This window comes from Mesorhizobium sp. M8A.F.Ca.ET.207.01.1.1 (genome assembly GCF_004794715.1).
In the GTDB taxonomy this organism is placed as follows: Bacteria; Pseudomonadota; Alphaproteobacteria; order Rhizobiales; family Rhizobiaceae; genus Mesorhizobium.
This window is the reverse complement of the sequence record NZ_SRUS01000021.1, coordinates 1-40,554: the sequence shown is the minus strand read 5'-3', so window position 1 is coordinate 40,554 and position 40,554 is coordinate 1. Positions and strand designations below refer to the sequence as shown.

The 40,554-nt window shown below is 59.3% G+C and carries 27 protein-coding genes and 3 pseudogenes; 25 read left to right on the top strand and 5 right to left on the bottom strand.

The window, feature by feature from the left end; translation table 11 throughout:
• The first annotated feature begins 352 nt into the window (after nucleotides 1-352).
• Nucleotides 353-1,610: pseudogene (locus tag EN850_RS32455) on the top strand (IS110 family transposase).
• A 283-nt stretch (nucleotides 1,611-1,893) separates the two neighbouring features.
• Here the strand turns inward: EN850_RS32455 and EN850_RS32450 are convergent.
• Both EN850_RS32450 and EN850_RS32445 read right to left on the bottom strand, forming a co-directional pair.
• Nucleotides 1,894-2,047 (bottom strand): annotated as a pseudogene (locus tag EN850_RS32450) (IS3 family transposase); the annotation flags it as partial.
• A 374-nt stretch (nucleotides 2,048-2,421) separates the two neighbouring features.
• Complete coding sequence (locus tag EN850_RS32445) at nucleotides 2,422-3,390, bottom strand: ornithine cyclodeaminase family protein (protein WP_127310398.1); 969 nt, start codon at nucleotides 3,388-3,390, stop codon at nucleotides 2,422-2,424.
• A 3,103-nt stretch (nucleotides 3,391-6,493) separates the two neighbouring features.
• On the opposite strand from EN850_RS32445, the gene EN850_RS32435 reads away from it, so the two are divergent.
• The 12 genes from EN850_RS32435 to EN850_RS32380 all read left to right on the top strand — a co-directional run bounded on the left by EN850_RS32435 (nucleotide 6,494) and on the right by EN850_RS32380 (nucleotide 23,160).
• Nucleotides 6,494-7,168, top strand: a complete 675-nt coding sequence (locus tag EN850_RS32435; RefSeq protein ID WP_127310399.1) for an isochorismatase family cysteine hydrolase — start codon at nucleotides 6,494-6,496, stop codon at nucleotides 7,166-7,168.
• 282 nt (nucleotides 7,169-7,450) lie between these two features.
• Nucleotides 7,451-8,791, top strand: coding sequence for an FAD-binding oxidoreductase (locus EN850_RS32430; protein WP_127310400.1), 1,341 nt, complete (start codon nucleotides 7,451-7,453; stop codon nucleotides 8,789-8,791).
• A gap of 246 nt (nucleotides 8,792-9,037) precedes the next feature.
• The gene (locus EN850_RS32425) at nucleotides 9,038-10,705 is read left to right on the top strand and encodes a CocE/NonD family hydrolase (RefSeq protein ID WP_245463534.1); all 1,668 of its coding nucleotides are present in this window, start codon (nucleotides 9,038-9,040) and stop codon (nucleotides 10,703-10,705) included.
• A gap of 273 nt (nucleotides 10,706-10,978) precedes the next feature.
• Nucleotides 10,979-12,799, top strand: coding sequence for a CocE/NonD family hydrolase (locus EN850_RS32420; RefSeq protein ID WP_127310402.1), 1,821 nt, complete (start codon nucleotides 10,979-10,981; stop codon nucleotides 12,797-12,799).
• An 898-nt stretch (nucleotides 12,800-13,697) separates the two neighbouring features.
• Complete coding sequence (locus EN850_RS32415; RefSeq protein ID WP_127310403.1) at nucleotides 13,698-13,916, top strand: hypothetical protein; 219 nt, start codon at nucleotides 13,698-13,700, stop codon at nucleotides 13,914-13,916.
• 142 nt (nucleotides 13,917-14,058) lie between these two features.
• Nucleotides 14,059-14,514, top strand: coding sequence for a thioesterase family protein (locus tag EN850_RS32410; RefSeq protein WP_164761555.1), 456 nt, complete (start codon nucleotides 14,059-14,061; stop codon nucleotides 14,512-14,514).
• A 462-nt stretch (nucleotides 14,515-14,976) separates the two neighbouring features.
• Nucleotides 14,977-16,347, top strand: coding sequence for an MmgE/PrpD family protein (locus EN850_RS32405; protein WP_127310879.1), 1,371 nt, complete (start codon nucleotides 14,977-14,979; stop codon nucleotides 16,345-16,347).
• 250 nt (nucleotides 16,348-16,597) lie between these two features.
• The gene (locus EN850_RS32400) at nucleotides 16,598-18,916 is read left to right on the top strand and encodes a 3-hydroxyacyl-CoA dehydrogenase NAD-binding domain-containing protein (protein ID WP_164761556.1); all 2,319 of its coding nucleotides are present in this window, start codon (nucleotides 16,598-16,600) and stop codon (nucleotides 18,914-18,916) included.
• A 3-nt stretch (nucleotides 18,917-18,919) separates the two neighbouring features.
• Nucleotides 18,920-20,098 carry an acetyl-CoA C-acyltransferase gene (locus EN850_RS32395; protein WP_127310877.1) on the top strand — a complete coding sequence of 393 codons (1,179 nt, stop codon included), beginning with the start codon at nucleotides 18,920-18,922 and terminating at the stop codon, nucleotides 20,096-20,098.
• Nucleotides 20,091-21,023, top strand: coding sequence for an ABC transporter permease subunit (locus EN850_RS32390; RefSeq protein WP_127310876.1), 933 nt, complete (start codon nucleotides 20,091-20,093; stop codon nucleotides 21,021-21,023). The genes EN850_RS32395 and EN850_RS32390 overlap by 8 nt, the downstream gene beginning before the upstream one ends.
• 31 nt (nucleotides 21,024-21,054) lie before the next feature.
• Nucleotides 21,055-22,065, top strand: coding sequence for a glycine betaine/L-proline ABC transporter substrate-binding protein ProX (proX, locus tag EN850_RS32385; protein WP_127310875.1), 1,011 nt, complete (start codon nucleotides 21,055-21,057; stop codon nucleotides 22,063-22,065).
• Between the two features lie 51 nt (nucleotides 22,066-22,116).
• Complete coding sequence (locus EN850_RS32380; protein WP_127310874.1) at nucleotides 22,117-23,160, top strand: betaine/proline/choline family ABC transporter ATP-binding protein; 1,044 nt, start codon at nucleotides 22,117-22,119, stop codon at nucleotides 23,158-23,160.
• Between the two features lie 117 nt (nucleotides 23,161-23,277).
• Here EN850_RS32380 and EN850_RS32375 read toward each other — a convergent pair whose 3' ends face one another.
• Entirely contained in the window at nucleotides 23,278-24,327 is a 1,050-nt protein-coding gene (locus EN850_RS32375; protein ID WP_127310873.1) for an AraC family transcriptional regulator, read from the bottom strand.
• A gap of 71 nt (nucleotides 24,328-24,398) precedes the next feature.
• Here EN850_RS32375 and EN850_RS32370 point away from each other — a divergent pair, with 71 nt between their 5' ends.
• From EN850_RS32370 to EN850_RS32360, 3 genes are all read left to right on the top strand, one after another.
• Nucleotides 24,399-26,558, top strand: a complete 2,160-nt coding sequence (locus EN850_RS32370) for an acetate--CoA ligase family protein (protein WP_127318120.1) — start codon at nucleotides 24,399-24,401, stop codon at nucleotides 26,556-26,558.
• A 16-nt stretch (nucleotides 26,559-26,574) separates the two neighbouring features.
• Nucleotides 26,575-27,384 (top strand): enoyl-CoA hydratase-related protein, encoded by an 810-nt coding sequence (locus tag EN850_RS32365; RefSeq protein WP_127310023.1) that lies wholly within the window; start codon nucleotides 26,575-26,577, stop codon nucleotides 27,382-27,384.
• Nucleotides 27,385-27,531: 147 nt separating this feature from the next.
• Nucleotides 27,532-27,960 (top strand): thioesterase family protein, encoded by a 429-nt coding sequence (locus tag EN850_RS32360; RefSeq protein ID WP_127310022.1) that lies wholly within the window; start codon nucleotides 27,532-27,534, stop codon nucleotides 27,958-27,960.
• Nucleotides 27,961-27,978: 18 nt separating this feature from the next.
• Here the strand turns inward: EN850_RS32360 and EN850_RS32355 are convergent, their stop codons facing one another.
• Nucleotides 27,979-29,010 carry a GlxA family transcriptional regulator gene (locus EN850_RS32355; RefSeq protein WP_206523013.1) on the bottom strand — a complete coding sequence of 344 codons (1,032 nt, stop codon included), beginning with the start codon at nucleotides 29,008-29,010 and terminating at the stop codon, nucleotides 27,979-27,981.
• Between the two features lie 125 nt (nucleotides 29,011-29,135).
• Here EN850_RS32355 and EN850_RS32350 point away from each other — a divergent pair, with 125 nt between their 5' ends.
• The 9 genes from EN850_RS32350 to EN850_RS36605 all read left to right on the top strand — a co-directional run bounded on the left by EN850_RS32350 (nucleotide 29,136) and on the right by EN850_RS36605 (nucleotide 40,415).
• The gene (locus EN850_RS32350; RefSeq protein WP_127310026.1) at nucleotides 29,136-30,386 is read left to right on the top strand and encodes a sarcosine oxidase subunit beta family protein; all 1,251 of its coding nucleotides are present in this window, start codon (nucleotides 29,136-29,138) and stop codon (nucleotides 30,384-30,386) included.
• Nucleotides 30,387-30,395: 9 nt separating this feature from the next.
• Nucleotides 30,396-30,686, top strand: a complete 291-nt coding sequence (locus EN850_RS32345) for a sarcosine oxidase subunit delta (RefSeq protein WP_127310021.1) — start codon at nucleotides 30,396-30,398, stop codon at nucleotides 30,684-30,686.
• The gene (locus EN850_RS32340; RefSeq protein ID WP_136092907.1) at nucleotides 30,683-33,616 is read left to right on the top strand and encodes a sarcosine oxidase subunit alpha family protein; all 2,934 of its coding nucleotides are present in this window, start codon (nucleotides 30,683-30,685) and stop codon (nucleotides 33,614-33,616) included. Before EN850_RS32345 ends, EN850_RS32340 begins: the two co-directional genes overlap by 4 nt.
• Entirely contained in the window at nucleotides 33,582-34,169 is a 588-nt protein-coding gene (locus EN850_RS32335; RefSeq protein ID WP_245463533.1) for a sarcosine oxidase subunit gamma, read from the top strand. Before EN850_RS32340 ends, EN850_RS32335 begins: the two co-directional genes overlap by 35 nt.
• Before the next feature lies 1 nt (nucleotide 34,170).
• Nucleotides 34,171-35,061 carry a bifunctional methylenetetrahydrofolate dehydrogenase/methenyltetrahydrofolate cyclohydrolase FolD gene (gene folD / locus EN850_RS32330; RefSeq protein ID WP_127310019.1) on the top strand — a complete coding sequence of 297 codons (891 nt, stop codon included), beginning with the start codon at nucleotides 34,171-34,173 and terminating at the stop codon, nucleotides 35,059-35,061.
• A gap of 71 nt (nucleotides 35,062-35,132) precedes the next feature.
• Nucleotides 35,133-36,017, top strand: a complete 885-nt coding sequence (gene purU, locus EN850_RS32325; RefSeq protein ID WP_127310018.1) for a formyltetrahydrofolate deformylase — start codon at nucleotides 35,133-35,135, stop codon at nucleotides 36,015-36,017.
• A 302-nt stretch (nucleotides 36,018-36,319) separates the two neighbouring features.
• On the top strand, nucleotides 36,320-36,532 hold the full coding sequence (locus EN850_RS32320) for a hypothetical protein (RefSeq protein ID WP_127310017.1): 213 nt from the start codon (nucleotides 36,320-36,322) through the stop codon (nucleotides 36,530-36,532).
• 483 nt (nucleotides 36,533-37,015) lie between these two features.
• Complete coding sequence (locus EN850_RS32315) at nucleotides 37,016-40,207, top strand: sialidase family protein (protein WP_127310016.1); 3,192 nt, start codon at nucleotides 37,016-37,018, stop codon at nucleotides 40,205-40,207.
• A 58-nt stretch (nucleotides 40,208-40,265) separates the two neighbouring features.
• Nucleotides 40,266-40,415, top strand: coding sequence for a hypothetical protein (locus tag EN850_RS36605; RefSeq protein WP_164761537.1), 150 nt, complete (start codon nucleotides 40,266-40,268; stop codon nucleotides 40,413-40,415).
• Nucleotides 40,416-40,444: 29 nt separating this feature from the next.
• Here the strand turns inward: EN850_RS36605 and EN850_RS37475 are convergent.
• Nucleotides 40,445-40,554 (bottom strand): annotated as a pseudogene (locus tag EN850_RS37475) (IS630 family transposase); the annotation flags it as partial.

The window sequence follows — 40,554 nt, the reverse complement described above, 5'->3', positions numbered from 1 at the left end:
GGCGTGGCTCATATTCACGCGTGCCTTCAGACCTTGCGGATGAACCTAGCATCGTCAGCGGTCCGCGGTTGCAAAAGATTCTGTAAAGTTATTTGAACGATCTGTTGCAATGTTTCCATGCCAGCGGGCGCCCTGCGAGACTTGGACATGATCTCGTTTCATCGTCCTGACGAAAGGTCTCGCTTGCGGGCTCTGAAACTGGAGTCGCCCTCGGCTCCAGTCCAATGTCGCGGACCTGATCTCGTTGGCGATGTAGTTTCGCTGCAGGCGCGCAACGCTGTCGAGGCGGCCATGGCCAGTCAAAGTTTCTCTAGAATGTGAATGTTCACAACCCATTCCAGAGAGACCGACCATGACCACTTCAGATTCTACACCCGCCGCCGCGGTGCTGGTAGCGATCGACATTGCCAAGGTGCGCAATGAAGTTCTGATCGAAGCACCGGGCCACAAGCGCCGGCGTCGCCTTTTGGTCCTCAACACCCGTGTTGAGCACGACCATCAGATCGAAGTGCTGCAGGCGTACGGCCGCCCTGTGGTCTGCGCCTTTGAGGCGACCGGGAACTATCACCGGCCGATAGCATGGCGCCTGGCTAATGCGGGTTTTGAGGTGCGGCTGGTGTCGTCGCTGGCGCTGGCCCGAACACGAGAAGCGTTGCACAACAGCTGGGACAAGAACGATCCAAAGGATGCCCAGGTGACGCTGCACATGCTCAGGATCCAGGCGACGCAGGTCTAAATGATCCGCTGCGCGCCGGCATCAACGACGTGCGGGAACTGTCGAAGACCCATGAAGCGATCGCCAGGGCCAAGACCGAGATCCAGCACCGTATCCTGACGCACTACCTGCCACTGTGTTTTCCCGAGATCGATCGATTCCGGGGGAACAGCCGCAGCGATTGGTTCTTCGCCTTCCTCCATACCTTTCCGACGCCAGCAAGCATCACGGCGCTGACAAAGGAGGAGTTTGTGACAGCAGCTTGGGATGTCGTCGGCCGCAAGGTCAGCAAGACACAGATTCTGATGGATATTTACGAGACGGCGCGCTCATCGATCGGACTGCCGCTGCCGCTTGATGCCCCTGCCATTCGCATGTTCCGGATGGTCATTGACGAAGCACGCAGCCTGATCCGGCAGCGCAATGAGATCGAAGCGCAGGCCGACGAGCTGTTGCGGCACAGCCAGGATTATCAGCTCCTGCGACAAATCCCGGGCATTGGACCGATCAACGCATTGACCATCATTGCCGAAGCCGGCGATCTTCGCCGTTTCGCTCATCATCGCCAGTTTCTAAAGTTCTGCGGGCTGGACCTCTCGACACAGCAGTCAGGCCAATATCGGGGCCAGACCCGCCTTTCCAAATTCGGCAATGCTCGGCTGCGCCGCACCCTGTGGATCGCCGGACAAGTCGCCATCCGCCAGCGGGAGAATGGCTTCCGTCATAAGTTCGAACGCTACATTGCGCGGGATCGCGACAATCCCGATCTACGCCGCAAGGCAGTGACCGCTATTACCGCCAGATGGCCCGCGTCGTGCACGCTGTCGTCAAAGGTGGTTCCGACTACCGGCCCTTCGTTGAAGGGCCGGTAGTCAGGTGTCAGCTAGGGCCGTGAGGGCATCGATTCGATGACCCTGTAGATAATGTTCGGGTCTTCCGCCTGGATCAGAAGCTCGTGTTGAGGACGGTGAGGGCCGCCTGCGTGCGGATCCTGTGTTTGCTATGGACGAGACCTTTTCCCTTGCCGGTGGAAGCCGCCTGGCTCGACGACTTGACCAACGTCACGCAGCAAGGGCATGCTGACGAACAGAGAGACCTGACTGCAGGCTCCATTTCGTTCCGCGATTAGGACGGTGTCGCTCAGCCGCTCGATCGTGTCGGGTCAACCGGTTGACCTAGCCGAAGCGGCCTTCGACAGCGATGATGATGAGGTCGGGCACCTCCTTACCCCCTGATGCCCAATTTAGTGGCAATATGGGCGATGGCCTCGCGGTGGCAGCAGTCGAGCGCGAAAGCGACGCGAACCCCCTCGCCATTGTCGCAGCCGATCTCGGCCCGTCGTCAGCGGCGGCGATCCGCCCGTCAGGACGGGTTTCTTGCGGCGGTAGCATATCTCGGCGGCGTCTCAATGATCCCATCGATCCGGGAGACCAGTTCGCCATTGGGCGGCCAATTCGGCCGTGTCCATGGCCCTGAACGCCCAGCAGTATTGGAGCGCGGCGACGCTTGTCTCGCATACCGCCTCCATTGGGAACGCTCCCAAAGCGACCGCCGCCGCCGCTTCTTTTTGCCGAGCAGGCGCCGCAACTGGCGCACCGGTGCTGGAGCGCCCGAAAGCCAGCCGAGTTGCGTGTTATGACCGGCTTTGGGCGAATGCCCAAATCCATCGGCACCCTGAAACTCTCTTCGTCGGCGCCTCGAGATTCCTAACGCTGCAGCCCGACGCCTCCACCGGTGCGCAGAGCTGTCTCGAACACCGCGCTGGCGACTGCAAGGTCGGCAAGGGCAAAGCCCGGAAATAGAAAGAGTGTGCGCTGGCTTGGATCCGAAGAGCGACCGCGCTCAACTCCACTCGCCAGCATTGCCAAATCCGAATCAAAGGGGCCGGGATAGGCGAGCTTGGATCGGTTTTCTGGATCCTCCGCCTGCGCGCGATCGTCCACGACGCGAAGATCGAATACGTTGAAAGTTTCCACGCGCCACGACCGACCGAGGTCGACCGCGCTGACGAAGCTGCCTGGACGCAGTAGGCTCGCATCGAGGAAGGGAGTGAGCGTAGTGGTCCCGGGCACTGTCGTTATGACGATGTCACAGGCGAGCGCGTCATCGGCCGCCGTAGTTTCGCGGCTTTGCAGACCCTTCTCTCGTGCGATGACTGCCAACCGGCGCGCAGAGGTTGCGTTCCGGTCGAAGCAAACTGCTTCGGCCAACCCTGGGAAAAGATCGTACATTGCTTCAAGGTGCCCAAGCGCCTGTTGACCGCAGCCTACAAATCCAATGGAGGTACTGTCCGGGCGAGCAAGATATTCCGCAGCAAGTGCCGACATGGCGGCGGTTCGTAAAACTGTGAGGCTGTTGCCATCCATGATAGCCAGAGGTCGTCCAGTATTAAAATCACTGAGGATAACAAGACCGTTTACGTTCGACAGCCCTCGTCCGGAATTTTCTGCGATGCCGACCCATTTGGCTGCAGCATAAGGAGGCTCGGGCGAGGCTGCGCACATCGCTTGAAAGAAATGTCCAGGAGCGATTGCAAGGGTCTGTTTCGGACGCACTTGAACTCGGTGTTGCGCGTGCAAACGAAACGCTCGCGCGAGGCTCAGGCGTAGATCGGCTGGATTGGGCCTAAGGGCCGCGATTTCAGCCCCGCTCAGGTAAAGCAACTGATCATTCATCGCCGACTCTCCTCAGCAATCGCCCAAGCGCATGGCTCACCACTCGCGAGCTTCTCGGGATGCTCTTTTCCGGCTTCAGCAATCTTCTGCCCCTGTTGTGTTTTCTCGACCATGAATCCTACCGCGACGCCGAACTTATTGTAGGAGCCGCCGGAGATCGCGTTCTAGTTCATTCAGTGCATGGTCGCATAGTTCGGCCTCTCCAGACGACGTCGCAGTTGTTGCGCTTGGCGAGCAAGTCCAGTCCTTGCTCGAGGAAGCACATCAGCGACTGCCGGGCGCTGCCAAGTACCGCGACCTTTCAAACACCAAGTGATGGCCTCCTGCACGCGGCGATCAGGAAACTGGTCACCGACCTTCGCGAAGAAGACGGGGCTGCAACCGCGAGCGCGAGGAGCCTCATCGTAGAGACGAGAGTGAGCGCAGGAGCAGAAGGTCGAGCTCATACTCGTTTGAGGTTCCCCTTTCAATCCCGGCAGCAATCGGTCATTGCCCTGGCGTGGCGCATAGATTGTCTCCTGATCGATTAGCACGGTGTCGACGTGGCACACTAGATGAGTTGCTGCCGGTCGCGGCTGTTGCGGGCAAAGCGCGAGATCTCTTCCTGTGCCGCAAACCGCACTCACCCGGCCAAGGCAGAGCTCGGCGACCGTCGGGTCAAACCGGCGCGTGCGATGCCGCCAGCGGCAGAGTGACCGAGTCATCGATCGTCTCCATAGGGGACCAGCCGAGCGCCATCAGGCGGTCGTGCATTGCATGTTGAAGCATACTGCTCTCGCGATTGTGCAGAACCTGATGGGCGCGGAGCCGCCGGGCACGGTCTTCCGGGAGTCGCGTGCCACGCGTCACCGCAGTCGTCTTCGTGGCGGGCTGATCGAGAACAGATCGAACTGGGGTGTCGTCAGCTGCCGCGGCATGGACATATTCCGATTTCGGATCGTGAGACAATGCTGCGCCTATCCCTGTGTTATGAAGAAGTCTCGCCAGCGATCAAGCACTGCAAGGTGGTCCCGCGGAGCAGTCGTGATGCGCCAGCTCGTGCTGAAGACCCACTCAGCCCCGGTCCATTGACTGGGCCAGAAAGGCTGCAGTGAAAAACCGTCGTGCTACCCTTCTCGATCACCTCAACGATATGGGGCAAGCTAACCGCTGCAATCACCCAGCGTGTTGAAACCTTTTTGCCACAGCTGAGAGCCGCAGGCGCTAACGTGGTCCAGTTTGCAGCGGGCATACTGACGCGCACCCGAGGGCAGCGCCTGCGGCATCGGTGGCCGTCACGATCCGTCTGCTCCCGTCACGGCCGTCGACCACGAATGGCGCGCCAGCGCGCGGCGCCGCTACGCCGGTCATCCGCTGCAGACGGTCGGTGGACCAGCTCGGCAGGTACAGCACGACGAGCCTCGTGCTCTGGTGCATCACCCAGCCGATATTTTGCGCCCGCCGTCGCCCATGCGGGCCTGCCGCCCGATCGGGTTACCTGGAGGCCGGCGGCTAGGCCAGTGTCCTTGCCTGCATGGAGGAGGGCCGCGGCATGGCGGCTTAAGAGGCCGCTGTCGGGGATGTCGCCCAGGTCTCAATGAAGGCCTCGCGACGCCTCATGCTCGCCGCGGAGGGGACCGGAACCATCGGTCTCGCGCTACGGCTGGCGGCGAGACCGACGTGACCGATTTCGGGCAGCCCGCCGCCCCACGCGCTGGCGGGTGTCGGTGCTGCCCTCCACGTCAAGGCAGGTTCCCGGTATGAGCCGAGCCAGCTGGCCGGTCGAGTTGATCCCCACCCGGGCTGGCGAAAGCGCTAATTTCGAATTGGAAGCCTGTGATGAAAAGGGGCGCCTTCCATGCGCGCGGCGATGCCGGCGATGAACCCGCATGTGGGGTTCATCATCGTCAAGTGGGAATATGGCGGCAGATGTCAAAAGAATGGCCGCAAATGTCCATGCGTTTCTAATTTGCGCGATCTAATCATCACCCGGTGATCTCGCGTGAATCGGCGTCACGAACGCCGCCATTTGGAGACCGAGCGGTTAGGCGAGTTTCGAGAAGCATGGTTCGGTGCTATGCGGACTTGTCCTCCTCGATTGGCATTTCCGTGCCAATGGCGGCATGCGATATGCAAGAGGAGCGAGCCGCTCAGCTTGGGCAATGGGATAAATCCCAGAAAAAGAGTTCGGAGCGTCCGCCGTGCCCGAACTGATGCGGCCAGATCTGAACGACCTTGGATCGGGGGGCGCGGGCTTGGGTCAAACGGGGGCTGTTTTGGAGGTAACCCACCTTCAGATTGTTTTCTGCTTTAGCGCAACCAGAATGCACGCAGCTAAATGTATCTATGCTCAGCTCCTGCCTGCGACCTCCAACCGTCGACAAGCATCACGTTAATCAACTGCGCTAGCTGCATAAGGTCGATCATGGATGACAATACCTGCCAATGTCCGAGGCTACTTTGAGCTCGCCATCGGGAGAAACGGCCCCGCAACTATGACGAGGGGCGGCGACAACGTTGTGGCCGCTCTACCTTGTTCTTTTCATGCTGCTGCTCTCGGCGGTGGTGCTGGCCTTCGCCATCGTGCTCGGCCGTGCCCGGAGGCATTGGTTCTGATGGCGGCGTTAGCGATGTCTCCTTCACTCACGCCGGCAACGTCGCATCGACCCCGCGCGGGATTTCGGTTCGGGCCGAAGCGGGTGCCGTGCTGCCAGAACCGCCGATGTCGGCGGAGTCGCCAAACTAAGCGTTCGATGGCGGCAGATGTCAAAACTGTGGCAGAGCGCGTCAAGGCGGTCCCAATTGCGCATCTAACCTTAGCCGATGGAGCTCGCGTGAATTTGGCTTCGTGAGCGCCGTCATTTGCCGGTAGGGATTGAAGCTCGAGGCGCCCAAAAGAGCCCAACTGAGAAGAGACGACACGATACGATCGGAGATTTCAAGCAAGGTCTCCAGGTTCCTTGAAGAGACCGGTTGTGAAACTGGCTATGGATTGGGCCGTAGGGGCCTTCGCGTGAACAAAATATCGCTAGTATAGACCTTTGGCTGCTTGCCGTGCCCGAACACATGCAAGTAATTGGCCGAGCTTGCAACTCAGTTTACCCATTGTGTGAGAGGAGCTGAAATGACTGATTGGTTCCGGCTGGAGCGAACCGTAGTACTAGCCGTTGATCTGCAAGGCGAGAACCTCCCTGAGGGCGCTTGCGCGGTGGAGAATTATCCAGACGTTCTGAGCAAGGCTCACAAGGTGTTGGACTCTTGTCGACGAACTGGTTTTCCGATCATTTACACGCGCCATTGGCTCGACCCGAGGGGTATCGACGCGCCGCGATATGAGTCACTGGATGACCGCGGCCGGCCGCCGCACAGCGTCGCCGGTTCAACGCGCGGCGAGATCTGTCCCGAGGTCGCCCCGCAGGACGGGGACACCGTCATCGACAAGCAGCGCTTCACCGCCTTTTACGGCACGAAGCTCGATCTTGTTCTGAACCGCATGGATATCGAGCACCTGATCATCTTCGGGGTTTGGACGGAGGCCTGCCTGGAGACGACGGTATGGGATGCTCTTTGGCGCGATTTTCGGATCACGCTGGTGAAAGATGCGTGCGGGAGCGCGACCGGGACAATTCACAAGACTGCCATGCTTGACATGGCTAATTGGCTGAGGGGCGGGATGATCTTTGGGGCGGAGGAATTGGCTAAGGCGGATGGGAATGACTATCGCGCATGGCGCTTCGAAAAGCCGTTCTCGATGCCGTACCGGACCGAAACAATCGATTCCTTGTACGAATCCCTGTAAGCGCGGAAATCGCGGCGCACATCAGATTGCATTCAAAGAGGGCGACAGACGAATTCCTGGAGACATTATCGCACCGCATCAGCAGCGGGATCGCGGCGCTGACGCGATTTGGATCGGTGCTAACCAGCTCAACCAGCAGCACTAGCCTGCCACGATCCGATAGGTGCGCTTCCAACATCGACGATATGGCGGATACTATCGGTAATGTGGCGCCATATGTCAAATGGTTGTCGCGGATCCCCAACTATGTTCAGCCTCGAAATTCAACAGGACATTGCTCTTATGGGACTTCCGAGTCACGTCAAATACGTCATCGTAGGCGCCGGCATCCACGGCCTGTCGGCCGCTTGGCATCTGGGCGAGAATTTGCGCAAGAGCGGCAAGGGCAGCGGCAAGGACATCCTGGTCGTCGACAAGACCGCCATCGCGGCGGGCGCCTCCGGTATTGCCTGCGGTGTGGTGCGCAACAACTACTTCCAGCCCGCCATGCGCCGCCTGATGGCGCACAGCGTCTCGGTCTGGGAAGGCGACCCGGAGGCCTTCTCCTACCACCCGGTCGGCTATATGCAGATCAGCCCCGAGGTGATGCACGCGGACGTTGCCAGCATTTACCAGCAGCAGAAGGAGATTGGCTATCCGTCGGTCTTCATCGAAGGCGAGAAGGACTGCATGAAGTACATGCAGGGCATCTTCTCCGACTGGCAGGCCAAAGGCATCACGTCGGTGCTGCACGAGGAGAAGGGGGGCTATGCCAACAACACGCGCTCGATCTACGGCCTCGCCAAGAAAGCGGAGAACGAGGACGTGCGGATCGCGACCGGCGTGAAGGTCCTCGGTTTCGAGAAGGACGCCAATGGCGCGGTCAAGGCCGTCGTCACCGACAAGGGCAAGATTGGCTGCGACCAGGTCATCATCGGCGCCGGCCCGTGGGTCAAGCAGATCTGGGACATGCTCGAACTGCCCAAGGCGATCTCGATCAAGGGCCGGGACGGCAAGATGCACCAGGACGTGCCAATGTGGACCTTCTGGTCGCTGCAGGAAGGCACGCTCGGCGTGAACCCGGAGCTGCAGCGCACCAATGACGGCAAGATGCCGCCAGTGATCCATGTGGACACCGATGCGCCGCTCCATTCCGATGTCGACGGCACGGTGATCACGGACAAGCTGTGGGGCATCTACTACAAGCCTGATTTCCACTTCGGGGGCGTGCAGGGCGGCGCCATGCCGTTCAAGGTGCCGACTGCGCCAGAGCAGGTGAAGATTGATCCCTACGGCCCGGAGAGCCCGGACTTCATTGTCGGCGACGACTTTGCCCACATGTGGGTATCGGCGCTGGCCTTCTGCCAGAAGCGCTTCGAAGGCACCATGCCGAAATACAAGAAGGAGCCGTCCGGCGGCATCGGCAGCTTTACAGCGGATTCGTTTCCGGTGTTCGACCGCTTCTGCGAGAACGTATACGTGATCGCCGACAGCAACCACGGCTACAAGATGATCGGCGTCGGCAAGCTGGTGGCCGACGACATCTGCGGTAACGAGAGCGACCTGCTGCGGCCGTTCCGCTTCTCGCGCTTCGCCGAAGGCAAGCTGCATCCGACCTCGCACTCGCCATTCCCCTGGAGTTGACCTGGCAGTCACAGCCAGACTTGGGACGGGATCGGGTGGACCCAATGAAGGCATTGCGCCTGAGCTCTCTTGCTTGACCGGAGGAAATAACTCGTGAGAGGATCGAACGAACCTCGTGAAACTCAGCTCGAGAGGTGCTCGGCAACGGGCTTCGCTCTTGAGCAGACGCAAGACTCAATTTTCCACCTTGATCTCCATAGGACTGCTGCGGGGCGAGCAAAGCCCGGCCCGCTGGAATCGGTCTATGTGACCATTCCGCGCGACGGCGTGAGGCTTGCTTTGGATATCTTCCGTCCACTGGGCGACGACCGCAACACCAAGCGCGACACAATTCTGGTGATGACACGCTACTGGCGTGGCCAGAAGGCAGACCTCTCTGCCGGTGATGGCGACCAGCTCGTGCTGCACAAGAACTTTTCGAGCCTCTTTGTGCCGCATGGTTATGCCGTGGTCGTCGGAGACGTTCGCGGCACCGGTGCATCTTTCGGGGTTTCGCTGTATTCCCGCTCGCGCGACGAGACCCTGGACTTCTCGGACGTGCTCGACTGGATCGTTGCACAGCCTTGGTCCACGGGCCGTGTCGTCGGCTATGGCTTGTCCTATACCGCCAACACCGCGGAATGGATGGCGGAGCGCAACCATCCGGCGCTGAAGGGCATCATACCGATGGCTGCCTCCTACGACCCCTACGAAGAGGTTTACTTTCCCGGTGGAGTGTCCACCGCCTACGGAACGGCATGGGCTGACATGGTCAGAAACCTGGACCTCAATTTGCCCTCGCCGGGCGTTCGTCCCGTCGGGCCTAGCGGCGAGGCCGACCTTGCCGCGGCCCTACGAGATCACCAGCCGGGACGATCCTTATCTGAGGGTCTTCGGCAAGTGACGTTCAAGGATGATCGCCTCGCGATTTGGGGCGGAGCGTCCATGCTCGATTGGAGCAACAGGGAAGCGGCGGACCGGGTCTCTCGCTCGGGCACCCCATACCAAAACTGGGCGAGTTGGTTCGACCTCGGGATGGCGCACGGAGCCGTTTGCCGCTTCCTGCTCCAGTCAAATCCGATGAACGTAATCATAGGCCCGTGGAACCACGACGGCAGCGGCACCTACGATCCGCTCCAGGCAGATGGCGCGCCGATCCTGCCCACGCCCTCGATGCAACACGCGAATAACCTCCGCTTTGCGAACTTGTGCTTTTCTGGCCGGGCTGCCCGGGAGCAAGGGAAAGTCCTCCACTACTACACGCTAGGAGAGGGTTGGAAATCGACCGCGGTTTGGCCAGTCCCGGCCACCCGCCAACGTTGGTACATTTCAACTGGCTTCCGACTTACAGCATCGCCTGATCGTGCCGGCTTAGACTCGCTTCAGGTCAACCCTGCGGCGCAGGAGGACGACACGTCGATGCGGTGGGATACCGACCGCCTGGGGTTTGGAAATCGCCGAACGTTCCTCGATGGGCGCCTCGCCTATACGAGCGAGCCGTTGACGCGCGACCTCGAGATCACCGGACATCCCGTAGTCTACCTGAACGTCACCTCGACCTGCGAGGACAGCGCCGTTTTCGTCTATCTCGAAGCCGTAAAGCCGGACGGGGAGTCCTATCTCCTCACGGAAGGTCAGCTGCGAGCGCTGCACCGGAAGGTGTGGACCGACTCACCGCTCAGCGCGCTTGGACCTCAGCATAGCTATTTGAAACGCGACGCCGAACCGCTCATTCCTGGCGAGCCCGCCATTTTGATCTTTACCCTGTTCCCGATCTCCGCCCGTCTTCCCTCAGGTTACCGCCTCAGGGTGTGCCTTGCTTGCAGCGACAAGCCGAATTTTGCCAATATGCCCGCCGATGGCGCGCCCCCGTTGCTCAAATTTCATCGGGGCGCGGCGGGTTGTTACATCGACCTGCCGATCATCGAAAGCTGAGCGAAAGCCAATCAGCCCATTACGAACGACAATGGAGGCCGATAACAGCTAACTGGACCCTGGGTGCGTGTAGAAGGTCTTCCCGGATTCCGGTATGACGCCACGGCCACCAGGAGCCGTTAGGACGTGAGCACCAGAAGGCGGCCTGTAGGTCTAAGACTGACAAAACAATCCTGCCATTTGGCAACTGACATTTGACCGGTCGGAGCCAGAATATTTACGGGCAAAATCAATGTGGGCGTTGTGCCATTCGCGCTCGACCGGAGCAAACTGATGAGTGTATCGAAGGAATGTGGCGCAACCCAGCTCGATAGCCGCTCGGAAACGGGCTCCGATCGTGAGCAGACGCACTTTCGCCTAGATCTCAATGGCACGGCCGCGGGGCAATACAAGCTCGGTCCGCTGGAATCTGTGTACGTGACCATGCGCGACGGCGTAAGGCTTGCGTTGGACATCGTCCGTCCCCTGGGCGACGACGCCAGCACAAGGCGCGACACCATTTTGGTGATGACGCGCTACTGGCGCGGCATCAAGGGAGACCCGCCCCACCGCGATGCCGGCCGGTTTGTGCCGCATGGCTATGCCGTGGTCGTTGGTGATGTTCGCGGGACCGGTGCTTCCTTCGGCGTGTGGCCATATCCCTGCTGGCGCGAGGAGACACTGGATTTCACGGAGGTGCTCGACTGGATCGTTGCACAGCCCTGGTCAACGGGTCGTGTCGTCGGCTATGGCTCATCTTATACCGCCAACACTGCGGAATGGATGGCAGAGCGAAACCATCCGGCGCTGAAGGGCATCATACCGCGGTTTGCTTCCTACGACCCCTATGAATATGTCTGGCTTCCAAGTGGAATTCCCGCCGTCTCCGGCGCGCGGCTCTGGGGCAGCCGCAGCAAGAACCAGGACCTAAATATGGTCGTCAGCGGGGATGGCGAGCGCCGACCGTCGCCAGGAGTTCGTTCCGTCGGGCCGGGCGGGGAGGCGGACCTTGCCGCGGCCCTGCGCGATCATGAGTCCGTGCCACCGGTCTGGGAGGGTCTCGAGCAGGTGACGTTCAAGGACGATCGCCTCGCGGCTTGGGGCGGAGCGTCGATGCTCGACTGGAGCGTCATGGAAGCAGCGGACCGCGTCTCTCGCTCAGGCGCGCCAATCCAAAACTGGGCGAGTTGGTTTGACGCCGGTACCGCGCAGGGAGCCGTTCGCCGTTTCGTGGGGCAGTCAAATCCGATGAACGTGATCATCGGTCCGTGGAACCACGGCGGTGATTACCCTTGGGATCCCCTCCGTGCCGATGGCGACGCGATCCCGCCAACGCCGCCGACCCAGGACGCAAACGACGTCCGCTTCGCGGACTTGTGCTTCAACGGTCATGCCGCCCGCGAGCAAGGGAAGATCCTCCATTATTACACTCTTGGAGAGGGCTGGAAATCGACCCGCTTTTGGCCGCTCCCGGCTACCCGCCAACGGTGGTACATGGCAAGTGATTCGCGGCTGAGTTCGTCGCCCGGCGGGCCGGGGTTCGACTCGTTCCAGGTCGATCCTGCGCTGGCAGAGGTTCCCTCAAACCGGTGGGCCACCAGTACTGGCGGCGCGCTGAAAGTCGATTACGGAGATCGGCGACAGCTTGACGGAGTGCGCCTCGGCTATACCAGCGATCCGTTGATCAGCGAACTCACGATCACCGGACATCCTGTCGTGCACCTGAACATCACCTCCACCCGCGAGGACGGCGCCTTTTTCGTATATCTCGAAGCCGTTAAGCCGGATGGCGTATCCTGTTATCTCACCGAGGGCCAACTGCGCGCCCTGCACCGGAAGGTGTGGACCGACTCACCGTTCAGCGCGCTTGGACCCCAGCATAGCTATTTGAAGCGCGACGCCGAACCGCTCATTCCGGGCGAGCCCGCCATCCTGACCTTCACGTTGCATCCGATCTCCGCCCGCCTCCCGGCGGGATACCGTCTGCGGGTGTGTCTTGCTGGCAGCGACAAGACTACGTTTGCCGATGTGCCCGCCGACGGCGCGCCGCCGTTGCTCAAATTTCATCGTGGCGCGGCGGGTTGTTACATCGACCTGCCGATAATCGAGAGCTAGTCTCTAGGGCCTTCCGGTGCGCCATGCAGGAATTTTGCTCACGAAAGGACTAGAGGCGGATTTATCAGAACGATGGGTTCGACGGCCTAACAAGACGCCACCCGTACGAGAGGGCCTTCAACGTCTGCTAAGGGCATAGCTGAAACCTCGCTAGGATCATTCATCCAGCCAAAAGATCTGCTGGCCATTCTTTTTTCTGCGACGACAGGCACGTTCGACTGGCGGGTGCTATGCGACGTGAAGGAAGCCCTCCAGGGGCCAACGAACAAACTCCTCATCGCGATTGCCGTCAAAAGCCTTGCTTGCCCCGAATCCACAGGAACTGGACGCGACATCAGCTTCGAGTTTGCAGCAAGCTTGGTGCATCCTTCAAACTTGGAAGTGACTGACCTCCCGGAGCCCGCTGCCTCCATCTCGCGCGCAATGTCCTCCGAACACGTCCGCGGAGTGAACGAGCTAAGGGAAGTCTTCGGGAGCAGATTTAAGCTAGCGATCGCTAAGCCTCCATGCGATCACGCGCTGCGCATGCAAGCCCACTCGACCGGGGAGCAACCCTCCTCAGTAAGACGCGGCTACGCGGCTGCAAATCGGTGACCATCGCCGCTGCCACTCCGCTGTGGAATAGCAGAGACCGATTCAAGCCCCGGATAACGGCTTTGGTCTGCTCCAGACCATCCGCATTTGCGGTCGGATTCCCGAACAACGAGGCCTAGAGAGGACGGAACTCATAACACCGGGTGGATCCAGCAGTGTTGCCGCGGTCTAGAAACTTGCCAGGCATGGTGATCCTCCAGTCCATAAAGCAGCCGAACGGTCAACGGCATGACTCTTGTCCGAACGTTGAGACGGCAAAACCACCCAGGCGCACCATCGCCATGCGTTCTTGGAGAACTGCACCGTGAAGCGAGTCGTCACGCATGGCGAGGGGCAATTGACGGGGTGCGACGGCAAGGTGTTCGATGAAGAGTTTCGCGGTGGCTCGGACTGCCGACTATCGTTAAAGCAGAGATCGCGCGCTAATTTCAGCACATGCCAGCGCGAAATGGCGGCAAAAGTCAACGATATGACCGAAAGTGTCAATTCGATTCCAGTAGCACGATTTAACTATGCTCGATGAGCGCGCGTGAATTGCCATTGCGCGCGAGCACCGCCCGGGCACTTGAGCCCAGCTCCAGCGACGCGACAGCATCGCATGTTAAGCAAGTGTATGTTCAATGAGTGCCCCGCCGAGCCGATCATCAGTCATGCAGCGGTCTGAAATGGCTAAGACGGATTTCACGTTCTCAATGCCGCTTCGCGTCCGCTGGGCGGAGGTTGATGCACAGCGGGTCGTCTTCAACGCAAACTACGTCAACTATTTCAGTCTCGCATTGTGGGAGTACATGCGGGCGCTGAGATTCCGTCTCGTGGATCGTGAAGATCATATCGATTTCCATACCGTCAAGATCAGTGTTGAGCTAAAGGTCCCCCTCCATTTTGATGACGAAGTGGAGATTTTCGCCCGCGCATCCTGCATCGGACGGACGAGTCTTACCTTCGCCCTCGAGATCTACCCTAGGGACGGTGAGACGATGCACAGCTCGGGCGAGATCGTTTGGGTGAGTTTCGACCGTACCAATTATCGGCCGGCACCTGTCCCCCAAGCTTTGGTTGATTTGTTGCGCGGTAGAGAAGGGGAGCACATGCGGGTCAAGCCTTTCGTGCCGAGGGATTAGAGGAGTCATGAAGGGGAATTGCCGGATGGCGATGCAAGCGGGGCTCGAGCTAATCACGCTCGACGGCTCGTGCCTGAACCTTCTTTCTGTCGACTTTCGCGCCGTGATGCTCGGAGTGCTAGGCAACAGGACGGCCGAGACGCGCGTGGAGACGCTTAGCTACTACAGCTTCTCCGACAGCAGTGTTGGCTCGAGATTTGGACCAACAAGCCGCGCTCGGGCCGTGGGAACCTTCCCGGACGGCCAGAGCAGCCTGAAACGGATCAGCTGGACGGCGAGCAGGCACATCGCAGGCAGCCAATGGTCCGCCCGAAAATCCATGATCCGCTCTATGAGGAGCAGACCGCAGCCCTCGCCCGGAGAAAAAGTGCGAACGTTTTCTGGCCCAAAAATCCAAGAGACAGCCCTGCTACCGTCGCCGCATCACAATCACTGCGAGTGCAAACTCACGTGGAGGGGGCGATGACCGCGGCGCTTGAACGCTTGACAGCGTTTCTGTCCGAACTTCGGTTCGAAGACCTACCGAAACCTGTCGTCGCGCAGGCCGAGCGCTGTCTTATCGACTTGCTTGGTACGGCTGCCGCCGGCGTGCTTACTCCTGCATCCCAAATTGCTCGTGACTTCTCGGCCGCGTTTCTCGCCGCCGGTGCTGGAACCTCAGGTGCAAGTCTCTTATTCGACGGGCGTCGTTGCAGCGCGGTCGGTGCATCGCTGGCTGGCGGCATCACAATCGATGCCATTGACGCACATGATGGTCATCGTCTGGTGAAAGGGCATGTCGGGTGCGCCGTGCTTCCGGCGCTTCTCGCGCTGATTCAGGACCTGGTCGTGACGCCCACCGGCCGCGAGTTTCTCACGCTGTTGGTGCAAGGCTACGAGATCGGCACCCGCGCGGGGATTGTACAGCATGCGAGCACCTGCGATTTCCATTCATCGGGATCCTGGAACTCCATAGCCTGCGCCGCCCTGGGAGCGCGCCTGATGCATCTGGGCCATGAGAAGCTTCGGCATGCACTTGGGATTGCTGAGTACTACGGTCCGCGCAGTCCCATGATGCGCATGGTGGCTCATCCGACCATGGTGAAGGACGGTTCCGGCTGGGGCGCAATGGTTGGTGTCTCTGCCGCGTACCTTGCGCGGCAGGGATTTTCTGGCGCCCCGGCGACCATCATCGAGAGCGAGGAGGCGGCAGCGCTTTGGGATGATCTGGGCGTGCGCTGGCGCATCGAGGAGCAGTATTTCAAGCCATATCCCGTCTGCCGTTGGGCGCATCCGGCGATCGATGCCGCGCTCGATCTGAAGCGCCGGCACGCGCTTACGCCACAACAGATCGAGCGGGTTGAGATCCGAACATTTGCCGCGGCCGTCGCCCTCGGCTCGCGGGTGCCGACCGAGACCGATGCCGCACAGTATTCCACAGCCTTCCCCGTCGCCGCAGCGCTGGCCCACGGGCAGGTGGGCACCGAAGAAATCACCGGACGTGGTTTGAGCGACCCGCTCACCGCCGCCCTGCAAAAGCGCATTGTACTGGTAGAACACGGACCCTACAGCAACGTGTTTCCGGCGGAGCGATGGGCTGAGGTCGTCATCAGCACGACGGACGGACGCCGGCTAGCTTCAGGTCCAGCGACACCACGCGGCGACCCGGAATGTCCGCTCCGGACCGATGAGTTACGTTCGAAGTATCGCGCCCTGGCTAGCACTTCGCTTGAGACCGGCAGAATGACACGTATCGAAGATGCTGTGTTCAGGCTCGCCGACGGGACAAGTGGATTGTGCGAGCTACTCCAGGAGCTTTTTCGTCCACCAGACTGCCAACCACAGCTAAGCTAGGGACGTCGTGCTATAGCTCGTCCCACCATGGGCTTTCCAAGCACTGCCGTCATTAGACTTGCCGGACTGGTGAGACCCGTGGCAGCGTTGGCCTGAGGCGATCAGCCGTAACCGCGCCCGAGGCATGGGTGGCGCAACTCGTCCGCTTTCCTTCTCAATGGCATCGAGCGGGCGATCTGCCTGGGAGCTCGTCGCGACCGGAACGAGCCATTCGTCCGTTCTTCGCGTTGCCTTGCCGACTTCGAGTTGGGTGAAGGCGCTGGAGGACTGCGTCGCCTCGGTTATCCCCTGGATTGCGGGCCAAATCGCCCGCCTTCGCACCCGCCTCTCCTCGCATTCGCGGGCAAACCGCAAATCATCGATGGCGGCGGATGTCAAAAAAGTGGCTGAACGTGTCAACGCGATCCTAATCGCGCGGTCTAAGCTGAGCCGATGGAGCTCGTGTAAACTGGTTTGCGAGCGCCGTCGTTTTTTAGATCGCTTTGCTGGAGAATGCTTGATGTTGGGTGCCCCTCACTACAAACTGTTTGGTCGGGTTGCGGTCATCTATCTAGACAATCCTCCGCTGAATGCGATCACTGCCATTGCTCGTGCTCGATTGAAAGTTTTGATCGACCAGTTTGCGACGCGCAAAGACATCGATGCGATCATTCTGAGGGGCGCAGGACCGGAATTCTCTTCTGGAACCGACATTTCAAGATCCTCAGAGAAGGTAGATTTTGGCGGCTTGCAGGAACTGATTACCACGATCAAGACGTCCGCGGTCCCCGTTGTCGCGGCTCTTGAGGGGCGCGCCATTGGGGAGGCTCTGTCCATAGCGCTCGCCTGCCACGCGCGCGTTGCCACACCGAGCGTACAGCTTGCGTTTCCCGAGGCGACATGGGGGCTTGTTCCTTTAGGTGCCGCCGCTCTTCATCTGAGTGAATTGGCAGGATTGCAATGCGCCCTTGAAATGATCGTCGGGGGGAAGAACATTACCGGAAATGCCGCGCACGCGCTCGGAGTGGTTGATGAACTGGTCAGCAGCCGTGAAGCGTTGGTGGATGAGGCAATTCGGGTCGGGACGGATCGCAGTCCGAGGCGTTCAAAAAGCCCAACTGAGAAAAGCCGGCAGGAAATCATTGAGGATTTCAAGCAATCGTTTCCAGCTTCCTTGAAGGCACCGGCTGGGAAACTGGCTATGGAATGCGTTCTAGGAGCCCAGTCAGCTTCCCTTGAAGAAAACATCGCCATTGAAAACGGACACAACGAAAAGCTGCTCGCGGAAGCCGAGACAATAGCACTATTACATGCAAGCAGGGTCGAGCTTGCAACTGATCTGCCTCATTTCCGGTCTGGTGCCGAGACCTTAAGTCTTCCGAGATGCGTTGCAGTGGTTGGCTTCGGCTTCATGGGTCGCGGAATTGCAATCAGCTTTGCGACAGGCGGCGTGAAGGTGTTGGTTCACGATCAAGCTGGAGATCGGCTAGCTGGGGGCCTTGAGGCCGTTGGTGCGTCGTTGAAATCCATGGTTAGGCGTGGTCGCATATCCCAGGAGCAGGGCGACACGGCACGCAACAATATCATAGCAATTGGCGATATGAAGGCGCTAGAAGAGGCCGATCTGGTTGTCGAAGCGGTGTCCGAAGACCTTGAACTAAAGAAAACGATCTTCGCCAAGCTAGACAGTATATGTCCAGACCACGCCGTTTTGGTCACCAACACGTCATCGCTCGATATTGACGAGATTGCAGCTGCAACAGGGCGGTCAAAAAAGATTGCAGGGATGCATTTCTTCAGTCCTGCTCATCTCCTGAAGCTGGTTGAAATAATTCCAGGCAGGGAGACAGCGGAAGGGACTATCGAGCAGTTGAGAGCTGTCGCCAAGCACATTGGTAAGATCGGGGTGGTCGTCGGCAACCAGTTCGCTTTCGTAGCCAACAAGCTACTTGCCGGGTACCAACGCGAAGCACTCTTTTTGTTGGAAGAGGGCGCCCTTCCGGAACAGGTCGACAGAGTGCTTCAAGAGTTCGGGTTCGCGATGGGGCCATTCGTGATGAACGACATGGCCGGAAATGATATCAGCTATCATGTAAGGCAGGCGGCGTCATACCCGGCCGGAATGCGTTATCCGCACGTCGCGGACCGGATCTACGAAGCTGGCCGCTATGGTCAGAAAACAAACAAGGGTTGGTACCGATATGAGCCGGGACAGCGCGAGGCGCATCCGGACATCGAGGTCGCCGCGTTGATCGAGTCGACTTCCTCCGAACTAAGGTTCAAGAGACGGAACATCTCCGATGACGAGATACTGCAAAGATGCCTGCTGCCTGTGGTCAACGACGCCGCCTGGCTGCTCGGTGACGGCATTGCGAGGAGTTCCGGCGATATCGATGTAGTTTGGATGAATGGGCTGGGCTTTCCACGTCGCAAGGGAGGTCCGATGTTCTGGGCCGATCATTTGGGCCCAAAACGAGTCTACGACCAGGTCATCGAACTTAGAGAAGAACACGGCCCGGTGGTATGGGAACCTGCCCCTCTACTGGCATTCCTTGCCAAGAGCGGCATGAGATTTGCGGATGTCAGGTGAAAGATGCGAACTGTAGCTATCGTTTCAACAGCTCGGACTCCTGTAGGCAGAGCTTACAAAGGAGCGCTGCGCGCGGTTCATCCCGTTTCGCTGGCTGCGCACGCTATTTTTCACGCTGTAGCGCGTGCTGGAATTGAACCCGGTCGAGTCGAAGACGCGATCATTGGATGCGCACTGCCTGAAGCCGCCGCAGGACGAAATATTGCGCGCCTGTCGTCACTTCGCGCAGGCCTGCCGACGTCGGTTGCAGCTGCAACTGTAAACCGAGAGTGTGCCTCCGGGCTGCAGGCAATCGCTCAGGTTGCTCATCGCATCGCATGTGGCGAGATTGACGTCGGTATTGCAGGGGGGGTGGACTCAGTTAGCATTGTGGATAACGAGCAGATACGCAAAGGCTGGATTCCCGAGCCATGGCTCAAAACCCACAAGCCCGAAATCTACATGCCCATGCTCCAGACCGCTGAAGTCGTCGCTCAGCGATACGGGATCAAACGAGAAGATCAGGACGCGTATGCGGCGCAAAGCCAACGTCGAGCTTCGGCCGCGCGGGAAGGGGGTCTATTCAGCAGCGAGATCGCGCCGATCACCATAGATGACGAACTGGACCCTGCAGGTTCGGCAATCATCGAGAGAGATGAAGGCATCCGGCCTGGCACAACCGAGCAAACCTTGAGCGGACTTAAGCCGATCCTCGGAAGTGAGTACACGATTACGGCCGGAAACGCCTGCCAGATGTCCGATGGCGCATCAGCATGCGTTCTAGCTGACGCAGATTACGCGGTGCGATCGGGGCTGCCTATTCTGGGCATTTTTCGGGGATACTCGGTCGTGGGATGCGAGCCGGACGAGATGGGATTAGGACCGACATTGGCAGTGCCGCCACTGCTTAGGAAGGCGGGAGTTGCAACCAGCGATATCGACCTATGGGAGCTTAACGAGGCCTTCGCTGCCCAGGTACTCCCCTGTCAGCATCGATTGGAGATTCCCTCTGAACGATTAAACGTGAATGGTGGCGCGATTGCCCTTGGACATCCATACGGGATGACGGGCGCCCGTCTGACTGGCCACGGACTTATTGAGTTGTCCCGAAGAGCTGGCAAATACCTTGTCGTCACAATGTGTGTGGGTGGCGGTATGGGGGCGGGCGCACTGTTTGAAGCAGGGAGTGGTCGCGATGCCTGAAAGAATTGACCTTCTTGACCCATTTGCCTCAATCGACATTCCGGTCAGGGAATGGGTGAACAACGGAATGGCCTGGGTCACCTCACACTATCGTGAGATGTTCCAGTCTATCAAGGTTCCGTTTCAGCTTCTTCTCAACGCCGTGGAACAAGCATTGCATAGCTGTCCGCCAACTGTTTTGCTCGTGGTTGTCGGGTTAGTCGCGTGGCAGACAGGTGGGGCTGGCGTGGCGGTAGCGGTGGTTATGCCGTTGATTGTGATCGGCCTCATCGGCGCGTGGATAGAGGCGATGACGACGCTATCACTCGTCGTAAGTTGCGTTCTCGCATGTCTTATCATCGGCATTCCTCTCGGAATCCTCATGTCGCGTAGTGAAAAGGTCCAAGCCGGCATGAGGCCTGTTTTGGATCTCATGCAAACGATCCCTTCATTCGTTTATCTGGTGCCAGTTGTGATGCTGTTTGGCATTGGCAAGGTCCCGGGTGCGATCGTTACGATGATATATGCGCTGCCCCCGGTGATCAGACTGACCAACTTTGGCATTCGTGAGGTCAGTCACGATCTGGTTGAAGCCGCTCGTGCGTTCGGAGCGAATGATTGGCAGGTCCTGTTTAAGGTTCAGTTGCCCCAGGCGCGGCCGGCCATAATGACTGGCGTCAATCAGACAATCATGCTTGCCCTGTCGATGGTGGTTGTTTCTTCGATGATCTCTGTTCCAGGGCTGGGGCAACTCGTGTTGAGCGGTATAGGCCGCTTAGATCTCGGCCAAGCAACCGTTGGGGGTTTTGGAATTGTGATGCTGGCGATTGCGATCGACCGCCTATCACAGTCGTTTGCGCAGACTACCAGACAGCGTGTTGGCGCCACAGGGCCAGGATCGCGGCCTCTGGCGATCCTGAGCTTCCTGTTTCGTGGAAGAAAATGAACAACAATAAGCAGATCTCAAGGAGGATGAAATGATCACGTCAGTTTTGAAAAAATTGGCAACCGCCGTTGCGGTGTTCACCGTCGCGCTCGCACCTGGCGTCTTGGCTCGAGATCTCCCAGGAAAAGGGATAGTAGTTCGACAGATTAAAGGCGAAGATTACACCTCGGTGTTCCAACACCTGATCGTTCAGCATGGGCTAGAAGCACTCGGCTATACGGTTGAGGAGCCTCAGATCGCGAACTATCCCACAATTCACATCGCTGTAGCTAACGGCGATGTCGATTACACGGTGCACCATTGGCAGCCCCTTCATGACGCGTTCTTCGAGAATGCTGGTGGCAAGAAGGTGATGACGCGAATAGGAAACTTCACGCCCAACGTGAAACAGGGTTATCTTATCGACAAACGCACAGCTGACAAATACAGCATATCGAACTTCGGGCAGCTCTCTGACCCGAAGCTTGCAGCACTTTTCGATAGTGACGGTGACGGGAAGGCCAATCTCGTGGGATGCAACCCCGGTTGGGGATGCGAGCGGATAATTGAACACCATCTGACGACCTATAAATTGCGGGATACAATTCATCATGATCAGGGCGAGTACTTTGCCTTGGTGGCTGATATGCTGGAACGGTACAAGAATGGTCAATCAATTTTGTATTATACGTGGTCGCCAAATTGGCTCAATAATCGCCTGAAGCCTGGAACCGATGTCGTTTGGCTAAACGTGCCCTTCTCGGCAAGCCCTGATGACCCGAACGCGAACACGGAATCTCCAGACGGAACGAACACTGGGTTTGCTCCTAATACTATCCGAGTGCTCGCGAACAATAAGTTTTTGGAAAAAAATCCCGCGGCCAACAAGTTTTTCGAACTGGCCACGGTGCCAGTGGCGGACATTGAAGCTGAGAACAGCTTGATCGAAGAGGGCGAAAAGTCACCCGAAGATATTGAGCGCCACACTCAAGACTGGATCAAGGCGCACCGTGCCACATTTGACGGTTGGGTAAACGAGGCCTTGAAAGCGGCTAAGCCGTAGAAGGGTATATTGCGAACGCTTCATCTTCACGCCTGGATCAGGATTTCGAAATTGTCAGTCAAGAAGATTGAGTTCAAAAATGTCTGGAAGATCTACGCGGCGCGCGAAGGCGATGCGCTGGAGGAGATAAAACGATCACGTCTTTCCGGTGCCCCGGCACCCCCATATGTCGTGGGCGTCGAAGACGTTAGCTTCGACATAAATCAAGGTGAGATATTTTGTATAATCGGCCTATCCGGAAGTGGGAAGTCCACTCTGCTGCGCCATATCAATGGCCTGATCAAGCCTACCGCCGGAGAAATCGTTATCGATGGGGCGTCAATTAACGATTTGAGCGAGGCACGTTTGCTGCAGTTGCGCTCGAGAAAGATAGGCATGGTGTTCCAGCATGTTGCACTACTACCAAACCGAACTGTGACGGAGAACGTGGCGCTGGGACTAGAAATTCGGGGGGTCAAGAAGACTGAGCGACGTCAGCTGGCCCAAGAGGCGCTAGAAAGAGTCCAACTGCCAGAGTGGGGGACTTTTTATCCCGACGAGTTGTCCGGTGGGATGCAGCAGCGGGTGGGTCTAGCGCGCGCCTTGGTAACAGATCCGGAAATTCTGCTGATGGACGAACCGTTCAGCGCGTTGGATCCCATTATCAGAAGGCAGCTACAGGATCAGTTCATAGAGATCTCGGCAAAAGCGACAAAAACGACCGTATTCATAACTCACGACATCGAGGAAGCCGCGCGATTAGGTGATCGCATTGCGATCATGAACAAAGGAAAGGTGGAACAGATCGGCACGCCGCAGGACATTCTACTGAGACCTGCGACACCTTACGTTCGAGAATTCGTAAGCCATGTCACCCTCTTGGATAAGTTGGTTGCCGGTGACATCATGCAATCAACCTCGGAGACCGTCGATTCCTTAAATGTCGCCTGTGACGGCGGTTCTATCGACGCCCAAACGCCAGTGGCGGAGGTCATACGGAGGGGTATCTCTGGAACTGGAACGCTTCTCGTTTCGAGAGGCGGTACGAACGTCGGCATGATTGCTCGTGAGGATATCCTGACATTTCTCACAATGCGTCCAGACAGGGACCGTTAAGCGGTCACTGGATGTGGTTTGCATGGCCTCCTAGCTTAGCTAGCTGTGAGCCATCGCATCAAAAGGCGTTCGCTAAGAGTTAATTAATCACGCCGACGAGAGCCGACCTGTGCGACCTCAGGCATTGGCGACCGCCTGTTCTCGCCAATGCACTCGGTATGCCTTTGGGGGCATACCCGTCCAGCGTGTGAAAGCTCGAACAAATGCGCTGACCTCCGAGTAGCCCAAGATCATGGCGATGTCGGCAAGACCGTAATCAGATTTCTCCAGTAGATCGGTCGAGACGGCTTTCCGCTTGGCGTCGACTAAATCACGCAGCATTAGTCCCTGTTCGTCCAGGCGACGTTGAAGCGTTCGTGTGGTCATGCCCAGCTGCTTAGCAATCCAGTCGATTCGGGGAGCCCTACCCAGTAGCACAGCTTGGTCAATCTGCGCGCCTACCAGCGAACCCAGATCAGCAGAGTAGGCATCTCGTGATATAAGGCTCTCAGCCTGGTCCCGCAGAATGCCCAACAACCGCGGGTCTGCGTTGGCAACAGGATGTTCCAACACCCTGCTGTCGAAAACAATCGAACTGGAGCCCTGTTCGAAATGAACTGGCGATTGAAAAACCTCCCTGTAATCCTCGATAGCGGCCAAGGGACTATGCTTGAACTGCACGCGAATCGGGCGCCAGGTACGGCTTGATAGCGTGCGTATTATCTGCATGCCCCAGGCGAGCGCCAGTTCAACATCCTGTCTGCATTCGGCGACGCCGGGGGCGATCACTGCATAAGTCAACTCCGCAGTCCCGTCGGGTCCTCTAATGAGGTCGAATCGACAACCGTCGGCACGAAGTTTGAAATACCGCACAAATGTCCGTAGAGCGTCTCCCACATCCTTCGAGTTCAGCATCATGTAGCCGATGATCTCAAGGTCATAAATACTATAGGTGCGGCCGAGGTTAAGGCCAAACGCCGGCTCGGAAATTTCTCGCGCAGCAAACTCCATAAGAGCGATACACTCGCAAAGGAATACACGCTTACCGTCAACTTGAAATTTCGAAAGGTCAAAGCCAGTACGCGCATCACGTGCTGGGATCGCAACGCCGTGATCGCGCATATGGGCCAAGACCGGTTTGCAGACGCGCATTGGAATAGTGGGCAGCTTCAGAACCGCGGTCGTCATGATGTACTCCTAGGTGTCGACAACGACCCCTGTTGGCGGGCACTATCGAAAATGTGGCATGAAATGTCAATGTGCGTGTGGCTCAGCATGGCTATGTTGGCTATAAGAAATTGCCCCTCAAGGAGAATTCCGAAGTGCCCTCCAACCACTGGCTAAAGCCATTGCTTGAACCTCGTTCCGCCGTGATTATCGGCGCTTCGGCAACTGAAGGAAGCCTAGGCAGAAGCGCAGTTGACCACATGGTTGAGCGTGGGTACCGCGGGCGACTCTACGCCGTAAACAGCAAGTATAAGAAGATCGGAAATGTCGACTGCTTCAGCGCGGTATCTGAACTGCCAGAGGCGCCAGACCTGGCGGTAGTTGCGGTCAATCAGAGACTGTTGGAGCAAGTTCTCTCGGAATGTGTAACGCTTGGCGTGCGAGCTGCCGTCATATTCGCGGACTGTGGTAATCAGGAGCAACGCGATCGTCTGGCCCGTATCGCCGCGGAAGCGAGAATGCCGATCTGCGGCGGTAACGGGATGGGGTTTCAGAACTTCACCAACAGCACGCATGCAACGTTTAGCTCCTGTCCTGTTACCAAGGCCGCGCCTGGAAATGTTTCATTGATCGCCCATTCCGGGTCTGTCATTCAAGCGCTAGCCACTGATCTAACGCGTCTTAGGTACAATTTAACCGTGTCGTCCGGCCAGGAACTCAATACCACATTGGCGGACTACTTAGATTATGCGCTGGAGTTGCCATCGACCAAAGCAGTTGCATTGTTTATCGAGACGGTCCGTGACCCCGCACGCTTCGTGGAAGCGCTAGAAAAGGCCGCTAGCAAGCGCATACCGATTGTCGCGCTCAAGGTCGGCCGGACGGCAAAGAGCGCCGCTATGGCCATCAGTCATAGTGGAGCGGTCGTCGGCGACGCGTCGACCTATGAAGCGCTCTTCGACCGTTACAATGTGATCTCGGTCAAGACACTCGATGAGTTGGCGGCGACAGCCCAGTTACTCGCGCACGTCAAGGACGCCAATTCAGGTGGGCTCTGCGTGGCGATGGATTCTGGCGGGCTGCGCGAACTCATGGTTGATATCGCAGAAGACAAGGGCGCCACTTTCGCTGAACTTAGTAAGTCCACGCTGGCCCAACTGCAGGACCAGTTGGACGACGGTATGATCGCGGAGAACCCACTGGATGCATGGGGTAGCCGTACCGACGCCAAAGCACATTTTGCGCGTTGTTTAGAGTTGATGATGCGTGATCCCAACAGCGCATTTGGCGCTATTGCAACCGAGGCAGGGGACGCCTTTCAATTTGGGACCGTCTATGCCGAGATCGTGGCTGAGACGCAGCGGTTGACCGGAAAACCGATGTTTATGATGAGCAGCTTTTCGGGGATTGCAAACTCTAAGATAGCTACGCGATTGTTGGATTGCGACGTTCCTCTCATCAGCGGGGTCGATTGCGCGATGACGGCGGTGAAGGCCGTCGACACCTTTAAAGCGCGACTAGAAAATGCCGCGAGGGAGGTCGGCTTCTCGGTCCCACAATCAGCTCTTGAAAATGCTAAAGCCCTGCTCGCGCAGCCGGGTTCCGATGGTGAGAAGATTGGCCTGTCGGTATTGCAGGCTTTTGATATTCCGGTGGTGGCAAACCACGAGTGCGAGAATCTGCAGGAAGTGCTGACCGCAGTCGACATGACGGGTTTTCCTGTGGTGTTGAAGACTGCGATGCCGGGTATCTATCATAAGTCCGACGTCGGTGGCGTTTCGCTGAATCTGGACAGCGTTACTCGGGTGACTGAAGCCTACAAGGATTTAGCGCAGCGTCTGGGACCAAAGGTGATGGTCCAGAGGATGAGCCCCTCCGGCGTTGAGATGAGCTTTGGCATGGTTGTCGATCCTCAGTTCGGCGCGCTGGTAACCGTCTCTCCGGGAGGGAAATGGATCGAGTTGTTTGCCGACCGGCAGATTGCGCTGGCGCCCTTTGGCGAGGAGCGCGCACTAGAGCTGATCGACCGCCTCAAGATTCGACCAATATTCGACGGCCGTCGTGGCGAGAAACCGTATGATGTCCATGCACTGGCCCGAGCATTCTCGAAATTCTCTAATATGGCTGATGCGCTGAAAGACGAGCTTGCTGAGTTCGATGTGAATCCTGTGATTATTACTGACGCTGAGGTGATTGCGGTAGACGCGCTGCCGGTTAGAGCCGCCATCAAGAATCTACATACGAAGCACTGATCAGAAGGCTGCCGCTATGACCGCACTAGTTAGCACTCAGCGCCACGGACAGATACTTGTTGTCACGATCGACAACCCGCCGGCGAATGCCATCTCTCGCCGTACGAGCCGAGAAATTTATGCTGCGTTCGCGGCGTTTCAGGAAGACGAAGACCTACGAGTGGCAATCCTCACAGGCGCCGGGGACCGCATCTTCAGCGGCGGTTGGGACTTGAAGGAGTCCGATGAAAGCCTAACCGCTGACCTCTATTACGACACGCAGGTCGGCAACGGCCCTGGGGGGTTCGGTGGCATTGCGGAGTTCTGGGGCCTGACAAAGCCAGTAATAGCCGCTGTCAACGGCGCCGCGGCGGGAGGAGGCTTCGAAATCACGCTCGCGTGCGATATGATCGTAGCGGCCGAGCATGCGCGCTTCCTTCTCCCCGAGACGCGGATCGGGCTTTTGCCGATGGCGGGCGGCATTCAGAACCTGCATCGCCGGATACCGTACAATATTGCAATGCACCTCATGATGACCGGCGAGCCGATCTCGGCGTCTGAGGCTGCTCGATTGGGCCTTGTGAACGAGGTTGTTCCCCGGGGAGAGGCTCTGGCAGCGGCGATGCGCCATGCCGAGAAGATCTGCGAATCTGCCCCGCTCGCCATTGAAGGTCTCAAAGAAGTTATGCGCTATACATCGCACCTCTCTGCAAGGGACGGGTTCGCAGCGGTGAGAAACCCGCCAGGTGAATTGAAAAAGTACAAAGCTATAGCGAACTCTGAAGATAGCCTCGAAGGACCCCGGGCCTTCATGGAAAAGCGTAAGCCCCAGTGGAGGGGCAGGTAAATCACTAGAGATATATTCAGCGGCACAACCTCCTAGGTACAGTGACTGGCGTTTGAATGCGGGTTGGTGAGTGGGGACACAGCCGATGGACGCTTCTCGATATGACGGGCGCAGCTTGCATATCCAACTGACTTTGTTGGTGACAAGATGAACGACGCACGACTCCTAGATATTGAGCTTTTCCAGCATTTTGCTGACGAGCATGTCCGGTTCTGTGATACCGACGCTCTCGGTCATGTGAACGTCGGTGTATACTCGTCCTATTTTGCCGCTGGCAGGGCAATATTCGATACGATGCTGGCTTCCGACGACTACATACTGCCGATAGCGCGGATCGCCATGGACCTGCGAGCAGAGATAAAGTATCCAAACAAGATCGTTGTGGGATCATTGTTACTCCAGACTGGCAGATCATCATTTCTTGTGGGCCAAGGTTTATGGATCGAAGGTAAGCCAATGGCTACAGCTGAAGTCACTCACGTGCTGGTCGATCGCAAAAATGGTCGCAGCACGCCGCTTCCCGAACCCTTCCTCCATAAGTTGAGATCACTGGGACCGGTGTGTGCCGAAGGCTAAGAGCCTGCTTGGAACGCTCTACTGGGCCAAGCTGCTTAGTTTCTCCCCCAGGATTCTTCGGTCAGACTGATCCGGAGCCTCTTCGCGGCCGCGCCGTTTTCGTCGAGTGGCGGGGCCTATGCCAAAGTGGGCCTGGAAAGCGCGTGAGAAATGACTACGGTTGGAAAAGCCAGTGGCAAGCGCCACCTCGACGAGCGGAAGGTTGGACTGCTGCAGAATCTCGTCGGCCTTCTCCAACCGCAGAGACCGATAGAACTGCATCACGCTCTGTCCAAGCTGGTTTTTTGTCAGCCGCTCCAATTGCCGCGCCCCGATACCGCTCAGATGAGCCAGATCTTCCAGCTTTAGCGGGTCCGCGATATGGCTCGTCATCAATTGTACCATGGCGACCAGAGCGGGATGGTGCAGATCATACCTGCGCACCGGGTCCAATTGCTGCGGCGCCTCTGCCTGCCGGATGCCGGTATGGATGAACCAATCGCTGACCGCGCGGGCCAATTCCACACCGTGATCTGAAGCGATCAGGGCGTGGGCCATGTCCAGGGGAGCCATGCCGCCGGCGCAGGTAAAGCGGTCGCGATCGATGACGAAGAGGCGGCGTTCGATCAGCGCCTCAGGATAGACCTCGCGCATTGCATCGATGTGTTGCCAGTGGATGGTAAACCGGCGTGACGACATAACACCCGCCGCGGCCAGGATTGCCGCCCCGCCTGAGATTCCGCCCAAAGGCACTCCCGACCGGGCGAGACGGCGTAGCCACGCCAGGATCCTGTCGTCCCGATAGGTGAGCGGGTTGCCGCCGGCGACGACGAAGAGAATATCGAAATCAGTGCCTGCTTCTGAAACAGGTTCGGTTTCGAACGCGCCCGAGACGGAACTGCGCATCCACCCGCCTTTGGCCGAGATGAAGTTCAGATCGTAAAGGGTCCGCCCGCTAAGCAGGTTGGCGGCGCGCAGCGGCTCGACCGCGGCGGCCGCGGACATCAGGGCATAGCCTTCGATCAGCAGGAAACCGTATCGCTGCGCGCTGCCGTGATTCCCGTCAATCATCCTGTTGAAAATCCTATCGTCCACATCGTTCGCACATGTCCGGCAAAAGCACACATGTGTCAATTTTGAAAACACCTCGCTGCCCTTGCCGTGACATAGTCTCGGCAGTCCAAGGAGTCCTTGATATGAAGTTTTCCGGCTTCCGCGTCTTTGCTGAAGCGCTCAAGGGTCACACCGGGTGGCGGCCGCTCTGGCGCAATCCCGATCCAAAGCCTTCCTACGACTATTTGATTGTCGGCGGAGGCGGCCACGGCTTGGCCACAGCGTATTATCTGGCCAAGACCTTCGGACGATCGCGTATCGCCGTGCTGGAGAAAGGTTGGCTCGGATCCGGGAATGTCGGGCGGAACACGACGATCATCCGCTCGAACTACCTGCTTGCCGGCAATGAGCCCTTCTATGAGTTCTCGATGAAGCTCTGGGAAGGACTGGAGCAGGAGCTCAACTTCAACGCAATGGTTTCCCAGCGCGGCATCATCAACCTTTTTCATACGGATGCGCAGCGCGATGCCTTTCGCCGCCGCGGCAATGCCATGATGCTGGCGGGGGCGGGCGCACGGCTGCTGGGTCGGGAGGAACTGCGCGCCATGGTTCCGTTCCTGAATTACGACAACGCGCGCTTCCCGATCAAAGGCGGCCTGATGCAGGCGCGTGCCGGCACCGCGCGGCACGACGGCGTGGCCTGGGGCTATGCCCGCGGCGCCGACAGCCACGGCGTGGACCTGATCCAGAATTGCGAGGTGACCGGTTTCCGGCTCGATCGCGGCAAGGTGCGTGGCGTGGAGACATCGCGTGGCTATATCGCCGCCGACAAGGTCGGGGTGGCGGTGGCGGGCTCCTCGAGCCGGGTCATGGCAATGGCTGGAATGCGGCTTCCGATCGAAAGCCACGTCTTGCAGGCCTTCGTCACGGAGGGGCTCAAACCCACCATTCCCGGTGTGATCACGTTCGGGGCAGGCCATTTCTACATCAGCCAGTCCGACAAGGGCGGGCTTGTCTTCGGCGGCGATATTGACGGCTACAATTCCTATGCCCAACGCGGAAACCTGCCGGTGGTGGAGGACGTCGTCGAAGGCGGTATGGCGCTGATGCCCATGATCGGGCGGGCGAGGCTCCTGCGCATGTGGGGGGGTGTGGTGGACATGTCGATGGACGGCTCGCCGATCATCGACCGCACGCAAATTGAGGGCCTCTATCTCAACGGCGGCTGGTGCTATGGCGGCTTCAAGGCGACGCCTGCCAGCGGTTACGCCTTCGCCCATCTTCTTGCCACCGGCGCATCGCACGAGACCGCGCGCGCCTATCGTATCGAGCGGTTCGCACGCGGCCATGTGGTTGACGAGCGCGGCGCCGGTGCCCAGCCCAATCTCCACTGAGGCGGTTCAATGCTGATCACCCATCCACTTCTGGGCCTGCGCGATGCGCAGGAATTCACCTATCTGGGCGACGCGCGGCTCATCGACCGTCCAGCCCCCTCCGCGCCCGATGCCGAGGCGGCTTTTTGCGATTACGTCTTCCTGCGCGACAACCCGGCGGGCGTGCACCGCGAACTGTGGTACCACGAGCACGGCGACCGGTCATGGCTGGTGGTGACGCGCGACACGGTCACCCATGAAGTCCTCGGTGCGGAACTGGCCCGCAATGTGGCCCTTGCGCGGACGAGGTGCAGCAAATGACACGGCTAGCCGGAGGGCTGATTGATCGCTCGCAGACCCTGAACTTCACCTTCGACGGGCAACGGTATCATGGCCATGCCGGCGACACGCTCGCCTCTGCGCTGCTGGCCAATGGCGTTCGTCTGATGGGCCGCAGCTTCAAGTATCACCGCCCGCGCGGGGTTCTCTCGGCCGGTTCGGAGGAACCGAACGCTTTAGTCGAACTGCGAACGGGGGCGCGGCGGGAGCCCAACACGCGCGCGACGACGGTGGAATTGTTCGACGGTCTGGAGGCTCGAAGCCAGAACCGCTGGCCCTCGCTCGGCTTTGACGCGTTGGCGGTGAACGACCTGCTGTCGCCTTTCTTCACAGCCGGCTTCTACTACAAGACCTTCATGTGGCCGAAAGCCTTCTGGGAAAAGCTCTACGAACCGGTGATCCGCAGGGCGGCAGGCCTCGGGCGCCTTTCAATGCAGGTCGATCCCGATGTCTATGACAAGGGCTTCCTGCATTGCGATCTCTTGGTCATCGGCGGGGGGGCGGCCGGGCTTGCTGCGGCGCTGACGGCGGCGCGCTCCGGCGCACGTGTGATTTTGGCCGACGAGGATTTCCGCCTGGGCGGGCGGCTTCTGTCCGAGACGAGAACGTTGGACGGAGCGCAAGCCAGCGACTGGATCTCAGCGTTGGAGGCTGAATTTGAGAGCCTGCCGAACATTCGCGTGATGCGTCGCACCACGGTTTTCGGGGTCTATGATCACGGCATCTATGGCGCTGTGGAAAGCGTTTCCGATCATCTCCCGGAGGTGAGCGGGCGTGTGCGCCAGACACTCTGGCGTATTACGGCGAAACGCGCGGTCCTGGCGGCGGGCGCGACAGAGCGCCCGATCGCTTTTGCCGACAATGACCGTCCGGGAATCATGCTGGCCGGCGCGATGCGGGCTTACGCCAATCGCTGGGCGGCATGCCCGTCCGAGACGGTCGCCGTCTTTACCAATAACGATGACGGTCATCACACCGCGCGCGATCTGGCCGCCAAGGGTGTCCAGATCGCCGCCGTCATCGACGCGCGCCCCGAGGCGAAGGCTCGCGGTGACTACCGACTGATCGCGGGGGGCATGGTGACTGGCTCACGCGGCCGGCTTGGCCTGAAGTCGATCGAGGTTCAGGCAAACGGGAGGTCCGAATCAATCGAGTGCGGCGCGCTTGGGGTCTCTGGCGGCTGGAACCCGAATGTGCATCTCTTTTCGCATCATCGCGGTCGGCCTGTTTGGAATGAACCGCTGCAGGCGTTCCTGCCTGGAGAGGATGGGCCTGTAGGGTTAATTCCGGCAGGTGCGGCGGCGGGCCATTTTTCCACCGCCGACGCCTTGCGTTCCGGCGCGCGAGCCGCACAGCGTGCGATGGACGAACTTGGAATCGCGGCATCGTTGCCCGATTTGCCGCGCGCCGAGGAGGCAGACTACACGGTTGCGCCCGTCTTCCATGTACCGGGCAAGAAGCGCGCCTGGGTCGATTTCCAGAATGACGTGACGGTGAAGGACATCAAGCTGGCCCATGCCGAGAACATGCGGCCGGTAGAGCATTTGAAACGCTACACGACTCTGGGCATGGCGACGGACCAAGGCAAAACGTCAAATGTGACCGGTCTTGCCGTGATGGCGGAGCTGACCGGGAGGTCGATCCCAAAAATTGGAACAACGATTTTCCGCCCACCTTACACTCCAGTGACGCTCTCGGTCCTGGGCGGCGGCGATACAGGGCGGCATTTCCGACCGCGCCGCCTCACACCCACCCATCACTGGGCCGAGGCGCAGGGTGCGGTGTTCGTCGAGGTCGGGCAGTGGATGCGCGCGCAATATTTCCCGCGTCCGGGCGAAACGCATTGGCGCCACAGCGTGGACCGCGAGGCCAGGGCCGTGCGCGGCGCAGTGGGCCTGTGCGATGTGACGACGCTCGGCAAGATCGATGTCCAGGGTGCCGACGCGGGCGAGTTTCTCAACCGGCTCTACTGCAACATGATGGCCACACTGAAAGTCGGCCGGGTCCGCTACGGGCTTATGCTGCGCGAAGACGGATTTGCCTATGACGACGGCACCTGCGCGCGGCTGGCCGAGGATCATTGTGTGGTCACCACGACGACCGCAAACGCCGGTCTGGTCTATCGCAACATGGAATTCGCGCGGCAATGCCTGTGGCCGGAACTCGACGTCCAGCTCATCTCCACGACCGATGCCTGGGCGCAGATTGCCGTCGCCGGGCCGAAGTCGCGCGCTCTGCTCGCCCGCATCGTTGACCGGTTCGACCTGTCGAACGAGGCTTTCCCCTTTATGGCCTGCACGGAGCTCACCGTCTGCGACGGCCTGCGCGCGCGGCTCTTCCGCATCTCCTTCTCGGGCGAACTTGCCTACGAAATTGCGGTTCCCGCACGCTACGGCCACGCATTGATCGAGCGGCTGATGGAACTGGGAGCCGATCTCGGAGCGACGCCCTACGGCACCGAGGCATTGGGGGTCCTGCGGATCGAGAAGGGACACGCCGCCGGCCCTGAGTTGAACGGACAGGCGACGGCCCTCATGGTCGGGCTTGGCAGTATGGTATCGCAGAAGAAGGATTCCGTCGGCGCCGTGATGTCGCGGCGCGAGGGCCTTGCCGGCGACAGGCGACGCCTGGTCGGGCTGCGGCCCGTCGATCCTGCCGGGAATGTGGTCAGCGGCTCGCATCTTTTTGCGGAAGGCGCACCGAGGAAATTCGACACCGATCAGGGTTGGACCACGTCGGCTTGTTACAGTCCGCATGTCGGCTCGATGATCGGGCTCGGTTTCCTAGAGAACGGCGATGAACGGCTGGGCGAGGTGATCGTGGCTGCGAACCCGCTCGAAGGCGAAAGCTCGCGCCTGCGCGTCGTGCCGGCGCATTTTGTCGATCCTGAAGGAGCACGTCTTCGTGAGTGACCTGAGACCCATCACCGCGCTCGGTGCCGCACTACCACGCCTCGCATCGTTCGGGGCGTTGGAGATCCGTGAGAACGGGGGTCTGGCGCTTGCCTCCATGGCGCTGCGCCGCGGAACCGTTGAGCCCACGCCGTTCGGCCTCGCTCTTCCCGGACCAGGCCGCTGGATTGCAGGGCAGGGGGTTGCCGCGCTGTGGACCGGGCTGGATCAGTGGATGATCGAGGCGGAAGGCCGCGCCGAGCTGGATTTTGCCGCCGAGCTCAAGCAACTCGCCCCTGGCTGCTCGGTGACCGAGCAGACCGATGGCTGGGTCGCGTTCGAGATCGTTTCGCGAGCCGGCACAGGGCCTATCGATGCACTGCTGTCGAAGCTCGTTAACGTCGATCTCGCGGATTTTGGCCCGGGCTGCGCGACGCGCACCGGGCTTGAGCATATGAGCTGTTTCGTCATCCGCCGCAGCGAGGCTCATATCGCCGTGCTGGGCGCGCGCTCGTCGGCCGGATCGCTCTGGCACGCACTGGAAACGGCGGCGAAGCGGCTAGAGGAAAGGTAACATGACCGCTCAGATCATCGACGGCAAAGAGTCCGCGGCGCAGCTACGGTCGAGCGTTGCTGGGGATGTGGCCTGGCTCAAGGAGGAACACGGCATTACGCCGGGCCTGGCAGTGGTTCTGGTAGGCGGCGATCCGGCGTCGGAAGTCTATGTGCGCAACAAAGGACGGCAGACTATCGAAGCTGGCATGAGCAGCGTTGAACACAAGCTGCCCACCGAAACATCTCAGGCCGATCTGCTTGCTCTAATCGAGCAGCTGAATTCCGATCCGGATATTCATGGTGTCCTTGTCCAGCTCCCTCTACCCAGTCATCTGAACGCCGATCTGGTGATCAATGCGATCGATCCAGCAAAAGATGTCGACGGGTTTCACATTTCGAATGTCGGGCTTCTGGGCACGGGACAAAATGCGATGGTGCCATGTACCCCATTGGGTTGCCTGATGTTGCTGCGAAGCCATCTCGGCGATCTCTCTGGGCTTGAAGCCGTGGTCGTGGGGCGCTCGAACATCGTCGGAAAACCGATGGCGCAACTCCTGCTCAATGACAGCTGCACCGTAACCATTGCTCATTCGCGTACACGCGATCTGGCATCATTCTGCCGTCGAGCCGACATTCTTGTCGCTGCCGTCGGCCGCCCCGAGATGATCCCCGGCGACTGGATCAAGCCGGGCGCTACAGTGATCGATGTGGGCATCAATCGGATCGCGCGGGATGGCAAGCAACAACTGGTGGGCGACGTGGATTTTGGAAGCGCGGCGGAGGTAGCGGGAGCGATAACGCCAGTGCCGGGAGGTGTCGGTCCCATGACCATCGCCTGTCTTCTCGCCAACACGGTTACCGCCTGCTGCCGTGCTTATAGGCTGTCCGAGCCCGAGGGCCTCACCTTATGAGCCGCGTGCAATCCGGCACTCTCCCTGACAGGCCCGAATGGATCTCTTCCGCACACACGAGCAAGCTCCCTATGGACAAATACTACCTGACCGTCACCTGCAGGTCCAAGCGCGGGATCGTCGCTGCCATCGCCGGCTACCTCGCCGGCAGCGGCTGCAACATCACGGACAGCTCGCAGTTCGACGATACGCAGACCGGCAACTTCTTCATGCGTGTGAGCTTTATCTCTGAAGAAGGCGCTGGCCTCGACGCGCTGCGCAACGGCTTTGCTGACACCGCCGAGACGTTCGCAATGGACTTCGCCTTCCATGACGAGAGCCAGAAGATGAGGGTGATAATCATGGTCTCGCGCTTCGGCCATTGTCTCAATGACCTTCTGTATCGCTGGCGTATCGGAGCGTTGCCGGTCAATATCGTGGCGGTGATCTCGAACCATTTGGACTACCAAAAGCTGGTCGTGAACCATGACATTCCGTTCCACTACGTCAAAGTTACGAAGGAGAATAAGAGGGGAGCCGAAGCGCAGCAGATGCGCATCCTCGAGGAGACCGGCGCGGAGCTGGTCGTGCTCGCCCGGTACATGCAGGTGCTATCGAATGAGATGTCCGAGAAGATGTCCGGCCGCATCATCAACATCCATCACTCCTTCCTGCCGTCATTCAAAGGAGCGAACCCCTACAAGCAGGCTTTTGAACGCGGGGTGAAGCTGATCGGCGCGACCTCGCATTATGTGACCGCCGATCTCGACGAGGGGCCGATCATCGAACAGGACACGGTTCGCGTCACCCACGCCCAGAGCCCGTCAGACTACGTCTCGCTCGGGCGCGACGTCGAAAGCCAGGTTCTCGCACGTGCCATTCACGCGCACATCCATCGCCGTGTCTTCCTCAACGGGAATAAGACGGTGGTCTTCCCCGCTTCGCCTGGCTCCTATGCCTCAGAACGAATGGGATGATGCAGCGGCGCCCGGCGTTAGCGGAAGTGCTTCGGACCAACCATTCGACCTTGGCCGCTGCATTTTTCGCACTTGACGGACCGTCTCGCTTTCGCAGCTCGAACAGAATGGCGGTTGCCAGCGATCTCTGGGTTGCAGGGCAGCAATGACCCTTTGCTGCCCATCAGCTCAATCCGGCTTCTCTCCGGGTCGCCGAGCGAAAGAGCTCGCGAGCGTTTCGCGAGCGATGACGAAGCCCATCCGATACTGTTTCCACACCGCGCCCGCGCTAAGGATGGCGCGCGGGTGCTCAGAGGTTGCAGTTGGGTTCTTCGCCGATCTCCATGGCGCCATCGTTTGCGCAGACAGGCCGCCGCTCGGCTGCGGAATCTTCCGATTACGCGTTTCCATCTCTGCACGACCTCGCGCAGGCAATCAACCAAACGCAGGTTCCCCCTAAAGACGCAAAGAGAACGCAGGAATCCGATACCGTTCTCGACGAAATTGCGGAAAATAAGCAACTGAAGGCGGCATAATTCCAGTGGAGGTACATGAGTCATTCCGGCCGCACAGCTTATTGAGAGCGGCAGCCATCGAAGCGACTCCACCAAGAGGCATACAGTTGTGGAATTCATGCGCCTGAAAAAGTTTCGTCGATGTGGCGGGGGGCGGCAGCCTCGACAAGGCGGCGATGGGATTGCATGTAGCGCAACCGCATTATCAAGAACGCCACGTATCATCTGGAGTCGCGCTATGATTACCGAGCATATGCCATCGGCCAAGCGAAGGCTGCCCGAATTGCGTAAGTATCTTTGATGAACCAGCAGCGCCATCGAAGAATGGATCGCAGCCGTTCATTAGAACTTGGCATATGCGAGCTGAATTTGGCGCAAGCGGCCGACGCTCAATTTCGGTGACCCAAGGTGAATTGACAGCGGCATTTAACCAGGGTCTGGCGCGCTCTCGCGAAAGTTTCCAGAGTCTCAGCACAAATAACATCATTATGAGCAGGTAGTGCGATGTCGACGCAGATCCTTGTCAGTGACCCGAAGAGCCTCGAAGCCCTGAAATGGCGCTGCATCGGACCCGCCAGAGGCGGCCGCGTTGTGGCGGTCGCAGGCGATCCTACCGATCCAATGGTGTTCTACTTTGGCGCCTGTGCGGGCGGGGTGTGGAAGACAACCGACGGCGGCGTTTATTGGCGTTGCGTGTCCGACGGTTTCTTCACGAGTGCCAGCGTCGGCGCGCTCGCGGTTGCCCCCTCCGACTCGAATGTCATCTATGCCGGTACGGGCGAGACAACGATCCGCGTCGACGTCTCTTACGGCGATGGCGTCTATAGATCGACCGATGCCGGCCGCAGTTGGGTTCATCTGGGGCTGAAAAAGACCCGCCATATCGGCAAGATCTGCATACATCCGCTCGACCCGGACATCGTCTTTGTCGCGGCGCTGGGCGACGCGTTCGGGTCAAATGAGGAAAGAGGCGTGTTCCGCTCCAAGGACGGCGGCAAGACCTGGCAGAAGGTCCTCTACCGCAATCCTGACGCCGGCGCCGTCGATATTTCGATGGATCCCAGCAATCCGCGCATCCTCTTTGCCACGACTTGGGAGACGCGGCGCAGTTTCTGGAACCTGAACAGCGGTGGGCCGGGGAGCGGACTCTTCCGGTCGCTTGACGGCGGCGACACCTGGGAGGAACTGTCCGGTCGCAATGGCCTACCGGGCGGGGTGCTCGGCAAGCTTGGGGTCTCCGTCTCGCAGGCGCAGCGCGGGCGCGTCTACGCGCTCATCGAGGCGGAGGGCGACAAGATCGGGCTCTACCGCACTGACGACTACGGAGACCGCTGGATCCATGTCTCGCAAAACCGCGATCTGATCCATCGCCCTTGGTACTACACCCACGTCTTCGCCGACACCGGACATGCCGATACGGTCTATGTGAACAACTTGCAAATGTGGAAGTCGACCGATGGCGGGGCGAACTTCACCAACTTGACGACGCCTTACAGCGACAACCACGCTCTCTGGATCGACCCAGCCAATCCCAAGCGGATAATCCAAGGCAACGACGGCGGCGCCTGCATCACCTTCAACGGTGGCAGGACCTGGTCGTCGATCTACAATCAGATGACGGCACAGTTCTATCGCATCGATGTTGACGATCGGCACCCCTATCGGGTCTACGCTACCCAGCAGGACAACACCGCGATCTCAGTCCCGAGCGCCGCGGAAACGGGCGTCATCACCCTGGGCGACTGCGCCTATCCGGGGACCGGCGAGAGCGGCTTCATCGCTGTCGATCCTGAGGACCCCGACATCGTCTATTGCGGCGCGACCGGCTCGAGCCCAGGCGGCTGTGGAGCTCTGCAACGCTACGACCACCGTACCCGGCAGATTCGCGTCGTCAGTGTCTGGCCAGAAAAAACGAGTGGCATGGCGCCGAAGAACATGCGGTACCGCTTCGCCTGGACCTTTCCGATCACCTTCTCGCCGCATGATCCGAAGACGCTGTATACCGGAGGCAATCACGTCTTCCGCAGCCGCGACGAAGGATCGAGCTGGACGGCGATCTCGCCCGATCTCAGCCTTAACGATCCGGCTAGACAGGATTACTCGGGCGGCGTCTTGACCCACGACAACTCCGGCGCGGAGGTGCATGCGACGTGCGCATCGGTCGTCGAATCCCGGCATCGCAAGGGGGAGATCTGGGCGTCTACCGATGATGGCCTCGTCCATGTGACGCGGAACGACGGGATCGAGTGGAGGAACGTCACGCCTGACGCCATGCCCGAACTCGCCTATGTCGGCTGCGTCGAGCTATCGTCGCATGACGCTAACACCGTCTATGTAGCGGCCACGCGCTACAAGCTCGCCGACTATCAACCCTATCTCTTCCGCACCAGGGACGGCGGCCAGAGTTGGCGGTCGATCGTCGGCGACTTCCCCAAGGGCGAGATCACCCGTGTGGTGCGCGCCGACCCGGTGCGGTCGGGCCTGCTCTTCGTCGGCACGGAAACCGGAGTCTTCTTCAGTCTCGACGACGGCGCGCACTGGTCGCGTCTGGCCGGGGGCTTGCCCGTGGTCCCGGTCTACGATCTCAAGATTAAGGGAAGCGATCTGGTCGCCGGCACCCATGGCCGATCCTTCTGGATCCTCGACGACATTACGCCTTTGCGCGAGCTGGCCGTCGATCAGAAAGCTGCGAGGCTGATGAGCCCGCGCCCCACAGTCCGGACCAGGCTCCGGTACGGAGCCCGGAAAGGCTCCAATGCCGGCATGAGCTACAGTCCGTCTTTCGGCATCGGTGCCGGCACAGAGGACGTGGAGCTGGAGGGTGGACGCAGCCATCGCCACTATCTCGACTGCGGCGAAAACCCGCCGATCGGAGCGATCGTCTATTATTGGCTGCTTGAGGATGCGGAGGGTCCGGTCAAGCTCACTTTCCAGGACGCCACGGGCAAGACCATCGTCGATTTCTCGAGCGACGACCAAGAAGCGTCCTTCGATAAGAAGCCAGGCACGAAGGCCGGCCTCAACCGTTTCGTTTGGGACCTCAGGCATCGCGGACCGTCCAAGCTCGACAAATCGCTGATAACTCGGAAGTACGAGCCTCTCGCGGTGGAGGACGAGGATCCGAGCGGCCCGGCGGTGGTACCCGGCAGCTATAAGGTTGTGCTGCAGGCGGACGGAAAGAGTCAGACGGCCGGTCTCACCGTCGTTAAGGATCCCCGCATAGCGACGACTGACAAGGACTTCGTCGAGCAGTTCGCGCTCTTAGAAGAGCTGTTCGGCAAGGTCTCATCGCTCAATCAGGCGGTCAATCGGATCCGGCTCCTAAAGCGTCAACTCGCGGATCTCCAGAAGCGGCTCGGCGGCAGTGACAAATCGCTCGGGGAGCGCACGCAGGCACTGTTCGGGCGGCTCGAGGCGATCGAGGGAACGCTGGTCGACATCAAGCGGGAGACGCCGCGCGACAGCGACGACCGTAATCCTGCTGGCTGGCATGATAAGCTGATCGACCTCGTCACCGTAGTCGAAATCGGCGATGCTGCGCCAACCGTGCAGGCCCGTCATGTTTCCGATGAGATCATGTCGAAGGTCGACAGCGAGATCAAAAAACTGAATGGGCTCGTCAAGGACGAGGTCACTGCGCTCAACGCCGCGCTCAAGAGCGCTGGCTTCGAGCTGCTCGGGACCGGGGACGCCTAGGTGCCCGCGAGGAAACACATATAGCTGAGTGAGCCTTCATGCCAAGGAGAAGACAGAGATGAATTTTATCGAGCGAATATTCGGCGTGGCTCCTGACGGGGGCGACGGCACGACCGAGATACTCTATATCGCGGCCGTGCTTGCCGTCCTAGCGATGGTGATCGCCCGCAGTTGGCTCCGCAGACGCGCGGCAGCGCGGCGCCGCTAGTCTTTTAGTTGGGCTAAAGCGTGTCGCGATTAATTAGCCTCATATCCGGCAGCCTTGAAGAAGTTTCTGCATTCAGCTGGCTCGAACAGGTGGCAGATATCGCCGAGAGCCTGGCAGAGTGCGTCGAAGGTTCTGGCCG

Bases quoted from the DNA above. Each gene is read 5' to 3' on its own strand.
- EN850_RS32445 (WP_127310398.1), bottom strand. From the start codon at position 3,390: ATGAATGATCAGTTGCTTTACCTGAGCGGGGCTGAAATCGCGGCCCTT.
- EN850_RS32435 (WP_127310399.1), top strand. From the start codon at position 6,494: ATGACTGATTGGTTCCGGCTGGAGCGAACCGTAGTACTAGCCGTTGAT.
- EN850_RS32430 (WP_127310400.1), top strand. From the start codon at position 7,451: ATGGGACTTCCGAGTCACGTCAAATACGTCATCGTAGGCGCCGGCATC.
- EN850_RS32420 (WP_127310402.1), top strand. From the start codon at position 10,979: ATGAGTGTATCGAAGGAATGTGGCGCAACCCAGCTCGATAGCCGCTCG.
- EN850_RS32410 (WP_164761555.1), top strand. From the start codon at position 14,059: ATGGCTAAGACGGATTTCACGTTCTCAATGCCGCTTCGCGTCCGCTGG.
- EN850_RS32405 (WP_127310879.1), top strand. From the start codon at position 14,977: ATGACCGCGGCGCTTGAACGCTTGACAGCGTTTCTGTCCGAACTTCGG.
- EN850_RS32395 (WP_127310877.1), top strand. From the start codon at position 18,920: ATGCGAACTGTAGCTATCGTTTCAACAGCTCGGACTCCTGTAGGCAGA.
- EN850_RS32390 (WP_127310876.1), top strand. From the start codon at position 20,091: ATGCCTGAAAGAATTGACCTTCTTGACCCATTTGCCTCAATCGACATT.
- proX (WP_127310875.1), top strand. From the start codon at position 21,055: ATGATCACGTCAGTTTTGAAAAAATTGGCAACCGCCGTTGCGGTGTTC.
- EN850_RS32375 (WP_127310873.1), bottom strand. From the start codon at position 24,327: ATGACGACCGCGGTTCTGAAGCTGCCCACTATTCCAATGCGCGTCTGC.
- EN850_RS32365 (WP_127310023.1), top strand. From the start codon at position 26,575: ATGACCGCACTAGTTAGCACTCAGCGCCACGGACAGATACTTGTTGTC.
- EN850_RS32360 (WP_127310022.1), top strand. From the start codon at position 27,532: ATGAACGACGCACGACTCCTAGATATTGAGCTTTTCCAGCATTTTGCT.
- EN850_RS32355 (WP_206523013.1), bottom strand. From the start codon at position 29,010: ATGATTGACGGGAATCACGGCAGCGCGCAGCGATACGGTTTCCTGCTG.
- EN850_RS32350 (WP_127310026.1), top strand. From the start codon at position 29,136: ATGAAGTTTTCCGGCTTCCGCGTCTTTGCTGAAGCGCTCAAGGGTCAC.
- EN850_RS32345 (WP_127310021.1), top strand. From the start codon at position 30,396: ATGCTGATCACCCATCCACTTCTGGGCCTGCGCGATGCGCAGGAATTC.
- EN850_RS32340 (WP_136092907.1), top strand. From the start codon at position 30,683: ATGACACGGCTAGCCGGAGGGCTGATTGATCGCTCGCAGACCCTGAAC.
- folD (WP_127310019.1), top strand. From the start codon at position 34,171: ATGACCGCTCAGATCATCGACGGCAAAGAGTCCGCGGCGCAGCTACGG.
- purU (WP_127310018.1), top strand. From the start codon at position 35,133: ATGGACAAATACTACCTGACCGTCACCTGCAGGTCCAAGCGCGGGATC.
- EN850_RS32315 (WP_127310016.1), top strand. From the start codon at position 37,016: ATGTCGACGCAGATCCTTGTCAGTGACCCGAAGAGCCTCGAAGCCCTG.
- EN850_RS36605 (WP_164761537.1), top strand. From the start codon at position 40,266: ATGAATTTTATCGAGCGAATATTCGGCGTGGCTCCTGACGGGGGCGAC.